General features: G+C 71.7%; 47 protein-coding genes and 3 pseudogenes (1 of these 50 running past the window's edge). 24 read left to right on the top strand and 26 right to left on the bottom strand.

Annotated elements, in window-relative coordinates; all coding sequences use genetic code 11:
- On the top strand, positions 1-463 hold the 3' portion of the coding sequence (locus ACGF5G_RS05670; protein WP_393259320.1) for a hypothetical protein. It extends 254 nt beyond the left edge of the window; only the last 463 of its 717 coding nucleotides appear in the window; the start codon falls outside the window, past its left edge; its stop codon occupies positions 461-463.
- 99 nt (positions 464-562) lie between these two features.
- Here ACGF5G_RS05670 and ACGF5G_RS05665 read toward each other — a convergent pair whose 3' ends face one another.
- From ACGF5G_RS05665 to ACGF5G_RS05655, 3 genes are read right to left on the bottom strand one after another with little or no spacing between them, the layout of a single operon-like run.
- Positions 563-2,620 carry a hypothetical protein gene (locus tag ACGF5G_RS05665; protein ID WP_393259318.1) on the bottom strand — a complete coding sequence of 686 codons (2,058 nt, stop codon included), beginning with the start codon at positions 2,618-2,620 and terminating at the stop codon, positions 563-565.
- Positions 2,621-2,654: 34 nt separating this feature from the next.
- Positions 2,655-4,694, bottom strand: coding sequence for a hypothetical protein (locus tag ACGF5G_RS05660; RefSeq protein ID WP_393259317.1), 2,040 nt, complete (start codon positions 4,692-4,694; stop codon positions 2,655-2,657).
- Positions 4,691-5,359, bottom strand: a complete 669-nt coding sequence (locus tag ACGF5G_RS05655) for a hypothetical protein (RefSeq protein WP_393259315.1) — start codon at positions 5,357-5,359, stop codon at positions 4,691-4,693. Before ACGF5G_RS05655 ends, ACGF5G_RS05660 begins: the two co-directional genes overlap by 4 nt.
- Positions 5,360-6,452: 1,093 nt before the next feature.
- Between ACGF5G_RS05655 and ACGF5G_RS05650 the strand changes: the two are divergent.
- Positions 6,453-6,752, top strand: a pseudogene (locus tag ACGF5G_RS05650) (PadR family transcriptional regulator); the annotation flags it as partial.
- Positions 6,753-6,926: 174 nt separating this feature from the next.
- Positions 6,927-7,082: pseudogene (locus tag ACGF5G_RS05645) on the top strand (hypothetical protein); the annotation flags it as partial.
- Positions 7,083-7,318: 236 nt separating this feature from the next.
- Here ACGF5G_RS05645 and ACGF5G_RS05640 read toward each other — a convergent pair.
- Positions 7,319-10,348, bottom strand: a complete 3,030-nt coding sequence (locus ACGF5G_RS05640) for a tetratricopeptide repeat protein (RefSeq protein WP_393259313.1) — start codon at positions 10,346-10,348, stop codon at positions 7,319-7,321.
- Positions 10,349-10,531: 183 nt separating this feature from the next.
- On the opposite strand from ACGF5G_RS05640, the gene ACGF5G_RS05635 reads away from it, so the two are divergent.
- The 4 genes from ACGF5G_RS05635 to ACGF5G_RS05620 all read left to right on the top strand — a co-directional run bounded on the left by ACGF5G_RS05635 (position 10,532) and on the right by ACGF5G_RS05620 (position 13,303).
- Entirely contained in the window at positions 10,532-11,128 is a 597-nt protein-coding gene (locus ACGF5G_RS05635; protein ID WP_393259311.1) for a peptidase inhibitor family I36 protein, read from the top strand.
- A 670-nt stretch (positions 11,129-11,798) separates the two neighbouring features.
- Positions 11,799-12,647, top strand: a complete 849-nt coding sequence (locus ACGF5G_RS05630) for a helix-turn-helix domain-containing protein (RefSeq protein WP_393259309.1) — start codon at positions 11,799-11,801, stop codon at positions 12,645-12,647.
- Between the two features lie 28 nt (positions 12,648-12,675).
- The gene (locus ACGF5G_RS05625; RefSeq protein ID WP_393259307.1) at positions 12,676-13,104 is read left to right on the top strand and encodes a VOC family protein; all 429 of its coding nucleotides are present in this window, start codon (positions 12,676-12,678) and stop codon (positions 13,102-13,104) included.
- A 40-nt stretch (positions 13,105-13,144) separates the two neighbouring features.
- Positions 13,145-13,303 carry a hypothetical protein gene (locus ACGF5G_RS05620; RefSeq protein ID WP_393259306.1) on the top strand — a complete coding sequence of 53 codons (159 nt, stop codon included), beginning with the start codon at positions 13,145-13,147 and terminating at the stop codon, positions 13,301-13,303.
- Between the two features lie 266 nt (positions 13,304-13,569).
- Here the strand turns inward: ACGF5G_RS05620 and ACGF5G_RS05615 are convergent, their stop codons facing one another.
- Positions 13,570-13,947, bottom strand: coding sequence for a hypothetical protein (locus tag ACGF5G_RS05615; protein ID WP_393259304.1), 378 nt, complete (start codon positions 13,945-13,947; stop codon positions 13,570-13,572).
- Here ACGF5G_RS05615 and sigJ point away from each other — a divergent pair.
- Positions 13,946-14,968 carry an RNA polymerase sigma factor SigJ gene (sigJ, locus tag ACGF5G_RS05610; RefSeq protein ID WP_393259302.1) on the top strand — a complete coding sequence of 341 codons (1,023 nt, stop codon included), beginning with the start codon at positions 13,946-13,948 and terminating at the stop codon, positions 14,966-14,968. The two genes, ACGF5G_RS05615 and sigJ, sit on opposite strands and share 2 nt — an antisense overlap.
- A gap of 148 nt (positions 14,969-15,116) precedes the next feature.
- On the opposite strand, the gene ACGF5G_RS05605 is transcribed toward sigJ, so the two are convergent.
- The gene (locus tag ACGF5G_RS05605) at positions 15,117-15,695 is read right to left on the bottom strand and encodes a TetR/AcrR family transcriptional regulator (protein ID WP_393259300.1); all 579 of its coding nucleotides are present in this window, start codon (positions 15,693-15,695) and stop codon (positions 15,117-15,119) included.
- Between the two features lie 88 nt (positions 15,696-15,783).
- On the opposite strand from ACGF5G_RS05605, the gene ACGF5G_RS05600 reads away from it, so the two are divergent.
- Complete coding sequence (locus ACGF5G_RS05600) at positions 15,784-16,155, top strand: DUF4267 domain-containing protein (protein WP_393259298.1); 372 nt, start codon at positions 15,784-15,786, stop codon at positions 16,153-16,155.
- Positions 16,156-16,179: 24 nt separating this feature from the next.
- Entirely contained in the window at positions 16,180-16,674 is a 495-nt protein-coding gene (locus tag ACGF5G_RS05595) for a cupin domain-containing protein (RefSeq protein WP_393259296.1), read from the top strand.
- Positions 16,675-16,841: 167 nt separating this feature from the next.
- Here ACGF5G_RS05595 and ACGF5G_RS05590 read toward each other — a convergent pair whose 3' ends face one another.
- The 3 genes from ACGF5G_RS05590 to ACGF5G_RS05580 all read right to left on the bottom strand — a co-directional run bounded on the left by ACGF5G_RS05590 (position 16,842) and on the right by ACGF5G_RS05580 (position 19,344).
- Complete coding sequence (locus tag ACGF5G_RS05590) at positions 16,842-17,201, bottom strand: hypothetical protein (RefSeq protein ID WP_393259294.1); 360 nt, start codon at positions 17,199-17,201, stop codon at positions 16,842-16,844.
- A 277-nt stretch (positions 17,202-17,478) separates the two neighbouring features.
- Positions 17,479-18,507, bottom strand: coding sequence for a LuxR C-terminal-related transcriptional regulator (locus ACGF5G_RS05585; RefSeq protein WP_393259292.1), 1,029 nt, complete (start codon positions 18,505-18,507; stop codon positions 17,479-17,481).
- Positions 18,508-18,774: 267 nt separating this feature from the next.
- Positions 18,775-19,344, bottom strand: coding sequence for a hypothetical protein (locus ACGF5G_RS05580; RefSeq protein WP_393259290.1), 570 nt, complete (start codon positions 19,342-19,344; stop codon positions 18,775-18,777).
- A gap of 213 nt (positions 19,345-19,557) precedes the next feature.
- Between ACGF5G_RS05580 and ACGF5G_RS05575 the strand changes: the two genes are divergently transcribed.
- The gene (locus ACGF5G_RS05575) at positions 19,558-20,181 is read left to right on the top strand and encodes a DedA family protein (RefSeq protein WP_393259288.1); all 624 of its coding nucleotides are present in this window, start codon (positions 19,558-19,560) and stop codon (positions 20,179-20,181) included.
- 160 nt (positions 20,182-20,341) lie between these two features.
- Here ACGF5G_RS05575 and ACGF5G_RS05570 read toward each other — a convergent pair.
- Positions 20,342-20,855: pseudogene (locus tag ACGF5G_RS05570) on the bottom strand (DinB family protein).
- Positions 20,856-21,417: 562 nt separating this feature from the next.
- Here ACGF5G_RS05570 and ACGF5G_RS05565 point away from each other — a divergent pair.
- From ACGF5G_RS05565 to ACGF5G_RS05520, 10 genes are all read left to right on the top strand, one after another.
- Positions 21,418-25,632, top strand: a complete 4,215-nt coding sequence (locus ACGF5G_RS05565; protein ID WP_393259286.1) for an amino acid adenylation domain-containing protein — start codon at positions 21,418-21,420, stop codon at positions 25,630-25,632.
- A gap of 151 nt (positions 25,633-25,783) precedes the next feature.
- A complete protein-coding gene (locus ACGF5G_RS05560) occupies positions 25,784-26,467 on the top strand; it encodes a class I SAM-dependent methyltransferase (RefSeq protein WP_357702258.1) in 684 nt (227 codons plus the stop codon).
- A complete protein-coding gene (locus ACGF5G_RS05555; protein ID WP_393259284.1) occupies positions 26,464-27,912 on the top strand; it encodes a class I adenylate-forming enzyme family protein in 1,449 nt (482 codons plus the stop codon). The genes ACGF5G_RS05560 and ACGF5G_RS05555 overlap by 4 nt, the downstream gene beginning before the upstream one ends.
- Complete coding sequence (locus ACGF5G_RS05550; protein WP_393259282.1) at positions 27,909-28,712, top strand: alpha/beta fold hydrolase; 804 nt, start codon at positions 27,909-27,911, stop codon at positions 28,710-28,712. Before ACGF5G_RS05555 ends, ACGF5G_RS05550 begins: the two co-directional genes overlap by 4 nt.
- Positions 28,709-29,707: a RimK family alpha-L-glutamate ligase gene (locus tag ACGF5G_RS05545; RefSeq protein WP_393259280.1), complete on the top strand. Its 999-nt coding sequence runs from the start codon at positions 28,709-28,711 to the stop codon at positions 29,705-29,707. The genes ACGF5G_RS05550 and ACGF5G_RS05545 overlap by 4 nt, the downstream gene beginning before the upstream one ends.
- Positions 29,704-30,864, top strand: coding sequence for an AMP-binding protein (locus ACGF5G_RS05540; RefSeq protein ID WP_393259278.1), 1,161 nt, complete (start codon positions 29,704-29,706; stop codon positions 30,862-30,864). Before ACGF5G_RS05545 ends, ACGF5G_RS05540 begins: the two co-directional genes overlap by 4 nt.
- Positions 30,865-32,325 carry an MFS transporter gene (locus tag ACGF5G_RS05535; RefSeq protein WP_393259276.1) on the top strand — a complete coding sequence of 487 codons (1,461 nt, stop codon included), beginning with the start codon at positions 30,865-30,867 and terminating at the stop codon, positions 32,323-32,325.
- Positions 32,322-32,942, top strand: coding sequence for a disulfide bond formation protein DsbA (locus ACGF5G_RS05530; RefSeq protein WP_393259274.1), 621 nt, complete (start codon positions 32,322-32,324; stop codon positions 32,940-32,942). Before ACGF5G_RS05535 ends, ACGF5G_RS05530 begins: the two co-directional genes overlap by 4 nt.
- Before the next feature lie 49 nt (positions 32,943-32,991).
- A complete protein-coding gene (locus ACGF5G_RS05525; protein WP_393259272.1) occupies positions 32,992-34,758 on the top strand; it encodes a 2-isopropylmalate synthase in 1,767 nt (588 codons plus the stop codon).
- A 223-nt stretch (positions 34,759-34,981) separates the two neighbouring features.
- A complete protein-coding gene (locus ACGF5G_RS05520; RefSeq protein ID WP_393259271.1) occupies positions 34,982-35,932 on the top strand; it encodes an alpha/beta fold hydrolase in 951 nt (316 codons plus the stop codon).
- Here the strand turns inward: ACGF5G_RS05520 and fxsT are convergent.
- The 16 genes from fxsT to ACGF5G_RS05440 all read right to left on the bottom strand — a co-directional run bounded on the left by fxsT (position 35,926) and on the right by ACGF5G_RS05440 (position 55,291).
- Complete coding sequence (gene fxsT / locus ACGF5G_RS05515; RefSeq protein WP_393259269.1) at positions 35,926-39,840, bottom strand: FxSxx-COOH system tetratricopeptide repeat protein; 3,915 nt, start codon at positions 39,838-39,840, stop codon at positions 35,926-35,928. The two genes, ACGF5G_RS05520 and fxsT, sit on opposite strands and share 7 nt — an antisense overlap.
- The gene (locus tag ACGF5G_RS05510; protein WP_393259268.1) at positions 39,837-41,045 is read right to left on the bottom strand and encodes a TIR-like protein FxsC; all 1,209 of its coding nucleotides are present in this window, start codon (positions 41,043-41,045) and stop codon (positions 39,837-39,839) included. The genes fxsT and ACGF5G_RS05510 overlap by 4 nt, the downstream gene beginning before the upstream one ends.
- Positions 41,032-41,712, bottom strand: a complete 681-nt coding sequence (locus ACGF5G_RS05505; RefSeq protein ID WP_393259267.1) for a TIR-like protein FxsC — start codon at positions 41,710-41,712, stop codon at positions 41,032-41,034. Before ACGF5G_RS05505 ends, ACGF5G_RS05510 begins: the two co-directional genes overlap by 14 nt.
- A 77-nt stretch (positions 41,713-41,789) precedes the next feature.
- Positions 41,790-42,611, bottom strand: coding sequence for an aminoglycoside N(3)-acetyltransferase (locus tag ACGF5G_RS05500; protein ID WP_393260600.1), 822 nt, complete (start codon positions 42,609-42,611; stop codon positions 41,790-41,792).
- A 20-nt stretch (positions 42,612-42,631) separates the two neighbouring features.
- The gene (locus ACGF5G_RS05495; protein ID WP_393260598.1) at positions 42,632-44,977 is read right to left on the bottom strand and encodes an FxsB family cyclophane-forming radical SAM/SPASM peptide maturase; all 2,346 of its coding nucleotides are present in this window, start codon (positions 44,975-44,977) and stop codon (positions 42,632-42,634) included.
- 240 nt (positions 44,978-45,217) lie between these two features.
- Entirely contained in the window at positions 45,218-46,120 is a 903-nt protein-coding gene (locus ACGF5G_RS05490) for a DUF4231 domain-containing protein (RefSeq protein ID WP_393259265.1), read from the bottom strand.
- A 64-nt stretch (positions 46,121-46,184) separates the two neighbouring features.
- The gene (locus ACGF5G_RS05485; protein WP_393259263.1) at positions 46,185-46,631 is read right to left on the bottom strand and encodes a SitI3 family protein; all 447 of its coding nucleotides are present in this window, start codon (positions 46,629-46,631) and stop codon (positions 46,185-46,187) included.
- Between the two features lie 12 nt (positions 46,632-46,643).
- Positions 46,644-47,066, bottom strand: coding sequence for a hypothetical protein (locus tag ACGF5G_RS05480; protein WP_393260595.1), 423 nt, complete (start codon positions 47,064-47,066; stop codon positions 46,644-46,646).
- Between the two features lie 152 nt (positions 47,067-47,218).
- A complete protein-coding gene (locus ACGF5G_RS05475; RefSeq protein WP_393259261.1) occupies positions 47,219-47,746 on the bottom strand; it encodes a DUF6244 family protein in 528 nt (175 codons plus the stop codon).
- Between the two features lie 81 nt (positions 47,747-47,827).
- Positions 47,828-49,012 (bottom strand): hypothetical protein, encoded by a 1,185-nt coding sequence (locus ACGF5G_RS05470; RefSeq protein ID WP_393259259.1) that lies wholly within the window; start codon positions 49,010-49,012, stop codon positions 47,828-47,830.
- Entirely contained in the window at positions 49,009-49,521 is a 513-nt protein-coding gene (locus ACGF5G_RS05465; RefSeq protein WP_393259257.1) for a SigE family RNA polymerase sigma factor, read from the bottom strand. Before ACGF5G_RS05465 ends, ACGF5G_RS05470 begins: the two co-directional genes overlap by 4 nt.
- 156 nt (positions 49,522-49,677) lie before the next feature.
- Positions 49,678-52,776, bottom strand: coding sequence for an FG-GAP repeat domain-containing protein (locus tag ACGF5G_RS05460; protein ID WP_393259255.1), 3,099 nt, complete (start codon positions 52,774-52,776; stop codon positions 49,678-49,680).
- A 108-nt stretch (positions 52,777-52,884) separates the two neighbouring features.
- Complete coding sequence (locus ACGF5G_RS05455) at positions 52,885-53,358, bottom strand: DUF6098 family protein (protein ID WP_393259253.1); 474 nt, start codon at positions 53,356-53,358, stop codon at positions 52,885-52,887.
- Between the two features lie 120 nt (positions 53,359-53,478).
- Positions 53,479-54,537, bottom strand: coding sequence for a tryptophan--tRNA ligase (gene trpS, locus ACGF5G_RS05450; protein WP_393259251.1), 1,059 nt, complete (start codon positions 54,535-54,537; stop codon positions 53,479-53,481).
- An 84-nt stretch (positions 54,538-54,621) separates the two neighbouring features.
- The gene (locus ACGF5G_RS05445; protein ID WP_350712322.1) at positions 54,622-54,798 is read right to left on the bottom strand and encodes a hypothetical protein; all 177 of its coding nucleotides are present in this window, start codon (positions 54,796-54,798) and stop codon (positions 54,622-54,624) included.
- 43 nt (positions 54,799-54,841) lie between these two features.
- Positions 54,842-55,291 carry a PRC-barrel domain-containing protein gene (locus tag ACGF5G_RS05440; RefSeq protein ID WP_393259249.1) on the bottom strand — a complete coding sequence of 150 codons (450 nt, stop codon included), beginning with the start codon at positions 55,289-55,291 and terminating at the stop codon, positions 54,842-54,844.
- Between the two features lie 285 nt (positions 55,292-55,576).
- Between ACGF5G_RS05440 and ACGF5G_RS05435 the strand changes: the two genes are divergently transcribed.
- The 3 genes from ACGF5G_RS05435 to ACGF5G_RS05425 all read left to right on the top strand — a co-directional run bounded on the left by ACGF5G_RS05435 (position 55,577) and on the right by ACGF5G_RS05425 (position 56,882).
- Positions 55,577-56,044, top strand: coding sequence for a hypothetical protein (locus ACGF5G_RS05435; protein WP_393259247.1), 468 nt, complete (start codon positions 55,577-55,579; stop codon positions 56,042-56,044).
- Positions 55,941-56,360, top strand: coding sequence for an alpha-ketoglutarate-dependent dioxygenase AlkB (locus tag ACGF5G_RS05430; RefSeq protein ID WP_393259245.1), 420 nt, complete (start codon positions 55,941-55,943; stop codon positions 56,358-56,360). Before ACGF5G_RS05435 ends, ACGF5G_RS05430 begins: the two co-directional genes overlap by 104 nt.
- Before the next feature lie 192 nt (positions 56,361-56,552).
- Positions 56,553-56,882, top strand: a complete 330-nt coding sequence (locus tag ACGF5G_RS05425; protein ID WP_393259244.1) for an SCO4848 family membrane protein — start codon at positions 56,553-56,555, stop codon at positions 56,880-56,882.
- Positions 56,883-57,671 lie beyond the last annotated feature (789 nt).

Here is a 57,671-nt window from a genome sequence, read left to right as displayed (position 1 = left end):
CAGAGATGCGCAATACCTCTGGAACGTGATCACTGGCCGGATCAGCAGAGCGGGGATCATTGAAATCTGCAACAGTGGCGGCAAGCCCATCCGGTTGCAGATCCCCGGCCTTCCAGGCCGCGGGGAACCGATAAAGGTGGTGCTCAGTGATCTCGTATCGGCCGCGTTTCCCGACCGGCCGAACTTGTACCGGCAAGCGTCGGGAACGGCGCACAGCGCGCCGTGGATGCTTTCCGACGCCGTGGTGTCCTCACCCGGTCCTCACCTCGAGCTGACACCTGACATCCTCGGCATCGGCGCGACCGCTCTAGTCTGTATCGACGCCGGCGGTGTGGTGTCGGCGGCGTACGCTGCCTATTACGGCCACGATCCAGCACCTGCCGCCCGGGCTCGTAAGGTCCGCACAACCGCTTTGGACCTGTGCATGAACGATTGGTTTTCCCGACGGCGGTTTTTTGGCTGACATGCGTATAGCAGTTCAGCGTTCCTTCGCCATCAACGCCGGAGGGCGATCCTAGTACTCCATCCAGCTGACGCGTCCCATCAAGCGGATTTGGCCAAGCTACGTGCGGGGCGGGGCGAGCGTGGCGTGTGGCGTGGGCCTGACCGGCAGCCTTGCGACGACAATGCAGCGGGCGTCTTCGTCCGGACTGCGCCGCACGTGCTCTACCCACACGTTGGCGAAGAGGTCAGGCGTGCCGGTGCTGTGGTTGGTGAGGTCGAGGACCAGCAGGATGCCGAGGGCGGCGTCCGTTTGGGTGTAGGCGCTGGCCTGGCCGACGTACCTGCGTAGGCCGTCTTTGCTGGCGTCGTCCTGTTCGCGTTTGCACTCCACACTGAAGCTGGCGTGGGGGAAGTAGACGACGATGTCGGCTCGCCCTCCGCCTCGGTCAAAGACCTCGGCTCTGACCTGGTTGTAGAGAGGGCCTTGGTCGAGCCAGTCTTTGTAGTCTTGGTGCATTGGGCGTTCTTTCGCCGGGCGGCTGCCGGGGGTGGCTCGAAGGAACGCTGTGCGGTCGCCGCCCATTTCACCTCCGATGTCGAAGCGACTGTCGAGGTAAAGCAGCGTCTGCCGGAGGAGGATCTTGAACGGGCCCGCGATCTGTGGGATCGCCCAGTCTGGGGCGGTCGAGAGCTCGCTGAGGAGTTCCTGGAGCTTGCGTTCCACCTTGATGTTGCCGCTCGATGCTTGTGCTACTTCCTCGTTCCATAGCAGTGTTTCCAGTCGATCTTGTATCTGTGGGGGTAGGTGGCGTAGTTGTTCATGCGCGTCGGTGACTCCCATCCGGTGCAATACCGCCGTGAGGCGGGTAGGTACTTTTCCCTGATCACCACCACCCGGGTCTCGGTCGGTGTTGCCCGCGGCTGACCGGTCCAATACGCCATGAACGGCCTGGTGAAGGCTGCGGGCCGCTTCGTTGTCTGTGAATGCCGGGTCGTGTTCGAGGGCGTGGTCGAGCAGCGTGAGTCGGTGTGCGTCGCGGACGAACGCGGCTTCGATGGTGGGTTTGACGAGGGTTTCGACGGCGTGGAGTTGGCCGGGCGATTGGGTGTGCGCGATGAAGCTGCGGCCGGCCTGGTAGGCGTCGAGCAGCGCGGCGATGGCCTGGCTGGGGTGGCAGTACCAGGCCTCGTGTGCCGGTTGCGCGGCGGTGGTGAGCGTCTGCGCGAGTTGCAGCCAGGCGATCTCTGCCTGACCTCGTGCCCAGTTCCAGGGCGGAGAGTAGGTGCGGCCGAGCCAGGCGTGGCGCTGCGTGACGGCTGATTGCAGTCGGTCGGCGGCCTCGCGAAGCGGGGTGGTGTCGGATTGACGAAAGGCCATGATCGCATCGATGGCGGCGGCGTAGGCCCGGGCGTCGTGGCGGTCTTCGTCGGCGGCCTCTACGGCGGCGAAGCCTTTGCGTGCGTCCATCAGGCTCGGCACGATGGTTGCCTCGTCGGGGGCGTCGAGGGCGCGTCGGAGGTCGGCCATGGCGAGTTCGAACCCGGCGTCGGGTTCAGCGTCAGCGACGGACAGGAGTCGTTGTAGGAGGGTGACGAGTGTGTCGTCGCCGAAGTGTTCGTGGGCGAGGCCGGCCACCCGGGGTAGTCGGGTGCACAGCTCGACGGGGGCGGTGGCGACGCGGTCGGTCAGGTCGGTCAGCACTGTCAGGAGTTGGTACGGCTTACAGACGCCGGTGGTGCTGAGGTGCAGGACGGTTTCTAGGGCGGTTGCGCCGATCGACGCCTGCGCGGGGTCGACGCCGGGCTCGGCGGCGGCTTCGGCTTGGGCGAGGAGCGCCTTCTCGAGTGGCCGGCCGAGTCGCTGGGCGAGCTGTGGGTAGGTCAGCAAGCGAGCGGCGGCGCTGCTGTAGGAAGAGTGCCGGTCGTGACCGGCGAAGCCTTCGATCACGGCCCTATCGATTCGGCGCCCGATATCGTCTCGGCCAGGTTCGGCATCGTCGTTGCCGGCAAGATCGACCAGGTAGATGAACCAGGGGCTGGCCGCGAGTTCGTTCGCCGCGTCGGCGACGGCCGCCCGTCCACCTACATCGGCGGGGGTCGGCCCGGCAATCAGGGACGCCTCGTCGGCGTTCTCGGCCCAGGCCAGGAGGGCGGCGACGGCTGGCTGCGCCACCATTTGCCCACCTCCTCCGCCTAGCCAATCCTGTCCGCTAGAACAGGTGCTGCTGATCGGGCCCGACGATCAGACGTTCCCCCGGGAACACGTCCCACACCGCCTCATGCATCGTCGCGATGACGACCTGCAGACCCTCGTCCTGCCCCAGGGACCGGAGCTGTTCCAGGAGGATCTTCATATCTCCTTTGACGATCTCGACGTCCGCGGGGGAGTCAATGACCAACAGACCGGGATGGGAATGGATGCCGTGCTTGCGGCCAACTCGGATCAGGCTGACGATCACCGCGATACGCAGGCGCAACCGCTCTCCGGGGCTAAGTTTGGAGAACGAGGTTGGCTTGGTGTTGTCGGATTTCATCACGTTGACCCTGCCCGCGAGATCGAGTTTCACCGACCGCAGGTTCGTGACCCCCAGCTCACGAGCGAGCGTGACAATCTGGTGGTTCAGTTCAACGAAGAGCTCCCGCGTTGTGGATGACGCGAGGTCCTTCAGGATCGCCGCAGCCGCGGCGAGGACTCGTTCGGCAGCATCATCGAGCGTCGGCGTCTGCCCGAGCTGCGACACGACATCGAGCGCGCCCTTCAGTCGCTCGACGTGCGCTTCTGCGTCTCGCAGCTCCGCAAGGTAGGCGGCCTGCCCTTGTTCTTGCTCAGCGGCTACGACCGCGTTCCCGGCTGCTGCCTGTGCCTCAGCGAGCTGACGTTCAAGGGCCGATACCGCGCTCTTCGCTGCCCGCTCCGCGTCTTGTGACGCGGCAAGCCGCTTCCGTAGCCCACTCAGCACCGCCTCGCGTTCGTCCTCGTCGACGCTCTCGACCTGCAACGGATTCGCACAGACCGCGCAGCGGTGGTGACTGTCTTCCCGACTTCGCCGCTCGTCGCTGATGCTGGCCTCGCAGCGCGGGCAGGCGTGGGGATCCAGCACGGCGAACAAGCTACGGGCAGCGGCCGACTCCGAAGCGCGGCGCATGGAGCGCTCATCCTGGATGCGCGCTTGCCGGGCTTCTTCGGCGGTGGCCTTGGCGCGGCCCAGCCGGGTCTTGATTACCAGCAACGCCCGCGACGTGTCCTCCACTGCGGCGATCCGCGCCGGCAGGTCCGGCCGGGCCGCCCTTACCCGTTCCAGATTGCTCTGCGCCCTTGTCAGTTCCTCCTGTAATGGCTGCCAGCGCTGCTCGCGGGCCGCGGCGTCGGCCTTGGACCGGCGGATCACATGCCGGGTGCTCTGTCGGGAGTCCTTCGCGGAGATGTCTGCCGTCATCCAGTCGGTCGTGAACGGCACGTCGAGGAAAACCTGCATCAACCGGGTCGGGAGCTGACCGATCGCGGTTCGGCCGAATAGGATTGAGTCACTGGCGGACGCGAGCGCGATAACCGAGAAGTAGGCTGGCCAGCCATGCACCTGAACCGAGCCATCCCGCTCTCCGGCTTCATCCGGTGCCCCAGCATCACTACTGAACAGTTGCAACGGACGTAGCCCCAGCCGCTGCATCATGAAGCGACCCACCATCGCCGTGTAGGCGTCCGGGCTCTCGACCGTCTCGACAACGCGCACGCCCGGACCACTCTGCGACTCGCCTTCAAGACCAGTGAGCTGGCCGATGACGTCGGCGGTCAGCAGGACCCCCTCGCACAGTCCGTGCTCGTCCTGCCGGATCCGGAAGGAAACCGGCACGCCCGAGACCTCCGCATCCACCCGGATGTAACGGAACCACCGCCGAGTATCCGTGCGCAGATAGAGTTCATCCTGATCGCCCCGCAGCGCCCACGTCAACGCCCACATGATGCTGGACTTGCCGGCGGAGTTATTGCGGCTTGCGACCGCCCAGGCACCCGGCCCCAGGGGGATGTCCCGCTCGAACGGCCCGTCGGTGCCGTTCTCGGCGCCGGACTTCACGCCGGACACGTAGAGCCGGTGCGCCACCAGGCTCCGGTGCGCCGGTAGAGGAGGTGTCAGGCTGACATCAGCCTCGGCGAGCACCTCGCGCGCGACTTCCTCGGAGACCTCTGCCGCGGTGGCGATCGAGGTCATGAGGTCACTCTCGTTGGGTAGGCCGTCCACCATCTCGCTCATACCTCCGCTGCCGACTTCAGCACGTCGAGTCGCTGCCGCGCCCGGTCGGCGATCGAGGCGAACTCCTCGCCAATGCCGGTGCCCGCGTAGTCACGCTGCAGGTATTGCCGACGGCGCAACGCCGTCCCGCTCATCCCGGTGCCCTGCGCCAGTGCGACCACCAACTTCGTACGCTGCCCATACCAGCCCAACTGCGGGAAGTCGGTCACCGCCGACCGGGCCGTGTCCCGCCCCCGCTGGGTCAGGTAGTAGTGATGCTCACGCACGCGGGTCTCGGTTCGCGTTGAGCGGACTACCACCAGGCCACTGGTGGCCAAGATGCTCATCGCCATATCCAGCGGCTCGTAAGCGCCGAACTTGTACCGCAGCATGGGGATCGCCCGAAGCTCTGGCTCCTCCGACTCCAGAATCCGACCCGCGAACTCCAACAGCACCGGCTCTCGACTCCGCTCGAACTCGTTGAGCAGCTCGTCCGCCAGGTAGTCGGGATACCGAAGCCAGAAATCGAGCTTCTGCAGCAGCGTCTGGGTGTTGAGCACCCCTACCGCAGTCTCCGGCGCTAACCGCACCCGGTCCTGGGGAATTGGCTGGACCGCAGCATCGAGCAGTAGAAGAAGGCGGACCGCATCGAAGAACGGGTCCCCATCACCGCCTGTAGCTGCCATGAACCGAAACGTAGCCGATCGACTGGTCGGTGCCTAGACCACGCTAGGCGGTGATCGTCATCCGTACGATCGAGTCCCTAGTCGACTGGGACAGTCAGCGCCGGCTGGGTGGGCAGCGACGTGATGCTCGCCTAATCGGCGCGACCGTCGTGGCTGCGGACCGACCCGCTGGCGAGAGTCCACGTCTGAGCGCTCCCAACTGTGCGCCGTCCTGCGGACCATCGGGTCCCCCTACAGATCGAGGCCGTCCGGTTGGAGTGTGCGGCCCGGCGTGGCACAAGCTCAGGGGAGCGATGGCCATCGGCGGCACTCGCTCCGGGCGGGGATGCATTTCGAGGCGTGAGTGCGAGCTCTCAATGCGACGATTCCGGCCGCAGCGTCCATCCGATCCTGTCGATGCAGCAACTAGGTGCCTAATGGCGACGGTTGCGTCCGCGGGCGATCGTGGCTGCTCGGTGGCTGCTCCGACGTCGGGGAACTGACGCGGACGTACCGCTACGTACACGAACGCGACAGGAGATGTGACGCCCCTCCGCCTATCGATTGCTGCCGATGCTCTCCCCCTGCAGGGCGCGGACCTGGGAGGACGTACCCGGACTCGCAGGGATCGGGAGGGTTGCGGTCGGACGAGTTTTGAGTAGAGTGGGATTTGGATGAGTGGGCTTTGGTAGCCTTGGACTACGGATCAGAAGGTTAGGGGTTCGAGTCCCTTCGGGCGCACCAGATCGTAAGGGCCTGACCTGCGGAAACGCGGGTCAGGCCCTTCGCTTGTCCGTCCCTTGTGGACGCGTGGCTGCTCGGTGGCTGCTCGTCCGACGAGCATCCCCTACGTCCTGCCCTGTCCGGTGGGGTCCATGGCGTCCGGTCCGGTCCATCGGGGCCCGGGGCAGATGATCACCGGATCAACGCGAACATCGAGGTAGTGGCCGCGGTATTCACCGGGACGCGGCCGTTTGGAGCGTTACCGGCACGTGGTTGGCATGCGACCTAGATCAGCTGGGTTAGGACCTGATTGGCGATTTGCCCCTCCTATACCTTCGCGGTCGATATGTTGCGGGGCGTGGACATACCGCTGCGGGAACCGACCTTCTGAATCCTCACCGCTCTCGCCGGCCCGGCACTGCACGGCTACGGGATCATCAGGGAGGTGGCTGCCCTGTCCGAGGGCCGGCTGTCCATGCGGCCTGGCACCTTGTATGGCGCGCTCGACCGGTTGACGGAAGCGGGCCTCATCGAGGTCGACCGGGAGGAGGTCGTCGACGGCCGCCTGCGCCGCTACTACCGCCTCTCCGCCACCGGTAGTGCCACCCTCGCTGGTGGGACCGAGCGCCTGCGGCGCAACGTGGAGGCAGCGACCGCCCGCCTGGGCAACCCGACGCGCGCCGCCCGGCCCATCGCCGCCCACGGACCTGAGCGCGGCGCTCGACCAGTTGCGACTCGCCGTCGAGCGGATCTGGTGATGGACGTCGAATCTTTGCGCCGCATCTGCGGCGACATGGTGGCGGCGATGACCCGGGCCGCCGAGTTCGCCGAGCGGGCGCCGCACACCGAGTAGGAGGCCACATCCCCGGACGGGGAGGTCACCGTCCGGGTGTCCGGGGCGAAGGAGCTGCTGGAGATCTGGATCAACACGCGGGCGAAACGGACCGTCGACAACCTCACGCTCGGCGAACTGGTGACGCAGATGATCCGCGCCGTCGAGCTGCGGGCCGATGACGCGCGGGCGCAGTTGCTCGACGGAACGTCCATCGGCGGGTTCGCGGTCGGTGACGTCCTGCGCGACCCCGGCCAACTGCACCCGTCCGGCGTCGTAGGCGCACAGCCAGGGCGTGACTGTTGCCTCCGAGGGCGTCGAGAATCACCGAGGCGCGGACTCGGCCTGGCTCGCTGTCGAGCGCGGCGAGCAGCCCTGTGCCCACCGGCCCACCAGCCGATTCCGGCCGACCGCCGCCGGCGGGTTCATTCGGACGATGCCGGATCGAGGCGGGCCAGGTGGGCGCGGACGGCGTCGGCGCTGGTCTCCTCGTCCTCGGTCTGGTCGACCCCGAGCGCGGTCAGTAGGGCCAGGGCCTGCCGCCAGTGGTCGCGGGCCGACTCGAACCGCCCGAGGGCGTGCTGGGCGTGGGCGAGCCCGTCGTGGGCGCGGGCCTGGTCGAGGGGCTGGCCCAACTCGTCCGCCAGGGCGAGGGCCCGCGCGTGCTGGTCGACGGCGGTCGCCGCATCGCCGGTGGCGTACCGGATCCGGCCCAGGCCCTGCCGGGCCTCGAACTCGAGATTTCGGTCCCGGGCTTCCCCGGCCAGGTCGAGCAGTTGCCGGAAGTGGGCCACGGCCTCGGGGTACCGGCCCTGGGCGCGGAGGATGTCGCCCAGGCCGTTCAGCGCGTCCAGCTCACCCCGGTGGTGGCCGGTTTCCCGGGCCAGCGCCAGCGCCTGCCGGTAGTGCTCGGCAGCCCGCTCCTGCCGCCGCTGGGTGCGGTGCACCAGGCCGAGCCCGTTGAGCGCGTCCAGTTCGCGGGGCCGGTGGCCGGTCTCCCGGGCGATCCGCAGCACCTGCTCCAGGTGGTCGATGGCCTGCTCGGGGCGGCCCTGCCGGCGGTGGACGTGGCCGAGACCGTGTAGCGCGTCCAGCGTGCCGCGGCGACGGTCGGTCTCCTCGGCGATCCGCAGGACCTGGCGGTAGCAGTCGGTGGCCTCGGCGTACCGGCCCTGGGACCGGTGGACGTCACCGAGACCGGCGAGGGCGTCGAGTTCGCCGGCCCGCTCGCCGGTCGCGCGCGCGATTCGCAGCGCCTGCCGGAAGTCGTCGATGGCCTCGGCGTTGCGCCCCTGGGACCGGTGGATGTGCCCGAGGTCGTTCCAGGCGGTCAGCTCGTCCGTCGGCCGGCCGGCCGTCCGGGCGGACGCGAGTGCCTGGTGGTGCAGGACCTCGGCGGTCGGGTACCGGCCCCGGGTGTGCAGGTGTCGGTGCAGGGTGGCGGACAGGTACGGCAGGTACGCGGTCATGCCGTGCGCGCCGGCGTGACGCGCGGCGGCCAGCAGGTTGGGCAGCTCGGCGTCCAGCCAGTCCAGCGCGGTCGCCTGGTCGGGCAGGTCGACGGTGGGGGTACCGGCGGGCGGGTCCGGCGGCGGCGGTCGCCGTGCGTAGGGGTAGGCGACCGCCGTCGCCCGTGCCGCGGTGTGCCGGTAGTGGTCGAGCAGCCGGATCAGCGCCGCTTCGGTCTGTGCCGCCTGGTCCGGGCCGGCCGTGCCGGCCGCGTGGGTGCGGACCAGGTCGTGGAACCGGTACCGGCCCGGGACCGGCTCCTGGAGCAGGTGGGTGTCGAGGAGCTGGTCGACCGTCCGCCCGGCCTGCCGCACCGGCACCCCGAGGAGCGCGGCCAGGGCGTACGGGTCGATGTCGGGGCCCGGGTGCCGGCCCAGCAGGCGGTACGCGTCCTGCTGGGCACGGTTCAGGTGCCGGTAGGACAGGTCGAGGGCGGCGGTGACGCTGCGCTGGCCGGCGTCGAGTTCGGCCAGTCGGTGTTCCTGGTCGCGCAGCCGCCGCACCAGGTGGGACAGATTCCAGGCGGGATGGGAGCGCAGCCGGGCGGCGGCGATGCGGATCGCCAGCGGCAGCCGACCGCACAGTTCCACCACCTCGATCAGCAGTTCGGTCGACGGGCTGCCGAGCCGGTCCCGGCCGACGGTCCGCTCGAACAGCGCGACCCCGTCTGGGGTGGGCAGGGTGTCCAGGGACAGCGCACCGGTGTGGTCGAGGCCGGTCAACCGGTGCCGGCTGGTGATGAGGACCAGGCAGCCGGGCGCACCGGGCAGCAGCGGCGCCACCTGTGCCTCGGTGGCGGCGTTGTCCAGCACGATCAGCATCCGCTGGTCGGCCAGCCGGGTGCGGTACAGCCCGGCCCGTTCCTGGAGCCCGGCCTGGATCTGCGGGCCCGGGACACCGAGGGAGCGCAGCAGGTGGTCGAGGACCTCGCCCGGCTCGCGGGGCGACATCCCGGGCGTGTGGCCGTGCAGATCGACGAAGAGCTGCCCGTCCGGGTAACGGTCGGCGATCCGGTGGGCCGTGTGGACGGCGAGGGCGGTCTTGCCCACTCCGGCCATCCCGTCGATGGCGCTGATCACCACCGTGGCGGCGTCCCGGACCCGGTCGAGGGCGGCCAGCTCGCGCGTCCGGCCGGTGAACGACGGCGGCGGGGTCGGGAGCTGCCGGGGTACCAGCCGGGCGGTGCCCCGCCCGGCAGGCACGGGTTCCCCGCGCAGGATGGCCCGGTGCAGGTTCCGCAGTTCCGGGCCGGGGTCGGTGCCGAGCTGCTCGGCCAGCCGCGCCCGGGTGACCGCGTAGTGCGCCAGGGCCTCGGCGCTCCGGCCGGCGGCGTGCAGCGCCTGCATCGACACCGCGACCAGGGGTTCGACCAACGGGTGGTCGACCACCAGGTCGGACAGTCGCCCGAGGACGGCGTCGTGGTTGCCCAGTCGCAGCTCGGCCCGGGCCCACGCCACCACGCCGGCCAACCAGTGCTGCTGCCAGCCGTCGCGCAACCGGGCGAACCACCCGCCGGACAGGTCCGCCACCGGGTCGCCCCGCCACAGGTCCAGCGCCTGGCGCAGCAGCGTCACGCGTTGGGTGTCGTCGTACCGGCCGTCGCGGGCCTGCTCCACCAGACGTTGGAAGCGGTGCAGGTCGACCCGGTCCGGGTCGAGGTCCAGCAGGTATCCGGCGGGCCGGCGGTCCAGCCGGGCAGCGCCGCCGTCCAGTTCGGCGGCCCGGTCGAGCAGGCGCCGGATCCGCATGATGTGCGCGTACAGCGCGTTGCGGGCCTCGGCGGGCGGCGGATCGTCCCAGACCCGGTCCACCAGGGTCTCCACCCGGACCGGCCGGCCGGCGTCCACGGCCAGCGCCGCGAACACCGCCCGCTGCTTGGGTGGGCCGAGGGCGAGCGGCTGGCCGGCCGCGCGCACCTCCACCGCGCCGAGTAACCGGACCTCCATGCCCTCCTCCGCGTCCTGGGCGACCAGTCGGTACTGGTCAACGCTATGCGGCGCCGGCCACTAAGACCTTCGTAAGGTCGCCAACCAGACCGTGCCGGCAGGGTCGAGGAACAGCAGTCGGCGGCTCCGGGCTCGTACGAGGGGGAGCCCCGGAGCCGCCGCCCGACCCTGAAGGGGGAACCCATGAAACTCGCGACACGAATGATGGCCGCTCTCGGACTGGCCGCGGTGCTCGGTCCGGCGCTGGTGGTCGGCGGGCCGGCCGGACCGGTCTCCGCGGCCGAGCCGGACCGCCCCGCGCAGGCCACCACCGTCGGTGACCGGACCGAGCGGGTCCGCAAGGCCTACCGGATCGATCCGGACGGCACGGCGCGGGAGGTCACGTCGACGGCCGGGGTCGGCCCGACCGGCAGTACGTACGCCTACGTCGTCTACCCCGCCTACGAGTCGGACTGCTGGTCCGGGGAGATGTGCATCTGGACCGGGGACTACTACAGCGGCTGGGGCCTCATCATGGGCGGCAGCTACGCCTCGTGCCAGGGCTGGCGGTTCGAGAACACGGTCTTCCAGGACCACACCTGGTCGATCTGGAACCGGGTGCCCGGCGGAACGTCCTCGATCTGGGACCGGTACGCCGACGGCTCGTACCGCTACACCAAGTACGCGCGGCTGGCCACCGGGTACAAGCACGACACCCGGTTCAGTCTGATCATGGACGCTTGGACGTTCGACCCGGCCAACAACTGCCGGAGCCTCAACCTGAGGCACGTCGACTTCTGACCGACAGGGTGCGGTCGCCCCGACCCGGGCGACCGCACCCGTGTGCGGCGTGCCGGCGACGTGACCTGACCGCAGGGCTCCGTTGCGGCAACACTTGACTCCATGCTGCTCCGTGGCTGCTCGGACGTCGGCGAACTGGTCCGGATGCGCAGGGAGTGCTCGGATCCTGGGCCTCATCTCGCGGCGACTGGTGATCGATGAAAGCCGATGTAGGGCCAGATGCATGCCTCCGCTGTGCGGGCGGAAGGAAGCATCTCCGGCGCCACTCGACGACCGACGAGGATCTCCGCCCAGAACCCCGACGTGGCCGTCTGCCTCGTGTGCCGGCACAGTGGTGGAACCGCCTACAACGCGGATCAAGGTGACTGTGTCCGCGGCGAGTCCGACGACACCATCTGGTCCCTGGAGGAGTGCCGGAACGGCACCTTGCTCGGTTCGAAGGGAAGAGCTCAACCCGTAACTGCGAGGAAATCCCCGGGTACCAACGGGATCGCTACTTCACCGTGGCGGGCATGCCCGACCTGAACGTACGCCTGTGCCTGAAGCTGAATGGTTCAGGCGGCGGCTGATCCCTCAGAGCCCCGGCAAGAGCGGCACGCGGCGCCCGGGCCTACTACGACGTCCAGCGGGCCAGCGTCGGTTGCACGGCCCACCGCCGTACTGTTGCAGGGTGACCGTGCCTGCCGATCACATGTCCACCGTCTTGGCGCCGTTCGTGGTGACGCTGGAGGCATACGATCTTGGGCCGGGTCCGGTCGGCGTTCATCGCGGGCTGCCATCGTCCACGGTGTCGATCACGATTCCCCAGGAGGACTCGCTCGAGATCGGGTGGATCGGACGGCCCGGCTCGCGCCAGAAGCTACGGGCCGTGGTCGCCGGACTCCACTTGGATGCGGCCGAGCTGAGGCAAGAGCGGTGCACGCGCGGGGTGTACGTGACGCTCAGCCCACTGGGTGCCAGCACACTGCTGGGGCTTCCGGCATCGGCTCTGGCCGGGCAGGTCGCCGACCTCGCCGATGTCGTCCCGGCGATGGCCGACCTGCCGGAGCGCCTGATGGCCTGCCGATCCTGGCCAAGCCGTCGCGCACTCGTCGAGCGCTGCCTGGTCAGTGGCCTGTTTCGTCATGGCGAGCGCGCGAACCACGACGAACTGCGCGCAACGCTGGCGGTCCTGTCCGAGGCCAGCCGGGTGCAGGAGGCCGCTGAGCTACTCGGATGCTCCCGACGGCACCTGAGTAGTACGGTCCGTGCCGAGTTCGGGGTGACGCCGAAGGAGTACCAACGGCTCGTTCGCTTCGAGACTGCCCGGGGTCGGCTCGTGGCCGCCGCCAATGCCGGAAGGCTCAGTCTGGCGGCGGTGGCCGCCGCCTCGGGTTTCGCCGATCAGGCCCATCTCACCCGCGAGTGGCGGGCCATGGCCGCGTGCACCCCGATGGAGTGGCTACGCGCCGAGGGCCTGGCTCCGCGGTGTGTGCCAGCCGATGATCGGCCAACCGGCAAGGAGCGCGCGGGCGGTTGACGACCGGTGTGGCCGGATTCGTTCCCAGATGTTCAAGACTCTGCCGCCGCCCGATCCCATGATGGGGGGCATGAAGTCGCTTTCCCCTCGTCTGATCGTCTCCGATCCGGACTCTGCGTCGGCGTTCTACCAGGTTGCCCTCGGCGCCGAGGAAGTGTTCCGGGCCCCACCGGGCGACGATGGCCGACCCACCGTCGTCGATCACCGTATCGGTCGTTGGTCCTTCCGGGTCTCGCCTGCCGTCTCGTCGTGGGGGTGGCTCTCACCGGGTGATATCGGTGGATCCGCGGTCCTCCTCGAGATCGAGGTCGATGACCCGGACGGAGTAGGTGACCGCATGATCGCCCACGGCGCCGAGGTGATCGTGCCTATCGAGAACCGGCCCTACGGCAAGCGCTCGGGTCGCATCCGTGACCCGTTCGGCCATCTCTGGATCATCACAGGCGAGCTACGCTGAGGCCCGACCGGCGACCCGTTGAGCACAGGTCGTCGGCGACATGACCAACAACTGCGTGCCGGCCTCCGCCGCCGAGGCCGAGACCCACGGCCCGGCCGCCGAAGTCCTCTCCGACGCCACCGGAGCGATCAACAGCGCAAACGAGGCCGGCTTCGCCGGCGCCCGCGCGACTGACAACTGTCACCGTGGCGAGGCGTAGTCAAGTACCGATGGACGCTCAGCGAGGACCTGCCATGCCCGGCAGGTCCTCGCTGAGCCGGAAGGCTCGTACGGAAACGCGGGTCAGGCTCTTTGCTTTGTCTGTTCCGTGCGGACGTGTGGCTGCTCGGCGACTGCTCGCCCGACGAGCATCCCCTACGTTCCGCCTGATCCGGGCGGTTCCGGGAGCGTCCGGTTCGGTCCAGCGGGAATCCGGGGTTGATGATCGCTGAAGCAACCGACGGATCTCAATATCGTCCTGGTCCGCTATCGGACCTCAGGCCGGGCCAGCGCCAGCACACTCAGGCCGAACATCAAGACACCCAGGGGGAGGTGGACCGACGGGACGTGCGCGATGCCCAGCACGACCTGGACCGAGGCGAGTACGAGGAATCCTGACGCGTGCCAGACAGGTCGGGGCGAGCTGCCGCCGGGCTTCCACGCCAGCACCGCCGCGAGCACGTACAGCATCGACGCCCCGTACATCACACGGGCTCCGACGCTGTGCAGCGTCTCTCCGTAGGACGAGGTCAGCAGCAGTCCGGCGGAGACCGCCTGAAGGAAGATGGTCAGGGTTTGCAGGGCGATCGCGATCTGCAGGAACGAGGAACTGCGTTGTGCGTTCGCCGTCACCTGGGTGGCCATGTCACAGTCCCCTTTTCCGCCCTCGGGCAGTAGGTCGATAAGGTCTCACCAGTCCGACGACGCGGGCCTGCAGAAGGTAAGGCGAGGGGCGGCCGGAAGCATGGGGACTGTCGCGACCAGCGCAGATGAGATAGTCGGCGAGCGACGTCAACTGATCAATGTCGCTTACCGGTTGCTCGGTTCGGTGACCGAGGCCGAGGACGCCGTACAGGATGCCTACGCACGCTGGTACGGGCTGCCGCGAAGCCGGCAGGAGGAGATCCTGTCCCCCGGTGCCTGGCTGACGACGGTGACCAGCCGCATCTGCCTGGACCTGCTCGGCTCGGCGCGGGCCCGCCGTGAACGCTATGTCGGCGCGTGGCTGCCCGAGCCGCTGCCCGACCGCACCGAGTGGGACCACGCAGGCGGCGCCGGCCCCTCCGACGGTGCAGACCCCGCCGACCAGATCGTTCTGGACGAGTCGGTGGCCATGGCCTTCCTCGTCGTCCTGGAGTCGATGACGCCCGCCGAGCGGGTGGCGTTCGTCCTGCACGAGGTCTTCCGGTACCCGTTCGCCGAGATCGCCGAGGTTCTCGGCCGGAGCCCCGCGGCCTGCAAGCAGCTGGCGGCCTCCGCCCGGCGGCGGGTGAGCGCCGCGCGCGCTCGGGTGACGGCGACCGGCCAGGCCGACGTGGTGAGGCACGTCAAAGAGGCATGGGAGGCCAAGGACGTCGCAGCCCTCGTCGGTCTCCTCAACCCGGCTGCCGTGATGACCGCCGACGGCGGCGGCATGGTCGGCACCGTCCTGCGCCCGGTCGAGGGCGGCGCGCGCATCGCCCAGTACATGGTCGCCATTGCCGGCAAGGCTCCGGGGCTCGAACTCCTGGAGCGGTCGGTCAACGGTGTGCCGGGCCTGGTGGCCCAGCGTGCGGGCGTCGTCGTGACCGTAGCCTCGTTCGACGTCGCCGACGGGCGTGTCACCCGGATCTGGGCGGTCCGCAACCCGGAGAAGCTGCGGCCGTGGGCGCGGGAGGCTAGCTAGCCCTCGCTCTGCAGAGCGTGCGTCGGCCTCCTCCTCTAACGCCCAGATATGGGAGCCGTCGACCACGGCCCGGGAGAAGTACAGGGCGTTCGTGCTGCGGCGACGGGTGCGTGGTCGGCCATCGGGTGCACTCCTCCCTGCGGTCAGCTCACCCTGGCTGGGTGAAGCGGTCGACCAGCAGGGCCAGCCGCCGCTCGTGCTCCTCCCGCCGGAGCCGGCCGCTGCGCATCAGCGTGACCAGGCCGTGCACTCCACTCCAGAAGGTCTCGGTGAACGTCTCCAGGTCGTCGTCGCCGGCGACCGGGCGCAGGCTCTCGGCCAGCTCGGCGAAAGCCCGGGCCAGGTCCACCGGCACGTCCTGGCTGGCGAAGGGCAGGTCGACGGCGAGGTTGAACATCGCGTCGTAGAGGGCGGGCCGCCGCTCGGCGAACGCGGCGTACGCTGCGGCGACGTCGGCCACGGCCTGCCGCGGGTCGGTTACGGCGGCCCGGGCGGCGGCGAGTTCGTCGGCCAGGTCACCGAAGCCTTCCACGGCGACCGCCGCCATGATCGCGTCCTTGCCCTTGAAGTGGCTGTAGAGGACGGGCTGGCTGTACTCGATCTCGGCTGCGAGCCGACGGGTGGTGACCGCGTCCCAGCCTTCCGACTCCGCCAGCTCGCGGGCCGCTGCGACGATCGCCCGCTCCCGTTCCGCCCGCTCCCGCTCCCGGCGTGCCTGAATCGACATGACCGAAACTCTAGCATCGCTAGTCTATCTGCCGCCGCTCTGCTACCTTCGCTCGTATATCTAGCGCTGCTAGCGTTCGGAGTCGAACATGCTCGGCCCCCTCGCCTACGGGCTCGCCATCGTCCTCAGCCTCTTCGTCGTCCTCATCGGTGCCCGGTTCCTCCTGGCGCCCCTGGCCGCGGCCGCCGGCTACGGCGTCCCGGCCACAGCGGACGGCGACCCCGCCTACCTCACGATCAAGGGCCTGCGCGACCTCAGCTACGGCCTGCTCGGCCTCGCCCTGATCGCCTTCACCACCGCCGACGCGGTCGCCTGGTTCATGCTGATCGTCGCGCTCAACCCGTTGGGGGACACCGTCGTCGTGCTCCGGCACGGCGGCACGAAGGCCGCTGCCTTCGGCATCCACTTCGCCACAGCCGTGGTCGTGGTTCTCGACGCCATCCTGCTGTTCGCCCTGTAGACACCCCCGCGAAGGAGCCGTCCGATGTCCCTGATCACGCCCGAGTTCGACAGGTCCGTCGTCGTTCGCGACGCCGACGCCGAGGTGGTGGGGCGGGCCCCGACCACGATCCGGCTGCTCGCCGACAGCAGTGCCACCGGTGGCGCCCTCTCCACCCAGCGGGTCACCCTGACCGACGGCGCGGACGGCGCCCGGCCGCACCACCACGCCAACTCGGCCGAGCTGTTCTACCTGCTGGACGGCACCGCGCAACTGCTCTCCGGCGAGCAGGTCGTCACCGCCGATCGCGGCGACCTGGTGATCGTGCCGTCTGGCGTGGCGCACGCGTTCGCCGCCGCCCCGGGCGAGAACGCCGACATCCTCATTGTCATCACCCCCGGCGTCGAACGGTTCGAGTACTTCTGGCACCTGGAGCGGATCGCCTACGGCAAGGTGCCGCCGGAGAGCCTGCTGGAGGTGCAGGAGTTGTACGACTCGTACTTTCGGGGCAGCCCAGCCTGGGATGCCGCCCGTCGTTGACCGGCGACCGGACTCGCGACTGTCGACTCTGGTCGCCGGTCCGGCCAGCCGACGGCCGTATCGGCGGGGCGCGGTGCAGTCATGCCGAAGGTGCGCAGGCCTGGCCCAGCGGCAGCCTTGACATCCGGGAAGGGGCGACCGCATGTCGCGGTCGCGCCCCTACCGACTCAGTCCCGCGTCTCGTCGACGTCGCAGACCTTCCAGTCGCCGTCCTCTTTGAGGAGGGTCATGGTGATGTTGCCGGTCCTGATCTTGTCGTCGTCGGTTCCGGTGTACTCCGCGGTCACGGTTGCCGAGTTCTCGCGCTCCTTGCTGGATGTGATCTCCCAGTCCAGCAGGCCTTCGTCGTCATCCCACTCGTCGCCGTCGATCCGTTTCTGCTCACTGGCGCAGATCACCGCCCGTAGGTCATCGAGGCTTCTGTCCTGGACGGCGGAGAGGTACTTCTCCGCCACGTCCTCGGCGTCGTCCTTGAACGCGACCCGGTAACCGAAAATGCCGAAGCCGCAGCAGAGCACGAGCAGCAACGCACCCGCCCCGGCGATCAGCCCATTCCTTGTGTTCTTCAAGATGATTATCGATCCATTGAGAGGTACGGCATCGCCGGGAGCAGCCCGGCGATGCCAGGCTAATGAGTAGGCCGGGCGACGCCAGGCCTGATGAGGTGTCCGCCTGCGGCCATGACCGCATTCGGACAGGCCGGGCCAGCGCTCGTGGCGACCACGCGTCCCCATCCTCTGCTCAGCACGGTGGCGAACCCGCCGAGCTTGCCTCGTGGCGGCTGGCGGGTTCGCCATCGGCGGCTCAGGAGTGGAACGGCTCGGGTCCCGGTGCCGGCTGGGGTGTGTCGTCGAGCCAGCCGAGGCGTACTGCCCGCACACCGAGCTCGAACCGGCTGCTCGCGCCGACCCGGTCGGTCAGGTCGGCGATCATCCGCCGGACGGTGCGGGCGGACACGCTGAACTGCCGGGCGATGCTCTCGTCCTTGGCGCCCATCGCGAGCAGTTGGAGCAGTTGCCGCTGCTGCCGGGTCAGCTCGCCCGGCGGTTGGGCGGCCTGCAGTTCGATCGGCACCGCGGACAGCCAGTGCCGGCCGAACAGGTCGGCGGCGGCCGCCACGAGGCCCGGGTGGGACACCCGGATGACGCCCCGCTGGTTGTCCGCCGGGTCGATGCCAATCACCACGTACCGGTCATCGACGACGAACGTCCAGACCGGCAGGGTCGGCGTGGTTCGAACCTCCACGCCATTGTCATGAACCCGCCGGGCGCCGGCGGCCAGCCGCGGATCGTTCACGATGCTGTCCAGCAGGATCAGCTGTACCCGGATCCCACGCGCACTGGCGAACTCCGCCAGCCGGTACGCCGGGTCGTAGTCGGTGCTGGTCTCCAGCCCTGGCGGCCCTCCGGCGGCAGCCAGGCACTGGATGCTCGTCGTTGCCTTCGCCGCGATCTCCTCCACGCACAGCCAGGCGGCGTCCCGGTCGTCGAGCAGCTCGACGTCGTGCAGTAGCGCGGGACTGGCCCGGAAGCTGGCCGACATCTCCGCGACGGCTGCCCGGGTCAGCTCCACCGCCCGCGTCTGGCGAGCGAGCCGTGCCTCGGCGTACGACAGCAGCGACGCGAACCCGACGGCCGGGTTCACCGGCCGGATCTGCTCGGCGTGGGGCCGCCGGAGCAGTCCGATTTCCATAAGACGCTGCACCGCCGTGTCGACCTTCGCCGCCGGCTGGTCCACGGCGGCGCGGAGCTGTTCCAGACTCCACACGGGGCGCCGAAGGGCAGCCCGATAGACCAGCTCGCACGTTTCGTCCACGCCGAGCTCCGCAAGCATCAACGCTTCTCCCTCTCCCGCCAAGCCGTGCTGGGGGAAGAGGTTAGTAGTGCCTTGTGAGGTTGGGACGAGTTGGTGGCAGAGGGGGCGGAAATGAGCACCCTGCCGGGGCCACCATATTTATGAGCCACACCAGCCCGCGATCATGACGCTACGGCTGCGGCGGGCGGTGAGGACCAGGTTGGCAGTGCCATGGCGTAGGTCGTGCTGTCGTACTGGGGGCAACCCGTGCGGTCGGCGAGTTTGTGGGATCGGCACCCAGCGCGATCAGCACTTCATGGCGGCGAGCAGCCCGAGATCCGGATCGAGCGCGCCGGCCTGGCCCAGCGAGAGGAAGTCTGCCTCGACCGCCGCCCGCTCGAGCGCCCCCGCCCGTACCGCGTGGTAGCGCACGACGGACCAGAGGAAGACGTCGAGACTGTCGAAGCGTGTGTTGCCCTCGACGACCTCCTCCTCGTGGAACCAGAGGGCGACCTGCCCGTCGGCGAGCACCACGTAGAGGTTGCCTCCGCCGTCGGCGCCGATCGCGTAGACGTCGTCGTCGGTGAGTTCGGTCTGGTAGTCGGCGTCCAGGATCCCACAGCCGTTCGCAGCGAAGTCGAATCCGTAGGACCAGTCGTACACGTCCAGGAATTGCGGCATGCGCCCCGACCGCACCCGCCGGTCGAACGCCGCCAGCGCAGCCGCGCCCGTCGGCGGCAGGCGGTCGAGCATCGGCGTCACCGGCCGGGTCTCCTCGGGAACCGTGACCGGTGAACGGTCGGAGAACCACCGTGCGAGGTCGGCGTCGAGGTCGTGCTCGACGTAGCCGGAAAGGTCGGCAAGACTGAGCGTCATCGGCGAAGGCTAACCGCGACCTCCGACGGCGACGACAGCACCAAAGGCTACGCCCGGCAGGCCCACTACCGGCAGAGCCTTGCAAGCAACCGTTAAGCCCGCTCGCCTGGCCGGCGGCTTCACCCTCGGCGCGGTCGATGTCGGTTTCGACCGCCCGGCGGTGAGGAGGGGTTCTTGGCCGCAAATCAACCGGTTGTGGGCGACAATCAGAGGGTGGACCGGGTGGTGGCGGTGCTTACCGGGTTACCGCCGGTCCTCGTCCTGGCCCTGGTGTTCGTGTTGCCGGCCCTGGAGTCCTCGACCCTGCTCGGGCTGGTCGTACCGGGCGAGACGGCGATCCTGATCGGGGGGCTCGTGGCGCACACCGGTGAGCTGCCGCTGTGGGCGGTGGTCATCGCCGGGACGGCTGGGGCGTGCCTGGGTGACCAGGTCGGCTACGCGCTGGGCCGACGGTACGGCCCGGGGATGCTCGCCCGAGCCTCCGGGTCGGCGCACCGGCGCGCCGACATCCGGCTTGCCCGCCGCCTGATCGCCCGGCGCGGTGCGTGGGCGGTGATGGTGGGCCGGTGGGTGGCGGTCCTGCGGGCCGTGGTGCCGATGGTCGCTGGCGCCGGCGGGATGCCGTGGCCGCCGTTCCTGCGGGCGAACCTGGCCGGCGGGCTGGTGTGGGCGACGACCGTGGCGCTGCTCGGCTACCTGGGCGCGGCCTCCTACCATCGCCTGGAGCGTGAGCTGGGGATCGGCGAGTGGGCCCTGCTGGCCGTGATCGCCGCCGGCGTGGTGCTGCACTTGTGGTGGCGGCACCGCCAGGTCCGGCAGGGTCGGGCCGACCGCTGACCGGTGCGCCAACTGTCCACGGGGGCGCCCACGGCCGGGCTGTCTGGGCAGCGGGCCACCGACCTGCTGCGTGACCACGGAGCCAACCGGATCGAGGTGAGCGGCAGGCGGGGATGGCCGCTGCCGCTGTGGCCGCCGTGCCAGCCAGCCGGGGGTCCGACTACTCGCCGGCCTGCCCGTCGATGCTTTCGCGCAGCAGGTCCAGGTGGCCGCAGTGACGCGCGGTCTCCTGGATCATGTGCGCGAGCGCGTGCCGCAGCGTGAAGGAAACGTCGGCGGCCCGGGCGCGGTCGTCGAGCGCCGCGCCCGCTACGACTGCGGAGGACCGCGCGCACTCAGCCAGGTACGCCTCGACGATCTCAGCCAGCGAGTCCTCGGGGGCGAGAGCGAACGCACCGGGCTCGTCGTCGGTCCACGGCGGGGGCAGCTCGTGACCCGGCGAAGTCGATGCTGAACCAGTACCGTTCCACCCCGGTCAGGTGCTTGACCAGCCCAGCGGGGGTGAGTCCGGACGCGAGCACCGGCCGACCGAACGCCTGCTCGTCGGTGAGCCCGGCGACCTTGTTCACGACCGAGGCACGCAGGAAGTCAAGCAGGCCGGACAGGATCTCGCGCTCGCCTCCGTCCTCTGGAGGGCGGATGCGGACCACGGGTGCGACGGATACATCGGTCATCGGGGCACCGTAGTGTCGGACACCGACACTTTCGGGCGTCGGGACATCCAGGCCCCTTCGACAGTCGCCGTCGCGCACCGGCGTAGCTGAGGGGGCTTCGTCCATCTGGAGCGGCGACACGCCGCAAGCCACCAAATCCCTGCTTATCCGTCGATGCGGCACGATACCTCCCCCTGTCGGCACTCATCGGGCTGCCGCAGCGGTTCGGTCGCGCATTATGCGCTACCCGGGATTCCTGCGCCACCCCGGCCCGCCAGCGCCACTGCCGGGTGGGTGACATTCCCATGCCATCGTCAGGCGTCAGTGACAGAGTGATTACCTGCAAATCGGGTGCGGCCTGCGAATTTGCGTATCAATCGCGCCCGTCCTGACGCTCGGTGATGCCGAAAAGCGCCCTGTGATCCAGATCACTGATCATCCTGAGTGTTCGGGTCGACTTGGTCAACTACAGTCGGGAATCGCAAATCCGGTTTCTGATGAGCTGTTGTCCGGCATGGCGTCGGACGGAAATCATTGGGGGGATTGCCGAATGCCTGTGTTCCCACGGGGGGAAGCGGCTTTTTTGTCAAGCACTCGGAATGGGCAGTCAAATCCACCATCGCTCGACGAACAATCAAGAGCGGTAATCAAGGCATGCATCGCCGAACTCGTTGCGCTGCTCGGCGAGGACGGGTCCACGGGCGGGTCCGCACCGGGCGGCACGCTCGCCGGCGGCCCGACCCACCTGCCGCTCACCGACCTCCAGCAGGCGTATCTCATCGGTGAGCAGGGGGTGGCGGGCCATGCCTCGCCGGCTCTCTACATCCAGGAGTACGCGTTCCCCGCCGCCACGCCGCCCGACCCGGAGCGTTTCGCCGATGCCCTCGCCCGGCTGCGACAGGTGCGTCCCGTGCTCCGTACGCGCGTGATGCCGGAGGCCACGCAGCATTTCGCCCCAACAGTGGACGACCGGCCGGAATTGCTCGTGGACGTGCGGGATCTGTCGGCCTGTCGCATCGACGAGATGCCCGAGAAACTGGAGCGACTGCGCCGCGAAATAGTGTCGGACATGCCGCCGCACGATGCGGGTCGACCCTTCCTTTTCCGATTCGTCCGACTGCCCGACGGCGGGACCCATCTGCAGGTCGCGCTACGACTGACGGTGTTCGACGGAGCCACGATCCAGTTGTTCTTCGCCGAGCTGGCCCGTTGTTACGCCGATCCCTCCCATCGGCCCGCGCCGGAGGCGGAGAGTTTCGCGGATTACCTCGTCGAGCAGGAACGCCGCAGGTCGCTGCCGGCCCGCCGGACGGCCGAGCGGTACTGGCGGTCCCGACTGGACAGCCTGCCGCCCGCCCCCGATCTGCCGCGCGCCCTGGACACGCAGGCCGCCGAGCGCGACCGGGACGTGCCGCTGCACCGCGTCGCGCACCAACTCGACGTGGACGACTGGAAGCGGTTCCGACACCACGCCGCCGAGCAGGGGGTGTCGGCCGGCCTGGCGCTCTTCGCCCTCTACGTCGAGTGTCTGCTGCGCTGGTCCGGTGGTCAGCCCGGCACGGTGTCGGTGCTGTCCTCGGACCGGGTGACCGGCGCGCCGGGCCGGGAACGGATGTGGGGCAACGCCGCCAGCACGCTGCTGGTGACGTACGACGACGTGCCCGGCTCCTTCGTCGATCAGTGCCAGGCGCTGCAGAAGCAGTTGTACGACGACCTCGACGCGGGCGAGTTCTCCGGGGTCGCGGTCGGTCGGGAGCTCAACCGGCGCGACGGCAGTGTCGGCAACCCCGTGCCGGTGGTGTTCAGCAGCGGCCTCGACCTGGTGCCCGGCATCTCCGACGGCTTCCGGCTCGCGTTGCCGGCCGCCACGCTGGCGCACAGCGCCATCGCCACCCCCGAGGTCCTCCTCGACCACCAGGTCTTCGAGTTCGACGGCGCGCTGGTGTGCAACTTCGACCACGACCGGTCGTCGTACCCGCCGGGCCTCGTCGACGACCTCGCCGAATACCACCGGCACCGGTTGCGGCAGCTCGCCGCGAACGCCGACGCGTGGACCGGGACGGGCCGGCAGCCGCTGCCCGATCGGCAGCTCGCCGACCGCCGGCGGGCGAACCGCACCGAGGCGCCCGGCCTGGCGGGCGAGCTGCACGAGGCGGCCCTGGACCAGATGCGCTGCCGGCCGTACGCCGTCGCGGTCGTCGACGCCGAGCGGAGCCTGACCTACGGCGAGCTCGACCGCCTGTCGGCGGCGCTGGCGGTCCGGCTGCGGGAGGCGGGCGTCGGCGCGGACCCGGGGCGCACCGACCTGGTCGCCGTGCGGGTGCCCAAGTCGTGGCAGCAGCCGGTCGCCGTGCTGGGCGTCCTGCGGGCGGGCGGCGCGTACCTGCCGGTCGGTCCGACCTGGCCCGAGGCGCGGGTCGGCGAGGTGCTGCGGCAGAGCGGCGCGACCGCGGTCGTCGCCGTCGACGCCGCGCCGCTCGACGGGCTGCCCGACCTGCCCGTCGTCGCGGTGCCGACGGACGGCGGCACCGGCCCCGACGGCCTGGGCGGCGACCTGCGACGCACCGCCTACGTCATCTACACCTCCGGCTCCACCGGCGCCCCGAAGGGCGTGGTGATCTCCCACGGCGCGGCGACCAACACCCTGCGGGACCTGACGCGGCGGCTGGCCCTGACGTCGGCCGACCGGGTGCTCGCGGTGTCCTCGCTCGCGTTCGACCTGTCGGTCTTCGACATCTTCGCCGTCCTGGGCGCCGGGGGCACGGTGGTCGTGCCCGACCACAGCGACGTGCCCGACCCGGAGCGGTGGGGGGAGCTGTGCCGCCAGCACGGCATCACGCTCTGGAACTCGGTGCCCGCCCTGTTCTCCGTCACGCTGGAATACCTGGCCGGCCGGGCGCCGGAGATGCTCCGGGCGCTGCGGCTCGTCATGCTCAGCGGCGACTGGGTGCCGCTGCCGCTGCTCGACCGGATCGCGGAGGCGTGCCCCACGGCGCGGGTGATGGCCGCCGGCGGGGCGACCGAGGCGTCCATCTGGTCCAACTACTTCTGGACGGAGGACCTGACGCCGGGCTGGTCGAGCGTCCCGTACGGCCATCCGCTGGCCAACCAGACCATGCACGTGCTGGACCGGCAGCTCGCCGACGCGCCGGCGTGGGTGCCCGGAGACCTCTACATCGGCGGGGTCGGGGTGGCCGACGGCTACCGGAACGCACCCGAGCTGACCCGGGCGTCCTTCTCCGCCGACCCGGTGACCGGCGAGCGGCGGTACCGCACCGGGGACCGGGCGCGGTACTGGCCCGGCGGCATCCTGGAGTTCCTGGGCCGCCAGGACGACCAGGTGAAGGTGGGCGGGCACCGCATCGAGCTCGGCGAGATCGAGATCCGGCTGTCCGACCATCCCGACGTGCGCAAGGCGGTCGCGGTGGTGGCCGCCGGGCGGGGCGAGTCGTATCTGGCGGCGTTCGTCATCCCGGCACCGGGTTGCGCCGCTCCGGACCCGGCCGCGCTGCGGGCGCACCTCGCCGCCGAACTGCCGTCGTACATGGTGCCCGCCGTCGTCACCGTGGTCGACACGGTGCCGCTGACGGCGAACGGCAAGGTCGACCGCAAGGCACTGGTCGCGCGGCTCGCCGCCGGTCCCGTCGTACGCGGAACGGACCAGGCGGTCGTCGCGCCGCGCACGGCGGACGAGACCCGGCTGCTCAGCCTGTGGCAGGAACTGCTCGGTCCGGACGTACGCGGGGTCACGGACGACTTCTTCGCCCTCGGCGGCAACTCCCTGCTCGCGGTCCGGTTGTTCCACCGGATCAGGGCGAGCTTCGGCCGGACCCTGCCCCTGGCGTCGCTGATGCGCAGCCGCACGGTCGCCGACCAGGCGGGCCTGCTGCGGGCCGAGCAGCACCCGCACGGCGGTACGCCGCTGGTGCGCATCAAGGACGGCGACCACGCCCGCACCCTGGTGCTGGTCCACCCGGTGGGCGGCGACGTGCTCTGCTACGAGCCGCTGGTCGAGGCGCTCGACCGGCACGCGATCACGGCCGGGGCCACCGTGTACGGGCTGCGGGCCGCCGGCCTGCAACCCGGCGAGGAGCCGCCGGTCGACATGACGGAGCTGGCCGGCCGGTACGGCGACGCCCTCTGCGATGTGCTGCCGGAGGGCGCGAACGTGCACCTCGTCGGCTGGTCGATGGGCGGCACCGTGTCGGCGCGCGTCGCCGGGCTGGTGGCGGAGCAGGGGCGGCGGGTCCGCTCGGTCACCGCGATCGACTCGTTCACGGGCCGGCCGGAGGCCGCGGCCGTGAGCCTCCGACAGCGGCTCGCCGGCTTCTTCACCGACCTGGCGCAGGGCGAGGACGTCAGCGGCCACCTGCCCGCGGAGGTGCCCGCCGGCGAACTGCCGGCGGCCCTGTGCGCCCTGCAGGACGCGCTGGTCCGGGCCGGTCTGCTCGCCGCGCCGCTCGACGCCGACGACCTGGGCCGGCTGTTCGGCGTCTACCGCCGCAACTCCGAGATCCTGGAGGGACACCGGCCGGGCACGCCGCACGAGCGACTCCTGCTGCTGCGGGCGCGGGAAACCCGGCGGGACGCCTTCCCCGGCCTGGTACCGCTCGACGAGATCCTGCCGGGTGCCGCCGACCCGCACCTGGTCGACGGGACCCACTACTCGGTCATGCGCCCCGGTCGGGTCGCCGAGGTCGCCGCCCTCGTCGCGGCGCACATCGCCGCAGCGGAGGAGCCCCGGCCCGACGAACCCGACGCCGAGCCGTACTACCTGCGCGGAAAGCTCTGGTGCTGACCCGGCCCGGCCCGGCCCTCCGACGACAGCCCGGCGGCGTGTCTCACCGGAACACCGACGAGGCAGGCGAGGCACCCGGACACAGGGCGGCCGGACACCACCTGGCCGATCTTGACCAACTGTTCAGCTCACGAAGCGAAGGGACCACGCGATGACCAGGACCGACAGCAAACCCGAGATCTGGAACTCCGGCACGTTCGACGTGATGCGGCGCAAGCTCATCCCCTCCTTCGACCTCATCTACGCCAGCGCGGTGCACGCGGTCGTCGAGACCGTCCCGGAGACGGCCCGCGTCCTCGACCTCGGCGCCGGCACCGGACTGCTCGGCGGCGCCGTCCTGGAGCAGCTCCCGCAGGCCGAGTTGACCCTGGTCGACCACTCGGACGCGATGCTCGCCAAGGCGCGGGAGCGGTTCGCCGGCAACCCCCGCGTCACGGTGCTGGTGTGCGACATGAAGGACCCGCTGCCGGCCGGCCCCTTCGACGCGGTCGTCTCCGGCCTGGCGATCCACCACCTCACCCACGAGGACAAGCAGGACCTCTTCCAGCGCATCCGCGAGGTGCTCACCCCCCAGGGCGTCTTCGTCAACGTCGAGCAGCTGGCCGGTCCCAACCCGCAGGTCGAGGCGATGTACGACTTCCAGCACGAGGCGCACGTGCAGCGCGCGGAGTGCCCGCCCGACGAGTGGGCCGCCGGCCGCGAGCGGATGAAGCTCGACATCTGCGCCACGCTGGAGGACCAGCTGGAGTGGCTGCGCAAGGCCGGGTTCGGGCAGGTCGACTGCCTGGCCAAGGACTGGCGCTTCGGCACCTACGCGGCGTGGGTGGCGGCATGACCGCGGTGCTCTGCCAGGCGGTGGCCGACGTCGCGGCGCGCCGCCCGGACCACGTGGCCGTCGTCGACGTCGACGGCAGCCAGATCCGCTACCGGGAGCTGGTCACGCTCGGCGAGCGGCTCGCCGCCGGGTTGTACGCCAGGGGGGTCCGGGCCGGCGACACGGTCGCCTTCGCCCTGCCCAACAGCGTCCGCTACGTCGCGCTGATCATGGCCGTCGCCCGGGTCGGCGCCCGGTACGTGCCGCTGATGCGCAACTTCACCGCCGCCGACACGGAACAGGCCGTCGGGCAGGCACGACCGGTGCTCCTGGTCGCCGGACGGGAGCACCACGTCGCCCCGGGGACGGTGCCGGTCGTGTCGCTGGACGACCTCGACGTCGACGCGCCGCCGGCGCCCGACGAGCCGTACGCCGGCCTGTTCCGCCAGCTGTGGACCTCCGGCTCCACCGGCTTTCCGAAGATGATGGTGTGGCGGCAGGACAAGTTCGTCGCCGAGCGGCGGCGCTGGCTCGCCGACACCGGCATCGTGGCCGACGACGTCTTCTACTGCCGGCACCCGTTGGACGTTGCGCACGCCACCGACCTGCACGTCTTCGCCGCCCTGCTCAGCGGCGCCCGGCTGGTGCTGGCCGATCCGGACGACTCGCCGCAGGCGTACCTCGACCGGTTGCAGCGGGAGCGGGCGACGGTGATGAGCGCGCTGCCCGCGCACTACGAGATGCTCGTGCGGGCCGGCGCCGACGCACAGGTGGACCTGTCGAGGTTGCGTCGCCCACTCTGCGGCGGCGCCTACCTCAGCCCGGACGTGGTGCGCGCCGCCGCGGACACGCTGGGCGTCCACATCCGGCAGATCTACGGTTCGACCGAGTTCGGCCTCGCCCTCGGCAACATGGCCGACGAGTTGCAGACGAGCGGGGCCATGCCGCCCGTACGCGGCGTCGGCGCCCGGCTCGCGCCCCTGGTGGACGGGCACGCGGGCATCGGCGAGCTGGTGCTGCGTTCCGACTGCACCAGCGAGGGTTACCTCTTCGCCGACGCGGCGAACGCGCGCACGTTCCGGGACGGGGAGTTCTGGACGGGCGACGTGGCGCAGGAGATCGGCGACGGCGCGTTCCGGATCATCGGCCGGGTCTCGGAGGTGCTGTCCACGCCGGGCGGACCGGTGCTGGCCCCCGTGCTGGACGCCGAGTGTCGCGCGGCCAGTCCCGGCACGCAGGTGGTGAGCCTGCCGCTCGATCCGGGTGAGCTGACCGACCGGGTGCTCGTCGCGGTCCGCCCCGGCCACGGCGTCGACGCCGAGGACGCCGTCCGGCAGGTCACCGCCGTCCTGGACGGGCACCGGCTGGCGGCGACGGTGCGCCTCGTGGACGAGATCCCGCACACGCCGGTCGGCAAGATCGACAAGCCGGCCCTGCGTCGCCAGTTCGCCCTGGTGAGCCGATGATGCGCGCCGAGATCCACGGCGCCGGGCCGACCCTCGTCCTCGTCCCGGGCCTCGCCGCCAGCCGACACTTCTTCGACACCACCGTGGCGGACCTCGGCCGCGACCACCGGGTGGTGACCGTCGACCTGCCGGGGCACGGCGACGCGCCCGCCCCGGCGCAGCCGCCCACCCTGTCCGACTGCGCCGCCGCGCTGCACGAGGTCGTCGATGGCCTCGGCTCCGACGACGTGACGCTGCTGGGCTGGTCACTGGGCGCGACCGTCGCCTGGACCTACCTGGAGACCTTCGGCACCCGGCGGGTCCGCCGGTTGATCAGCGTGGAGCAGACGCCGTGGCTGCTCGCCGACGACGGCTGGCCGTACGCGGCGTTCGGCTCTCTCGACCGGGCCGGGGCCACGGCGCTGCTCGGCGACGTGCGCGGCGACTGCGGGGCGTTCGCCGAGAACCTGGTCCGCGGCTCCTTCGCCGTCGACGGCCCCGCCCCGGACGCGGCGCTCGTCGCGGACCTCGTCCGGCAGGCCCGTGGCGCAGACGCCGGCGCGGTCGCCGGCCTGCTGTCCGATGTGCTCACACAGGACTGGCGGGACCGGGTGAGCGCCCTGCGGCTGCCCACCCTGCTCATCCACGGCCGCCGCAGCGCGGTCTACCCGCCGGAGGTCGGCGACTGGCTGGCCAAGGCCATGCCGGACGCCCGCGTGGAGTTCCTCGACCACTCCGGCCACCTGTGTTTCCTCGAGGAGCCCGAGGCGTTCGGCGCCGCTGTCCGCGGTTTCCTGACCAGTGAGGAGAAGCAATCATGACGCCCGCCCCCACCCAGCTGGCCCGCCGGCTCTGCTGGATCTACCCCGACCGCGGCACCGTGCGCCAGCGGGCGGCGGAGGCAGCCGCCATCTGGACGACCTACACGGAGATCGCCAAGGACTGCGGCCTCGCCATGTCCCTGCACAAGGCGGAGGCGCTGGCGGTCGAGGCGGTCGGCGACGAGCCTCGGGTGTTCCTCGACGGCGAGCGGATCACCCCGGAGGACACCATCCTGGTCACCTCGCTGTGGTCGCTGCCGCACCAGGTGCAGGAGGTCTGCAACCAGCTGTTCGCGTACTCGATCGTCGAGCAGGCGGGCTTCTACCTGCCCATTCATCCGCGCATGTCGTACATCACGACGGACAAGATGGCCACGATGCTCTACCTGCGGGACTGCCCCGTCCCGCGGGTGCCCACCGTGCGCATCGGCACCGGCCGCGACTCGATCAGCCGGCACTACGAGCCGGTGCTGGAGAAGCTCGACTTCCCCATGCTGGTCAAGCCCGCGTACTGGGGCATGGGCCAGGGCGTCTGCCTCGCCAACAACGAGCACGAGCTGCGCGGGCTGATCGGCCTCGCCGGCGGCGCCGACACGGCCGTGGTCGTCCAGCCCTATCTCGGCACCGGTGTCAACGACTTCCGGGTGTACGTCATCGACGGCAAGGCACACACCGTGCTGCGCCGGATCCCGCAGGGGGAATCGCTGACCGCGAACCTGGTCAACGGGGGACGGCTGGAGTACCCGCCGCTGCCGGAGGAACTGGAGAGCTCGATCGACTACATCGCCGAGAAGCTCCAGATGCCGTACTTCGCGGCCGACTTCCTCTGGGACGGCAACCAGTTCTGGCTGTCCGAGGTGGAACCGGACGGCGCGGTCGGGTACGCCACCACAGAGGAGATCGCCAAAATCCAGCGACCGGTGATCGAGTCGCGGTTCCGCGCGTACATCGCGGCGCACGCCGCGTGGATCGCCCGCGAGGGAGACGCGGCATGACCGCGACGATCGGGAACCTGCCCTGGGCGGACGTGCTGGCCCAGGCGCGCGGCCTGGACGGGCGTGGCGGCGCACCGGTGCCGCCGGACGCCGCCGCCCTGTCCGACCTGGCGGTGAGCGGCCCGGCGGAGATCGTGGCGGTGACCCGGGAGCTGGCCCGGGAGACGGGCAGCGCGCTGATGTCCAGCGGCGGCACCACCGGCAAGCCGAAGCTCACCTACGTGCCGTACCACCAAGCGGTGGATCGGGTGCTGCGGGAGTGGCGGCCGCTGCGGCCCGACAACGTGCTGCTCAACCTCTTCAACCCGGGCCGGCTGTGGGCGTCGCACTACTACATCCACGCCCTCGCCGAGCGGTCGCGCTGCACGGTGCTGCCGTCCGGCGCCTACGCGCCCGAGGACGTGGGCAACTGGGTCCCGATGTTCCGGGAGATCGGCCTCGACGCGCTCACCGGCACCCCGAGCGCGCTCGCCGACTTCGCCGAGGGCCTGATCGCGGCGAACGAGACGCTGCCGATCCGCACCATCATCTGGCTGGCCGAGCCGTGGACCGACGCCAAGCACCGGGTCGTCCAGAAGGCGTTCCCGGAGGCGGAGTACTGGGCCAACTACGGCTCGGTGGAGACGTACATCATCGCCACCAACACCCCCGCGTGCGACCTGCAGACCCTGCACGTCATGCCCGACCAGATGCTCGAGTTGGAGGAGGAGGGCGCGCTGCTGACCCGGCGTGGCACGGGCTGGACGATGCCGGCGGTGCGTTACCGTCTCGGTGACCGGCTGGCGTCCGCCGAGTGCCGATGCGGCCGTCCCGACGGCCTGCGGGTCCTGGGACGGGCGGACGACGCGGTGAGCCTGCGCAGTGCCCTGTTCAGCGTCGGTGAGGTGGTGTCGTCCGCGCGCACCCTGCCCGGCGTCGAGGAGGCCCAGCTCGTCCTGACCCGCGACACCGAGTCGCCGAGGGCCGCCACCGCGCTGACGCTGGAGTATTCCGGGGGCGCCGACGCCGAGGACGTACTGGCTCACCTGACCGCCCAGTTCTACCACCTGGCAGCGGTGCACCGGCAGGTTCCGGGGGCGATCACCGCCCGCCGGGTCGACAAGGTGAGTCGCGTCGAGCGCACCAACAAGGTGCCGCCCGCAATCTGGAGGCAGTGAGTGACGTCCGAAGCCCTGCAGCAGGAGGCCGCCGCCCGTGGGGGATGGCGGGAGAATCCGTGGGTCAGTCTCGTGGTGCTGGCCCTCGGGTTCTTCCTGACGATGCTCGACGTGTCCATCGTCAACATCGCCATCCCCGACATCCGCGCGGACTTCGGCGCCTCGCTGCCGACGGTGTTGTGGTCGGTCAACGCGTACGTGCTGGTGGTGGCCGTACTGCTGATCACCGCCGGCCGGCTCGGTGACCTCTTCGGTCCGCGTCGGCTGTTCGTCGTGGGCATCGCCGTCTTCACGGTGTTCAGCCTGCTCTGCGGGCTGGCCCAGAGCCCGGGCCAGCTGATCGCGGCCCGGGCCGTGCAGGGCCTCGGCGCGGCGCTCCTGCTGCCGCAGACGATGGCCATGATCGTGAGCCTGTTCCCGCCCACCCGGCGGGGCCTGGCCATGGGCATCTGGGGTGCGGTCGGCGGCGTGGCGGCCGTCGCGGGCCCGTCCGTCGGCGGCCTGCTGGTCACCACCCTCGACTGGCGGTGGATCTTCCTGGTCAACGTGCCGATCGGGGTCGCGGCGGTGGTCCTGGCCCTCGTCGCCGTGCCGGACCTGCGCTTCGACCGCCGGCACCGGCTCGACGTCGGCGGCATCGTGCTGGCCTCCGCCGCCCTGTTCTGCCTGGCCTTCCCGCTCATGGAGGGAGAGCGGTTCGACTGGGCACCGTGGACGCTGGTCATGATCGCGGCGGCGGTCGTCCTCGGGCTGGCGTTCGTCTGGCACGAGCGCGGTCGCCAGGACCGGGAGCCCCTGGTGCCGTTCGTGCTCCTCGGCATCCGCTCGTACTCGACGATGGTCGTCGTGGCCGCGGCGGTCTCCTTCGGGATCATCGGCTTCATGCTGCTGATGACCCTGTTCTTCCAGTCGGTGCTGGGCTTCTCCGCCCTGGCCGCGGGCCTGGCGCTGGCACCCCCGGCGCTGATCTCCACCCTGCTCGCGCCGTTCGCCGGGAAGATCACCGACCGGCTCGACGGCCGGGTGGTCCTGCTCGGCGGGTTGCTGTTCACCGTCGCCGGCATGGGCTGGGCCGCCGGGGTGATGCGGCTCGACGCGGCCTGGCTGACCTTCCTCGGCCCGATGGTGGTGATCGGGCTGGGCAACGGGCTGCTGATCGCGCCGATGGCCGCGGTGGCGATGCGCGAGGTGCAGCCGGCCCTGGCCGGTGCCGCGTCGGGACTGCTGAACACCGTCCGCCAGCTCGGGCCGGTCGCGGCGGTCACGCTGGTGGGCCTGCTGCTGGCGCAGCGGTTGTCGGCGTGGGCGGACGGCGCCGCGCCGGTGGACCGGTATGCGGAGGCGTTGCGGCTGGGCATGGTGCTGCCGGTGGCGGCGGTCCTCGTCGGCGTCCTCGCCTGCCTGCCCGGCGCGCTGCGCACGATCCGTGGGACCGGCACCGCAGGAGGAGGATCGGCATGAAGGTGGGCTTCTGGTTCGACCCGCTCTGCCCCTGGGCGTGGATCTCGTCGCAGTGGCTGGTGCAGGTGCAGCAGGTCCGCGGGATCGAGCCCTGCTGGGACCTGATGAGCCAGGCGATCCTCTACGAGAACCAGGACCTGACGCCGGAGCAGCGGGACACGGTCCGGCAGATGATCAAGCCGCTCCGGGTGCTGGCCGCCGCCGAGCAGCGCTACGACGGCGAGGCCGTGCCGCTGCTGTACGCGGCGCTGGGCGTGCGGTTCCACGACCGGGGCCTGCGCCATCGCCTGGACGTGCTGCCGGAGACGGTGGGCGACGCGCTGCGGGCCGCCGGCCTCGACCCCGCGCTGGCGGCGGCGATGGAGAGCACCGAGTTCGACGGGCGGATCCGCCAGTCGCACGAGGAGGCGGTCAGCCGGGTGGGGCCCGACGCGGGAACCCCGGTCATCGAGGTGGACGGGCCGGCCGGGCGCGTCGCGTTCTTCGGTCCGGTGGTGTCGCCCGCCCCGCGCGGCGAGGCCGCCGGCCGCCTCTGGGACGGGCTGGTCCTGATCGCCGGCACGCCCGGCTTCTCCGAGCTGAAGCGCTCCCGCACCCAGGGGCCGATCTTCGACTGACCCCTTTTCGCTGAACCGAAGACCTTTTCGCTAGGACGGGGGAGGCTCCATGGCAAAGGCGACTTTTCCGGTAGGACAGGTGAGGCAGCGGGCGAGCCGGCTGCCGTACCGGCGGTACGCGCCCGCGCCCGCCGTGGATCTGGCCGACCGGTCCTGGCCGGCGAGGCGGATCACCACGGCACCGCGCTGGTTGTCGACCGACCTGCGGGACGGCAACCAGGCGCTGCCGCACCCGATGGACGTCGACCGCAAGCTCCGGTTGTTCCGGCTCCTCGTCGCCATGGGCTACAAGGAGATCGAGGTCGGGTTCCCGGCCGCCAGCCGGACCGAGTTCGAGTTCACCCGCAGGATCATCGAGAACGGCGAGATCCCGGACGACGTCCTCATCCAGGCGATCGTGCCGGCGCGCGAGGAGCTGATCCGGCGCACGTTCGACGCGCTCGCCGGCGCGCCGCAGGCCATCGTGCACCTGTACAACTCGACGTCGCCGACGCAGCGTCGGGTCGTCTTCCGGGCGGACCGCGGGGGCGTGCTGCGCCTGGCGGTCGACCACGCACGCCTGTGCCGGGAACTCGCCGACGCGCACCCCGGCCGGATCGGGTTCGAGTATTCTCCCGAGTCCTTCTCACAGACCGAGCTGGACTTCGCGCTGGACATCTGCGCGCGGGTCACGGACGTCTGGGACCCGGCGGACGACCGGGAGATCATCATCAACCTGCCGGCGACCGTCGAGTGCGCCGGGCCGCACGTCTTCGCCGACCAGGTGGAGTGGATGAGCCGCAACCTGCCCCGGCGGGAGCACGTCTGCCTGTCGCTGCACCCGCACAACGACCGCGGGACCGGGGTCGCCGCCGCCGAGCTGGGCCTGCTGGCCGGCGGCCAGCGGATCGAGGGCTGCCTGTTCGGCAACGGCGAGCGCACCGGCAACGTCTGCCTGGTGGTGCTCGGCCTCAACCTGATGAGCCAGGGCGTCGACCCGCAGATCGACCTGTCCGACATCGACGCCGTCCGGCACGAGGTCGAGCAGTGCACGGGGATGCGGGTGCCGGAGCGCTACCCGTACGCCGGCGACCTCGTCCACACCTCGTTCTCCGGGTCCCACCAGGACGCCATCAGCAAGGGCCTGCGGGCGTTGTCCGAGGACGCGGCGGGCCGGGGCGTGGCGTTGTCGCAACACCGGTGGGACGTGCCGTACCTGCCCATCGATCCCAAGGACATCGGGCGCTCGTACGAGGCGATCATCAGGTTGAACAGCCAGTCCGGCAAGGGCGGCGTGGAATACCTGCTGCGGTCCTGCCACGGGCTGACCCTGCCGCGCAGCCTCCAGATCGAGGTGTCCGGGCTGAGCCAGGCGGTGTCCGACGACGAGGGCAGAGAGGTGACCGCGGAGGAACTCTGGGCGGTCTTCCGCGCCGAGTTCCTGCCGGCCGCCCTCGACGTGCAACTCGTGTCGTGCGAGCTGTCGGCGGGCGCGCCGGGGCCGGGCGCGGTCAAGGTGGAGCTCGCCGTGTACGGCGGGCCGCTCGTCGTCGGCGGCGACGCCGGCCACGGGTTGCTGCCGAGCATCGCGCGGGCCCTCGCCCAGTCCGGCCCCGCACCGGTCGTCCTCGACCACGTCGAGCAGGCGTTCACCCTCGACGAGGAGCCCGGCACGCTGGCGTACGTGCGGTGCCGGGTGGACGGTCGGGCGGTCTGGGGGTGCGGCTTCGACCCGGACCCGACGGCCGCCTCGCTGCGCGGTCTGTGCGTGGCGCTGCACCGGGCCGGCTGGCGCCCGTCCGCCGTCCTGCCCTCGGCGCAGCCGTCGCAGGGGTGAGTCCACGCCGCCGGGCCTCGGCCGACGGCCAGCCGGAAGTTCCAGCCGAGGTGGGCCGGTAGGTGTCGTTTCCGACAGATCCGGCCGGTTGTTGAACCTCGCCATAGCGGCGCGACCGGGCCGACCATTAGGCTCATTTGCTGAGTGGGGCCGCCAGACATCGCCTTCACTCGATGCCGAGTTACGAGTATTGGCTGGTTGCGGCACCGAAGGGCAGGATGGTGTGACCCGAGACGGCGAGCCAGGGGCCGACTTCGCCACACGCGAGGACAGCAGACGCGTGGCGTACGAGGTGACCGGCGCGCCCGACGGATTCCCCGTCTTCCTGCTCCACGGCACACCCGGCAGCCGCCGTGGCCCGAAGCCCCGCAGCATCGTGCTCTACCGCATGGGCGTCCGGCTGATCGCCTACGACCGCCCCGGCTACGGCGACTCCGACCGGCGCGAGGGCCGGGACGTCGCCGACGCCGCCCGCGACGTCGAGGCGATCGCCGACCACCTCGGCGTGGAGCAGTTCGCCGTGGTCGGCCGTTCCGGGGGCGGCCCGCACGCCCTCGCCTGCGCGGCGGACGCCGAGCTGCGCGGCCGGGTGACCCGGGTGGCGGTGCTGGTCAGCCTCGCCCCGTGGAACGCGATGGAGCTGGACTGGGTCGGGGGCATGAACACCGGCAACGTCCGAGGGTTCGGGGTGGGCACCCCCGACACCGCCGCGGTGGTGGAGGAGATCCGCCAGCGCGCCGAGCGGGCCGCCGCGGATCCCCGGCTCCTGCTGGCGGATCTGCGGACGGAGATGAGCGCGGCGGACCGTCGGGCGGTCAACGACCCCGCGCTGCGCCGGTTGATCACGGACACCTACGAGGAGGCCCTCCGCGCGGGCCCGTACGGGTGGATCGACGACGTGCTGGCCTTCCGCCGCAACTGGGCGTTCGACCTCAAGGCGATCGACACCACCGTGACACCCGTCCGGCTGTGGCACGGCGCCGACGACAACTTCGCCCCGGTCAGCCACGGCCGTTGGCTGGCCGCGCAGATACCCGGCGCCGAGATGGAGATCCGGCCCGGGGCGGCGCACTTCGACGCGGTCGAGGAACTGCCGCGCATCCTGCGCTGGCTCACCGACCCCGCCGCGGCGCTGAGCGGCGACCTGCTGATCGGGGCGCGGCCCGGTCAGTAGGGGTGCGGGTCGAGGACCCGGCGCACGTACCGCCCGTCCCGCAGCAGCACGACGCTGGGGTGGTGCTGCCCGATCCGGTTGGCGAGCCGGTCGGCGATCCGCATCCGGCCGATGCTCACCCGCCCGCCGGAGGCCGCCTGGTTGGCGGTCTCCAGGTTGCCCCGGCTGCGCAGCGTGTCGGGATGCTCGGGCCCGAGCACCTCGGCCAGCCGCTCGACCACGGCCCGCAGCCGCTCGCGCCCCTCCTCCGGGTCGCCGGCGAGGATGGTGAAGACCGCCACGTTGTTGGACGCGGCCATGGCGAACGGGTGCCGTTCGCCGAGCGTGGCGAGCAGCGCCGCCGCCGCGGCGTCGGTGAGCGACCGGCTGGCGTCCGTGTCGCCGGCGTCCCACAGGGCCACGCCCAGGTTGACCCGGCAGACCAGAGAGTACGGGTGCTCGGGCCCGAACACCCGGACGAACATCTGCTCCACCTCGCCCAGCTCCGCCAGCGCCTGGGCGCTGTGGCCCTGCAGCATCAGGTTCGCCGTCCGGCTGAGCCAGCTGAACAGGGTGTCCGGGCTGGCCGGCCCGAGGGTGGCCAGCAGCCGCTGGTAGGTCTCGTCGAGCAGGTGGGCCGCCTCGTCGATCTCCCCGGTGCTGCGCAGCGACACGGCCAGGTTGGCCTGGGCGGTGAGCACGTCGCGGGAGTGGTCGCCGAAGAGGTTGCGGTAGCCGGTCACCACCTCGCGCAGTAGCGCCACGGAACCCTCGTAGTCGCCGGTCTCCCGCAGGTCGCGGGCGAGGTTGTTGGCCGACGCCAGGGTGTTCGGGTGCTCCGGACCGAGGACGACCCGCAGCCGGCGGTTGGTGGCCTGGTCACCGTCGAGGGCCCGGTCGAACATGCCCATCAGCCGGTAGGAGGCGGCCAGGTTGTTCGCCGCGGTCAGCGTCCGCCGGTGGTCCTCGCCGAAGACCTCGACCGACGCGGCGTACGTCCGCAGGTCACGCTCCAGTGCCTCCCGGTAGCGGCCCAGCGTACGCAGGTCGGCGCCGAAGCCACCCGCGGTCATCAGCGTGTACGGGTGGCTGTCGCCGATCAGCGCCTCCTGCTGGCGCAGGGTGTCCTCGTCCAGCCCGTGGGCCTCCTCGAACCGCCCGAGGCGGCGCAGCAGGTTGGCCAGGTTGAACCGCAGGTGCAGCAGTTGGACGCGCAGCTTGCGGTGCTCCGGCCCGTCCGGCGGCAGCTCCGCCAGCAGCGCCGACCAGACGGCGTCGGTCTCCCGCGCGTATCGCTCGCCCTGCTCGTAGCCGCCGTTGACGTAGATGTAGCGGACCCGGTCGATGACGAGCTGCCGGACGTCGTCGTCCTCACAGGAGATGGCGTCGGAGCCGTCGAGGTGGGGCCAGAGGATGCGGAACCGCTGCTGGTTCGCCGGGTCCTCCACCTCGCCGGGCGGGCGGGATCCGGCGAGGATCTGGTGCACCTCGTGCTTGGCCGCGACCAGCTCGTCGTCGGACATCCGGGCGCGCAGCGCGGCCTGCAACAGCCGGTGCACCTGCACCCGGTGCGCGTGCGGGTCGAGCTTGATCAGCGCGAGCTTGTTCATCCGCTGCACCAGTGCCGCCGCGATGTCGCGTTCGGACACCCGGTCGGCGACCCGGGCAGCCACCACCGGGTCGTGGGGGGCGATGACCCGGGCGACCTGGTCGCCGTAGAGCAGGTCGAGGGAGATCTCGGGGGCGAGCACCGACGCGAGCTGCAGGAGACGGTACGCCCCCGGCGAGCCCTCCTTCAGCCGTTGCAGCGGGAGGTCCCAGACCTCGGTCTCCAGGCCGGTGCGGCGGAGCCCGGCAAGGTACTCGTCGACCGGCGTCCGGGTGTCGGCCAGCCACGCCCCGACCGTGGCGACGAAGATCGGCACGTTCTCCACGGCGTCGGCGACCTGCTCGGCCTCGGCGACGCTCATCAGGTGCTCGCCCAGCCGGGCGCGCAGGTGCGCCACGCTCTCCGCCCGCTCGAACGCGTCCACGTCCACCGCCCGCGCCAGATCGCCCCAGTCCGGGTTGCGGGTGGTGACCAGCACGTGGCCGTTGCCCTGCGGGAGGTAGGGCCGGACGTGCTCGTACTGGTCGGCGTTGTCGAAGATCAGCAGCCAGTGCGGCGGCGCGGTGCCGTCCGCGCGGCGCTCGGTCTGGCTCAGCCGCTGCCGCAGGGCGCGGTTGGTCTCCGGCATCGTCGTCTGGGTCGGCAGGCCCAGCTCCTCGCTGAGCTCCACCATGCGCACGTCGACGAACTGCGGCGGGTCGGCGGCGACCCACCAGATGATGTCGTACGCGCCCCGGAACCGGTGGGCGTACTCGATGGCGAGCTGCGTCTTGCCGAGGCCCGGGCCGCCCCGCAGCGCGACCGGGGTACCGCCGCCGCCGGCCGCCTTCAGCTCCTCCCGGAGCCGGCGCAGCAGCTCCTCGCGCCCGGTGAAGCGGGCGTTGCGGGCCGGCGCGTTGAACACCGCGGCGCGTACCCCGGGGAAGCGGGCGGGACGCAGACCGGCCGTGCCCACCGTCCGCCCGACCAGCTTCAGCAGGTGCGCGGCGGCCTCCTCGGCCGTGAGGTCGTGCACGGCCGTCCAACTGCCGATCGGGACGTCCGGGACGGGCGGGGTGTCGTCGACGTACACAGCCAGCCAGGCCGGCGCGCCGCGGTCGCTCTCGGGCACGCCGAGGGCACGTCGGGCCGCCTGGTAGGACCGGGAGACCAGGCGGAGCTCGCGGAACGCCGTGCCCGACGGCACCGGCGCCGGATCGTCGAGCGGGGCGGTCACCACCCGCAGGTCCGCCGAGTTCAACACCGACTGCGCCCACTCCGCCCAGACGTGGTCCTCCGGCACGTGGCGCAGCACGACCAGCTCGTCCACGACCGCCGGCTTGCGCTCGAAGCGCTGCACCGTCTGCCGGCGCAACTGGTCGTCCATCCGGGGCAGCCCGGTGATCCTGCCGTTCGTGATGTGGCTGGTCAGCGTCTCGTACGCGCTCAGCAGGGTGGTGCGGCCACCCGGCTCGTCGCCGAAGGTCGCCAACGTCTCCTCGTACGCGTAGTACGCCCGGTAGGGCACCTCGACGGTGAGCCAGTAGTGCTGCCGCTCGGTGTCCGTCATGCCACCGGGCAGGCCGGCGAACCGCTGCATGGCCAGCGCCCGGCCGGCGTCCCGCTTGCCCTTCTCCCCGTCGTCGACCCGCATCGGCACGGGCAGCACCCGCCGCGCCCGCCGCCCCTCGTAGTCGCGGACCCGGGCGGCCACCGCCGCGGCGCCGTCGATCCCCTGGTCGCTGAGGGTGAAGCAGTCGACGAGGACGTCCGGCAGGTGGATCGTGCAGATCTCGGCGACGTCGCTGATGCCGGTGCGGCTGTCGATGAGCGCGTAGTCGTAGTGCCGCTTCATGTCCTCGCGCAGCGCGTCGAAGAACTGCGCGCCGCCCAGCCGGTTGTAGAAGTTGTCCCAGTTCAGGCCGGTCACGCTGGTGGCGTAGTCGGGGTTGTGCCGCCCGGCCAGGAGCAGGTCGAGGCTGCCGCCGCCGGGGAACTCCCACCCCACCGAGAACGCGTACCGGTGGACCCGGGCGTACTCGCGGTGCCAGTCGCCGGGGCGGGTGCTCTCGGCGCCGTCCTCCTTGCGTCGGCGGGCGTTCTCCCACTCGTAGTCCAGGATCAGGTCCATCACGCCGCCGGTGGTGGCGACCTGTTCCGGGTCGAGGAACGGGGCGTAGAACCGGTGCAGGCCGGGGGACTCCAGGTCCCAGTCGGCGACGAGCACCCGCTGGCCGTTCGCGGCGAGGATCCACGCGGTGTTGGCCAGTGCCATGGTGCGGCCCGTGCCGCCCTTGTAGGAGTAGAAGGTGACGACCTGGCCTTCGCGCGATGGCGTCATCGTTCGTCCTTCCCTCGCGTGACGTCGAACGGCCGCACGGGCGGCGTCGGGCTGCTTCCTGGCGGTGCCCCGGTCGGCCGGACCGGCCGCAGGCTCGGCTTCGGGGTGGCCGGCCCGTCCGGCGGGTCGACCGGGCCGTGCCGGAGGAACTGCTTGCGGGCCTCGGTCACCAGCAGCGGCGCGCAGCGCTCGAACTCGTCGATCGCGCGTGCCGGCAGCACCCGGGGGAAACCGGCGTCCTGCAACGTACCTGCGATCGACTCCGGGACCGGCTCGCCACGCTCGTGCTCGGCGGCGATCACCAACGGGACCACCCACCGGGGCAGGCCCGCCAGCGCCGACCGGGCCGCGGCGGCGCCGGTGGCGGCGTCCACCAGCACGACGGTGGGGCTCCCCGGAGCCAGGGCCCGGGCCTGTGCCAGGTCGACGACCCGGGTCGGCAGGCCGAGTCGCTCGGCGGTCGCGGCCACGTAGTCGGCCACTGCCAGCTCGTGCTGCCCCGCGTAGGGCCGCCACCGCGCGTGGTCGGTGAGGGTGGTGACCACCAGCGCCGGGCCGCCGCTGTCGGTGACCGGATGGCTGGCCAGCGTCGCCGCCCGGGAGCGCGGCAGCGGCTGGGTCTCCGTCACCGTGACGATCCGCTCCGCCAGCGCGGTGAGGACCCGCTCGTACTGCCGTCGGTAGGCGCTGAGCTTGCAGAGCGCGCGCAGGCCGTTCTCGGCGTAGTCGGCGCGGTCGTCGGCGTCGGCGACCAGGTCGAGGGCCTGCGTGGTCTCCGGCCGGTCGCCCCAGGACGGCAGCGGCAGCCACAGCACCGGCAGGAGGTGCCGGTCGGCACGCGCCGGGCCCAGCCGGGTGAGTCGGCTGCGGAACGACTCGCGCTCGCCCAGGGCCCAGGCGTTGCGGAAGTAGTTGGGCGAGTGCAGGGGCACGAAGACGTGCGTGAGGCTGAGCGCCTCGGTGAGCGTCTGCCGCAGATCCGCCCCGGGGTTGACCAGACCGTCGAAGAAACCGGCGTCGAGGTCACCGGTCCTCGTGGCGCCGCGCCGGACGGCCGCGGCCAGGTCCTGGAAGAACCGGCTGACCCAGTAGTCGGTGTCCGGCCGGGGTGCGGCCGACAGCGGCACCGAGTGGGCGTAGCTGAGGAAGAAGTAGGTTTCCCGGCGGGGGACGGCGCGGGACTGCGGGAGGTCAGACCACGTCATGCCCGACCTCCTCGAACGTGTCGCGCAGCTGCCGCACGTCGCCCGGGACCTGCGCCCGCACCCAGTGCGTCTGGTACGCCCGCGCGATCCGCTGTGCCAGCCGCCAGACCACCGCGTCGTAGGCGTCCTTGCCGTTCTTGCCGAGGCTCAGCAGGCCGTAGATGCCCTCGTCGTGGTACTGCGGGGCGATGTCCGAGGGTAGCCGGGTGGGGGTGAACATCTGCCGCCGCGACACGACCTCCGGCAGGCGTCGACGGTCCACCACCGACCAGTTGACCGGGATCACCGGCGTCTCCCCCGCAGACGGATCGGCGCCCGGGCGGGTCAGCATCCGCCGCCGGGTGAAGGCGTCCCACTCCCGCGCGCACCAGGCGCTGTTCAGGTACTGCGGCGAGATCAACGGGATGAAGACCTGGCAGTGGCCGGCGGCGAAGGCGAGGTCCTCCGTCCACACCTGCCCGCCGTCGAGCATCCGGTCCATGAAGCCCGCCGTCCGGCCGGGGCCGAGGCCGAGCAGCTCCACGACGTGGTCGGAGAGGTCGACGAAAAGTTGGAAGACCTTCTGGTTGGTGTCGCGCGGCGGCGCCGCCACCCGGTTCTTCGTGCGGGCGTAGCTGAGGAAGAACACGGGGGCGCTCTCGTCCTCCCAGTACGTTTCCTCTGTCACCTACCGCTCCCGACCGGCGCAGCGAGTCCCGGCTGCCCACAGTATCGACAGCCGCCAACTCTCGGCTGCCCGGCCCGTCACCCCCGGTGTTCATCCATCCACCCCCGGGCGAAGTCGACCGCCGCCCGGAGGCCCACCAGCCGGCACTCGGCGCCCCCGACCCGACCGGGCCGCACCCCGCCGGCGTCGGTCAGCGCCCGGCCGATCAGCGGGAAGTCGGCGTCGTCGAGGTCCGGGGCGCGGAAGTCCCGCCGGACCCGCCGCCCGTCGGGGCCGCGCACGTAGCACCGGTACGCCCGCTCGGCGGGCGGCCGGCGCAGCCGGTACTCGGCCAGGTGGAACGCGGTGCAGGCGGACCAGCCGACGCCGAGCAGCAGCACGACGGCGTCGGCGGCGTAGAGCGCGCCGAGGGGCGAGCGTTCGCCGAGGTGGCAGGCGAGGTCGTGGACGGCGGTCAGCCGGGCCGCCCCGGGACCGAGGGCGGCGAAGGACGTCTGCGGATGCCGGCTGCGCAACGCGCCCGGCTGCCGGCGTACGTGCTCGGCGAAGATCCCCATCCCCTCGGACGGGCTGCGGTCCGGATCGAACGGCGCGATCGCCGCCTCCACCGCCGCCACCTCGGGGCCGGTCAGCCCGGCGGTCGCCGCCCGGAACGCCCGCGACGTGACGGAGTTGCCGGCCGTCTGGGCCGGTACGACCACCGTGCCGCCTTCTCCCAGCACGTCCCGCAGGGCGTCCAGCAGAGCCGCGGGGCCGCCCGCGACCGGCCCGACCCGGGACAGTGCGCAGTGCACCAGCACGGTGGCGCCCGGCGGCAATCCCAGCTCGCGCAGGCCCCCGGCCAGCGCCCCGCGCCCGAGGGCGGGGTGCCGGCCCGGTGCGGGGTCGGCCCGGCGCACGCTCGGCAGTGCGCCGCCCGTCACGGCCACCCGTCCACCGTCGCGCGCATCCGTCGGACGAACCGGTCGCCGGGGGCCGTCAGGACGCCGAGGTCGAGCAGGGCGTCGATCGCCCCGTCGGTCCAGTCACGGTAGCGGCGGAAGTGCCCCTCCGCGACCGGCCCGGGCCGCCGCCGCCACACGTCGGCCACCGCCAGGTGGGCGTAGACGCCGTGCAGCGCGCCCTCGACCGGCCGGGGATCGTCGCGCCACGGCACGGTCAGCGTCCGGGTGTCGTCGCGGTCGAACAGGTCGCAGACGTCCAGCGCCGCGCTGAGCTTCAGGTGCTGCACCTCGTGCACCAGCAGCACGGCGAGGGTGGCGTCGTCGGGTACGGCGGTGACGGCCACCGCGCCGAAGGCCGCGCCGGCGGCGGCGCTGCGGAACCGGCCGGTGCCGTCCGCGCGCAGCGGCACGACGGCCCGCAGCAGGGTACGGACCCCGGCCGCGTAGTCGGGCGCCTCGACGTCGATCCGCCGGACCGCCCGCGCCAACTGCCGCGTCCACCCCAGGGCGGCGGCGCCGGTCAGCCGGGGCTCCACCGGGACGTCGTAGCAGTCCCGGTGTGGGTCCGTGTCCTCCAGCAGCAGCCGGTGCCCGTCGACGCCGACCGCACGCACCGGCAGCCAACCGTCCGGGCCGTCCGCCCGCGCCGGGTCGCCGTCCCGGCCGGCGTCGGGGATGACCCGCCGGCCACCGACCCGGACGTCACCCTCGTCGGTGGCGAGCCGGACGACGCCCCGCTCGGCGCGCCCGGCGATCGCGCCGAGCGTCGGCAGGCCGACCAGCCCGTCGCGTACCGGCACGGGCAGGTCGGCCCGGACCCGGGCGTGCACCGCGGCGGCGGCCGCCACGCAGGCCAGGTACGACAGGTCGGCCGCCCCGTCCCGGCATCGCCGGGCCCAGCGCCGCACGAACGGGTGGGTCAGCACGGCGCGGACCGCCTCCGGGCGCCGGTCGTCGAGGTCGACCAGCAGCCGCCATCCCTCCGCGGCGACCGGGTCGGAGCCGACCCGGTCGCTGAGGGCGACCAGCAGGGCGCGCACCAGCGCCAGGTGGATCGCGGCGAGCTGCTCCGCCGAGCCCGCCGTTCCCGGCCCGGCGCCGAGGTCGTCGAGCACGTCCGGGCTGAGCGAGTCGGCCGGGCGGGCCGGCTCGTCGACGGCCGGGGCCGCCGTCACCACGCGGACGAGCTCCAGCAGGTCCGGGCAGTAGACGGACGGGTTGTCGAAGCCGTTGCCCGCCCGGTACCGGTGGGCGTAGAGCCCGCCGCCGCAGTGCCGCACCACCGGGCACGCCCGGCACGTCGCGCAGAGCCCTGCCAGACCCGTCTGCCGGACGGCGATCCCGGGGTGGGCCGCGGCGTCGTCCACCCGGTGCCGGAACACGTCGAGGCCGGTGGCCGCCGCGCCCTCGAAGGCCGACTTGAGCGAGTCGACCTGCTCGAAGGTGCCGTCGGTCTCGACGACGACCAGATCGGCCGGGCCGAGCCCGACCGCCTCGCTGCGGCTGCCGTGCCCGGATGCGGTGGAGATGAGGGACTCCAGCAGGCGGATCGGCACCGGGCGCCCGTCGGCCAGCCAGCGCCGGTGCACGGCCAGCAGCCAGTCGGCGTACGGCGTGGCGCGGCCGTCGGGGCGGGCGGGCGGGTTGTCCCAGTTGGCGTGCGGCAGCAGGAAGTCGACGTGCGGCGGCTCCTCGGCCAGCAGCGCCTCGTACACCCGGATGGGGTCGTTGGCCACGTCGACGGTGCAGAGGATGCCCGCGTAGGCGGACCGGTAGTCGGGACTGCGCAGCAGCGCCAGGGCCCGCAGCACCTGGCGGTGGCTGCTCGCCCCGTTGGCGTGCCGGCGGTGCCGGTCGTTGGCGGCCCGGTCCCCGTCGAGCGAGATCCCGACCTTGATGTCGTGGGCGACCAGCACGTCGCAGATCGCCGGGGTGAGCAGCACACCGTTGGACTGCATGCGCAGGTCGAGCCGCGCCACCGGGTCGACGGCGCGGCGCAGGGCGGCGGCGGTGGCGTCGAGTCGGGCGGCGCCGGCGAGCAGCGGCTCGCCGCCGTGCAGGACCACCCGGACGCCGTCGAGCTGGTGCGCCGCGGCGTGCTCCGCGATCCGCCCCGCGACGGCCTCCACCGTCTCGGGCGCCATCATCCGCGGCTGGCGTCGCCACGACTGGTCCGGGTGCTCGTAGACGTAGCAGTGGTCGCAGGCGAGGTCGCAGCGGCTGACCAGCTTGAGCACGTACTGCGACAGCGGGGCGACGTGCCCCGTCGGCTCGCCGCCCGCCCCGGCCGGGTCAGATCGCAGAGATGAAGGCCGCGACATCGACACGGGCCGGACGGTCCTCCCTGCGGGTGGTCACGCGGGCGACGGACCGGGCCCGGTCGAGGGAGATCCGGCCGAGCGGGGTGCGCCGGAGGTCGTCCAGTGGCGGCGGGGTCGGATCGGGCTGGCGTACGGTGCGATCCACGTCGGTTCCCCCATTTTGGTCGGGAGTGGACGGACGCCGTCCACGGCGACGGTCAACGACACTATCGACGATGCTATATGGCACAGCGCGTGATGTCACTGCTGCGCAGCGCCATCTTGCTCGATCATCTTCGCCATCCACCCCTCGTTGGACAGCGAGATGATCCGTTCCGTCTCCGCGACGAACGCGTCGTCGTCGGTCCAGCCCCGCCCGGCCTCGCGGGCCACCCGCAGCCGCGTCAACTGGTCGGCGGTGCGGGCGTACTCGATCTGGTGGTGCTCGTACTGCTGGGCCGACCCGTAGCCGACCAGCGCCGTGGTGACGGCCGCCGCGACGCCGATCCAGGCGGTGAGCCCGAGGTTGTCACCGAGCACCCCCACCGTCGCGGACATCAGGGCGGCGGCGACCGTCAGGGCGGTGGTGGCGTACCGGATCCGGCGCGCCGCCCGGGCCGTCCGGCGGGCCCCCGGCAGGTAGTAGTCGTCGACCTGCCGCCGCAGCCGTTCCGTCAGGTACGTGGCCACGTCCGAGACCGCAGGCAGCGGCCGGGCGGCCGGCGGCGCGTCGAGGGTACGGCCCACCAGATCGCCCGCGTCGTCCATGAGCGCGTCGAGTCGGCCGAGCAGGACGGCGTCCCGGTCGGCACCGCCGAACGGGGCGACCCCGGCGAGGTAGCGGTGAACGTCCGCCTTCAACGCCTCCGAGACCGAGCGGAGCCGGGCCCACGCGTGCACCGCGTCGCGGCCGGCCCACCGGGCCGCGACCGGCACCAGGAGCAGCGCCGCCGCCGCGACGATCGCGAGCGCCCGGCCGGCGCCGCGGTGGGTCTGCCCGAGATGGTTGGCGAGGGTGCCGCACACGGCCGCGCCGACGGTGAGCGCGGCGACGGCCAGGCGCGCCCGGGTGATCACGCGCTTGGCCCCGACGGCCGCCCGTGACCAGGCGGCCTGCCGCTGCCACACCGTCTCGACGACTGGCGAGGTATCGAAGTTGGCCACGATCGGATGGTAGGACGCCGCCGCCCGTTCCCGGCGCGGCGCAGCGCCGGTCGCGGCGACCGGGTCAGCGGGGCAGGAAGCTGTCGTACGCCTCGTCGTACCAGTCGGCCTCGTTGTGCCGGCGGACCGTGCCGTCGACGCGGGTCAGCATCAACCAGTTGTCGTTGAGGACCAGCGCGGCGTCCTCGGGCCGGTCGGCCAGGATCCGGCCCACGGTCCGCAGCATGTGGGGCCTTCCCCGCTCGGTCAGGGTGTCCTTGCGCATGTGGAAGTCGACGTCGACGTAGGTTTCGGGCTCCCACATCCACAGCCCGCCGTCGTTCTCCGCCTCGTAGTAGCCGTGACTGCCGGCGACGACGGTGACGACGTATCCGCACTCCTCGTTCAGGTTCGCGCGCAGCATCCGGTTGCCGGAGAGCGTCGACGTCTCGGTCGCTCCGGGAGCGGCCAGCTCCGCCACCGGCTCCAGCGGGACGTCACCCGCGAGCGTCAACCGGTACTCGATCGCCATTGATGCCCCTTCTCAGTACCGCCGGACGATCTGAATGATCGCACCGCCAGGTGTGACCGCTGCCAGCTCCTTCAGCTCGGGCATCGGCCAGTCGTCGAACTGCTTCTGCAGTGCGGCGAGATCACCCTGCCAGTCGTGGAGGTTGAGCACCACGCGTTGGGTCTGCTTCCGGTCGATCTTCCTCGCCACGGAGCTCCAGACGGATCGCGGCGACACGAAGGGCGTGGGAGAGTAGCAGTCGAAGACGTGGCCCTCGATGAGATAGTCCGGCGCCCCTTCGTCCCTCCCGGCGTCACCGGTGTCGAGCCGAGCCTGCGAGATCTCCTGCGTCGTCGGGTTCTGGTGGACCCGGTAGCCCCTGTCGGCGAGGGTTTCGGCACAGTCGTTCTCCAGTTCCAGCGATCGTCGCTCGGTTGGCCTCTCGTTGGGTGGGATGCGGGTGCGTGGGCCGGTCGGTGCGCCGCCGGGAACCCCGGTGGGTTGCCTGGTCCACGGCACGAGGCCGGAGGCGTCGCCGCCTGCGGCGGGGACGGTGGAGGCGTGGTCCGCGGGGGTGGGGCCGGTCGGTGTGGCACCGCCGGCCCCGGTCAGTTTCCCGACGACCCCAGTTGCCGCGCCTCGGCGATCGCCGTGTCGACGAACTGCCGGGCGGTGCCGGTGCGCTGCACCGTCAGCACCAGCACCTGCTTGACGTTCTCCAGCGCCTGCACCAGCGGCCCCGGCTGCCCGCCCTGCAGGACGGTGGTGACGAGTCGTTGCGCCTCGCCGACCTGGGCGATGGTGGCGGCGGCCGCGCCGCGCATGCCGTCGATCGCGGTGCCCACGGGGGTCAGCCCGGCGGTCGTCTCGTCCGGCGTGGCCTCCTGCGGGACGGCTGCGGTCGCCTTCGCGGCCTCGCCGAGCGTGGTGGCGAGGCCGCCCAGGCCGCCCCGGATTCCCGCGATGGCGTCCCGCACGCGGGCCAGGCCCGCCGCCACGGCGGCGAAGCCGGCGCCGGCGGCCCGCAGGGCCACCTCCTGGGCCTGCTTGTCGGCGGCGGCCGCCAGCCCCTGGGCCCTGTCGACGCCGGCCGTCAACGCACGAAGCTCCCCGGTGATCTTCTCGATGTGCGACACGGCGTCGACTTCCCCGATCGAAGGCAGTAAGGATGCTCGAAGCTGCAACGTAGCGACAACCGTCCGTCGCCACCAGACCGGTCACCCGGTCCGCAGCCACCACAGCACGTGGTTGTTGCCCGTTTCGGGATCCGGTCGGTCGGTGCGGATGTCCGTGGTGAAGCCCCAGTCGGTCACGCAGGCGTCGATGTCGAACTCGAAGGTCAGGTCGACGCTCTCGCCCGGCCTGAGTCCCCGGTGCCCGCCGTCCTGGGCGGGATGGCCGGGGGTGTCCAGCCAGTAGGGGCCGTCGTACGAGCCGTTCGGCAGGAACGCGCCGCCCCGCCACTCCAGGTGGAACCGGTCGGAGACCTGCCTGCTGTGGTTCGTGACGGTGAACGTCACGGAGACGTGGCGCGTCGCTCCCTCGCACGGCCCCGAGACGGGCCCGGCGACGGGCGTGGCCACGGTCAGGCCCAGGTCGACCGGGCGCTGTCTCACCGGGAAGCTGGTGTCCCCGCCCACCTGCCCGTAACCGTCGCCGTTCCAGGCGTACTGCCGCTCCTGGCGCTGCTGGTCGACGGCGGCGCGGGAGTCGGCGACGGTGGCCGTGAGGCCGCCGCGCGGGCGGGGCCCGATGCCGACGATGGCCGGCATCTCGGCGGTGGTCGCGACGACCTGGCCGAGGGTGGCGACGCGGCCGGCGGCGTCCCGGTCGAACGCCACCACCTGCTCCGCGCCGTGCCCGCACCGCAGCAGGGCGGCGGTCTCCAACTCGGCGTCCCCGTCGAGGTCGGCCTGGCGCAGTTCCACGACGCCCACCCTGGCGCCGCTGACCTTCGCCGACGATGCCAGCCGGACGAGGCCGTCGGCGCAGGTCGCGCCGGACGGACCGGTCCAGGGCCAGCCGGGTACGGCGACGGGCGCGGCGGTCAGCTCCGCCAGCGTGAGGGGGCCGCCGCCGCGGGCCGGGACCGTCCTCGACGAGGACGCGCTCGGTGACGGCGTGGCGCTCGCGCTCGGGGCGCTCGGCAGGCCGGTGGTGTCGACGCTGGCACCGACCGTGGCCGGGTCCGGGCCGGGCTGGCCGCGGCCTGTGCCCATGAACGCCGCCACCGGCAGCACTGCCACCAGTCCGGCGGCGACGGTCGCCGTGGTGACTCGCGTCCTGCGCCGTCGGGCGACCATGTCGCGTACGCCACCAGGGGGACGGACCGTGGGTCCGAGGTCGGCGGTCAGCTGGTCGAAGGCGTCGTCGATCAGCTGGACGTCGTCGTGCTCGCTCATGACACGTCTCCTCTGAGTTGGCTGGCCAGCGCGGCACGCCCGCGGCTCAGCCAGGACTTGACGGTTCCCTCGGCGACGCCCTCCTGGGCAGCGATCTCGGCGACGGAGAGCTGGGCCATGTGGTGCAGCACGACGGCTCGCCGGTGCTTCGGCGGCAGCGTGGAGAGGGCCCTGACCAGGGCGACCCGGTCGGGGTCGGGGCCGTCGACGACCGTCATTCGCTGCCTGCGGAGGAAGTTTGCCGCCGTCCGGCGGCGCCGGAAGCGGCTCGTGGCCAGGTTCCACGCCACCTGCCGCACCCACTGGGCCGGGTCGTCGTAGTCCCGGATCTTCTGCCAGCGGACGTACGCCCGGCAGAAGGCTTCCTGCACGAGATCCTGCGCCTCGGCGAGGTCCCCGGCGTACGCGTACAGCTGGAGGGTGAGCGACTGGAACCTGGCCCGGTAGAACTCGTCGAAGTCGGTGGCACGGGCGTCGTCCGGCGTCACGACCATCGGCTTGACCGGCATGGCATCACGTCGCCTCTCATCCCCGTGGCTGCGGCTGGCGTCAGCCGCCACAGGCACACGCGCGAGCGGACCGGTGGGTTGCACCTGGTTCCGTCCGGAGACGGGACCGCCCCCGGTCGCCGTGGGCGTCCGGGGGCGGTCCGTGGTGGGGTGCGCTCAGATAATGATCTTGAACATGTTCCAGCCGCTGCCGGCCTGGACCCGGGCGGCGAAGGAGCCGTTGCCGAGCCCGGAGTAGCGCCAGAGGAGGCCGCCCGCGTCGCGGGCGACGAGGTCGTTGCGACCGTCCTCGTCGAGGTCGCCGACGGCCACCACGCTGTTGTAGATGTTCCAGCCGGCGTAGACCTTGACGCGCGCGCTCCAGCCCTTGTTGCCGTTGCTGAGGTAGTGGTACATCACGCCGTTGGCGTCGATGCCGAGCAGGTCGCCGTGGCCGTCGCCGTTGAGGTCGCCGGCGCCGGTTACGCGCGGGTACATGCCCCAGCCGGAGCCGACCTGGACGCGGGGGTTGATCCCGCCATGGCCGGTGGTGGTGTAGAGCCACAACTTGCCGTCGGAGTCGATGCCGAGGATGTCGGGGTGGCCGTCGCTGTTGACGTCACCCGGCGCCAGGATCGACCGGTACATCATCCAGCCGCCACCCAGGCTGACCGTGTTCGTGCCGCCGAAGCCCAGGTAGCCGGTGCCCAGGTGCGCCTTCATGTACCCGTTGCCGTCGCGTACGAGCAGGTCGGGAAACGCGTCGCCGTTGTAGTCGCCGAACGGCACCAGGGCCGAGGTCCGCTCGGCGCCCGAGCAACTGAGGCACCAGTTCTCGGTGTACCCGTTGCTGTAGAGCTGGCCGCGCGGGGACGTGGGCAGCGTTCCGTACCAGTGGCCGTCGCCCGTGGACTTCACGCCGAGCAGCGCCGGCCCGCCCGCACAGGAATAGCCGCGGAAGGGGAAGGTGCCGCAGTGGACGAGCAGCTCGCCGGAGCCCACCGTGACCGGCGCGGCGGACTCGGTGGGAGCGCCGCTCAGCGTCCAGGTGTACGCCCCGTTGAGCGCCGACTGCCCCGACGGCAGCTTGCCGTCCCACCGCAGGTAGACGGACGTCCGTGCCTTGCCGCCGCCGGCGCGGTGGACCAGCTCGCCCGTCCACTTCCGGGTGATCGTGAGCTCCCAGCTCCAGAGCGGACGGCTGGGCCGAACGTCCGCCTGCCAGGGAAGGCCGGAGGAGCGCGGATAGACGGAGTCGTCCGCGATCAGGCTGCCGAACTGGGGCGCGGTGCCCGGCACTCCGGTGTCGAGCACGTGCACCGCCCGGTCGGCGTCGACGTACGCGACGCCGGAGCCGTGCCGGTCGACCGCCCAGCGGACGCCGCGACTGTCGGCGGGGGTGCCGGCGGGCAGCTCGGCGAGCGTCACCGGGGTGTGCAGGGCGCCGTCCTGGAAAGCGGTCATCCGCAGCGCGCCGGTCTCGTGCCGGACGAGGAAGCCGTCCCCGAGCAGGGCCGGCCCGGCCGGCACCATGAGTTGCGTGTTGCTCCGCAGGTCGCGGACGCCCGCGGGGCCGGTGTCGCCGCACGCCCAGTAGAGCCAGCGGGCGCTGGTCTGCACCTCGGTCGGGATGCAGGCCGTGCCGGTCGAGATCGTACGCGTGGCCTTCCCGGTCGACAGGTCGATCGCCATGAGCTGGCCGGCGGTGGTCGTCGCGCTCCACAGCGTGCCGAACCACAGGGCGGCCCCGGTCTTCGGCATGGTCTTGAGCACGTGGTCCGAGGTCATGCTGACCACGTACTGGTTGTCCGACGCGCCATCGCTCACGAGGAGGTGCGTGCCGGAGACGTCGAGGAGCCGCCCCTTGCTGGTGGGCAGCGGCGTCTGGTCGTAGCCACCCGTGGCCCGGTCCAGCGTGAGGGCGGTGTCCGTCGTGTCCGACGAGACCAGGTACGCGGCGCCGGCGTTGGTTCCGTCGACCAGGCGTACGCACGCCACGTCCGTCGCGCACGACACCGGGGTCGAACGGAGCACGACCCGCTCCCCGGACGTGTACTGGGGGTCGGGGAAGACCGGGTGGTTGGAGGCGACGTACTGGGTGGCACCGGTCTTCGGAGACACCTCGGAGTGCACGTGCCGCAGCAGGCCCTGCCGGTAGCTGATTCCGGCGTTCGCCACCGGGTCGCGCACGGGGAGCACCGGCGTGAGGCTCGGCGTCTCACCGGGCCGCCCCGTGACCCGGTGCACCGCCCAGTCCTTCGGGCCGGAGCCGCCGACCACCAGGGCCGTGCCGTCCGGTCCCTGCACGAGCGCCCGGAGATCCCAGGAGATCTTCGGCAGCAGCGTGGGTCGGGGCGCGGTGGTCTGCACCGGCACGTAGATCGCCGGGAAGTACTCACCGGTGTCGTTGTTCTGGCTTCGGCTGATCACCAGCCCGCCGTCGACGACGACGGTCCGGAGGAGGCTGTCCTGCGGGACGGTCACCAGCCGGGCCGAGGTGTCGGTGCCGCTGGTCAGGCCGGCGCGGGAGTAGAGGTGGTACTGGCCGCTGCTCGACATCCAGCCCACGGTGTCGCCCGAGAGGCGCCAGAAGGTCGAGGGGACGCCGTTGGGGATCCGCTTCACGGCCGCCGTGGCGAGGTCGAGCAGCCCCATCCGCTGCCCACCGTCGGCCAGGTAGCCGACCACCACCGAGGTCTCGTCGCCGGTCGGCGGCAGCCCGCTGGGCTTGGCGTCGGCCGGGATGCCGGTCACCGGCGTCGTCGTCCAGGTGCCGTCGGCGGCGGGGGTGCGCAGCTCCAGCTCCACACCGGTCAGCGGCGGCTTGCGCAGCAGCATCCGCTGCCCGTAGACGCCCCAGAGGATGTGGTCGGTGGGGATCTCCCACTGCTGCCAGCTCCGGTCGGCGAGGTCGAGCACGCTGACCTTGCCCGGCGCCGGCCTCGCGGGCACCTGGGCGGTGGTGAAGACGCTGTCGCCACCGGCCGGCTTCAGCGCCGACGGCTGGACGCCGGCCAGGTCCTCGACCACAACCGTCGCGCCCGTGTCGTAGCGCGTCCAGAGGTAGTCGAGGGAGTTGTTGTGCCGGTGCAGGAAGCCGGTGCGGCCGGCGAAGAACACGGCCTCGTAGGCGGGAACCGTGGCGTCCGCGGGCGGGATGACGGCGATCTCGCGGGGTGCGGTGCCGGGGTCGGCGGCGGCCGGCGTGGCCGGCGCGGTCAGCAGGCCGAGGGCGAGGATGGTCGCCAGGGCGCCTGCCGGGAAACTGCGGCCCAAAGAAGTTCCTCCTGGGTGGGGCTGCGCACAGATGCGCGCAGCCTACCGGCCGGGCAGCTCGTGGACGTGCCGCCGAACGGCTGATCCTCGCGCCGCCGGGCGGGCGGCTCAGTCCGCCCGGTGCAGCGGCCCCCACTCCGGTGACGCCTGCGCCTCGACCGCCCGGTCCGCCTCCCGCAGCGCCCGCTCCGACACCCAGGCGACGGGCCGGTGACAGTGCACCAGCGGCTCGTTGTCCGGCCCTCGGCCGCACTGCTCACCGACCAGCACCCAGGGGCGTACGCCGGGGCCGCGCAGCCGGCGCAGGTGGCGGTAGTCGTAGAGCCGCCGGGCCACCCACAGGCGCACCGGTCGGTCGCCCCACCACGACTCGACCGCGAGCGGGTTCGCGGAGAGGCCGGGCAGGTCGATGCCGGTCAGCGCGTCCTTGCTGGACTGGCCGGACCCACGCTCCCCGGCCAGATCCGCGCCGGGGCCCAGGGACCACCGGACGTACAGCTCCTCGTCGGGGTCGGCCCGCCGAAGCAGGTCGACGAGCTGGTCGAGCCCGTCGACGACCGGCATCACCACCTCGTTTCGCACGCCGCCCATGATGCTTCACTTGCCCCGCTCGGCGCTGGCCATGCACGACTTCGGCGGTGCGCCAGCCGGCCCGGAACCGGGCGGTCCCGGTTCCGGGCCGGGCGCTGTGCGTACGACCGCTCAGGCCGGCGTGGCCCGGGCCTTGCGGCGCCGCTCGGCCCGCCGCCGCACCTGGGTGTACGCGCTCGTCAGTCCCATCGCCCGGCGGGCCTCGACGACCGTCTGCCGCACCTCGTGCCGGGTCCGTTCGGTGCCCTCGACGATCAGCTCGTCGACCAACCCGGGGTCGGCCTCGAACCGCGCCCGGCGCTCGCGGATCGGGTCCAGGAACCGGTTGAGCGCGACGGCCAGCTTCTCCTTGACCTCCACGTCGCCGACCCGCCCGGCCCGGTACCGCTCCTTGAGGTCGTCGACCTGCCCTCGGTCTGGGTTGAAGATGTCGTGGTACGCGAAGACCGGGTTCCCCTCGACGGTGCCCGGCACGTCGGCGCGGACCCGGTTCGGGTCGGTGTACATGCCCATCACCGTGCGGCGGACGGTCGCCGCGTCGTCGGAGAGTGAGATGGCGTTGCCCAGGCTCTTGCTCATCTTCGCCCGGCCGTCCGTGCCGACCAGGGTCGGCGTCTCGGACGCGATCATCTCCGGCACGGGGAACACCTCTCCGTAGAGGTGGTTGAAGCGCCGGGCGATCTCCCGCGTCACCTCGACGTGCGCCGCGTTGTCCTTGCCCACCGGGACGACCTGCCCCTTCACGCAGAGGATGTCGGCGGCCTGGAGGACCGGGTAGCCGAGCAGGCCGTACGGCATCTCCTCCTTGCCGGAGTCGCGGGCCATGTCCTTCAGCGACGGCACCCGCTCCAGCCGGGGCACCGTGACCAGGTTCTGGAAGAGGGTGTTCAGGTCGCCGACCTCGGGGATGGCCGACTGGAGGTAGAAGGTCGCCCGCGCCGGGTCGACGCCAGCGGCCAGCACGTCGGTGACCATCTCCCGGGCGTTGACCGCGACCCGCTCGATGTCCTCGCGGGTGTTGCGCGTGGTGAGCATGTGCAGGTCGGCGATGATGAAGAAGCTCTCGTAGCGCTGGTGCAGCCGCACCCGGTTGGCGATGCTGCCGACGTAGTGGCCGAGGTGCAGCCGCCCGGTGGGGCGGTCCCCGGTGAGCATTCGTGGAACAGACACGGTGGTACGCCTTTCGTGCGTGACGGACGAGGTGCGCGCGGTCGCGCGCCGACCGGGAGGGTCCCGGGATCGGTCGGGGTCGGCTCAGTGAGCCGACCGCCATCGCCCGCCGTCGCGGAACCGCAGTCCGCCGGCACGAAGGAGGTCGATCATCTGCTCGCGGCCGTCGCCGGAGCTGGTGGGAAAGGTGGTCACGACGCCGAGCGGGAGGCCGTCGACCGGGTCGACGACCCCCGGCGCGTAGCTGATCGGCCGGACCATGCCTCCCACCGTAACCGGTCACCCGGCGCGTGACCCGCCCGGCTCAGGGCTGCCGGTAGGTCTCCCGGTAGTAGTCGCCGACCCGGTCCCGGTAGTCGGTTTCCCGGTGGGCGTCCGGGTCGAAGGCCGGGGACTCCTTGACCTGCTCCCGGGTGCGGTCCACGTGCACGGTGCGGTCCAGGTGGTCGACCCGCGTCACCGTGCCGACCGGCAGCAGCACCTTGCGGCCGAAGATCCACGGCCCGGTGTCCACCACCAGCCAGCGAGCGTCGGTGTCGTCGCTGGCCGCGTCGACCGAGCCGATCCGCCCGTCGGTGGCCTCCACCCGGTAGCCGACCAGGTCGACCGGAGTGCCGGGGCCCGGGGCGTCGGGTCCGTCGCCGGCGCCCTCCGGTCCGTCCGGCGGCGCGGTGTCGGGGCTCGCTTCGGCGTACCCGCCGGCGAGGGCGGCCGGGTCGCGCCAGGCCCAGGGGTTGAACGTCGACGGCTGCACGGGCCACCTCCGATGACGGTCGTTCGCGGTCGGGGAATCATTGCCCAACCCGCGCGACCGGGAAACGATTCGGCAATTTTCGGTTCACAGAAATGTCTCGTGCGAAATTCGTCATAGTCGTCGACCGCCGATGAGTGGCGGTGCCTCTTCCCAGGTGGCGCCGGTCGGAATTGGGCGACCGCACATCGAGGCGCAATGCGGAGTGTTCACCCGGCACATTCGTTCCGTGACCGCCGCCGACCATTCTGGTCCCGCATTCGTAGCAGGAAGAAGAGGGGGACGCAGATGTACCGCACCATTCGTCGGATCGGGCTCGTGCTCGCCGTCGCGGTCGGGCTCGTCGCCGGGGCCGGCGCCACCGCACAGGCCGCCGTCGTCAACCCGGTCACGCCGCAGGCGCTCTGCGGGCTCGGCTACACCGTCCAGGACCAGGACCCGATCCACCACGCGCAGACCGGCGTGCGGCTCGGCACCGTCTACCTGATGTACAACCCCGTCGTCGGGTACGGCTGCACGGTCACCATCAAGTCCGCGTACGCCGGCTCGCTGACCCGCACCCAGGTCTACCTCGCCGCGCAGTACCTGCCCACCCAGGTCGACGACGGCAACAGGCTGTGGGCGGCCGGCCCGGCCAGGGCGTACGTCAAGGGTGGCTGCACCATCTGGGGCGGCTTCATGGCCGACCCGACCGGCACGATCCACCACCACGACCGGGCGAACCCCGCGATCGGCGGAATCGGCACCTGCTTCTGACGGAGCTGGGGAGGCCCCGGCCCGAGGTGGGCCTCCCGTTTCCGCGGCCACCCGGTACCCGCCGGGCTCGGTCATCGGCTGGCACCGCGACGCCCCCGCGTTCGGGCCGACCGTGGTCGGGCTCTCGCTGGGCGCCGCCTGTCGGTTGCGCTTCCAGCGGGGCACCGGCGACGACCGCAGGGTGTACGAGGTGGAGCTGGCGCCGCGGTCGGCGTACGTGCTCGCCGGCGCGGCGCGGACGAGCTGGCAGCACAGCATCCCGCCGGTGCCGGCCCTCCGCCACTCGGTCACCTTCCGGCAACTCGGCGGCAGGTGACCGGGCACGCCCCCCGGGCGGCCCGTTCCTGGCCACCGTCGGCCTGCGGGTGGAGCCCCGGACTCCGCGGAGCCTTCCGGCCCCGGCCCCGGCCCCGGCCCCGGAACAGCATCTTGTCCGGGCCGTCAGGGTCGGCAGCCGGACCGCGGGCGCCCAGTGCCGACCGGGCGGAACCGGCCGCCGCGACGGGTCGTGACCTGGGCCTCGGCCGGCCCGCCGCCGCACCGGCCGGCCCGCTCGGCGCTGGCATACTCGGCACTCATGGTGCTGTCGCGGGGTTGGGCGCTCTTCCTCACCGGGGTCGGGATCTGGACCTGGGTGATCTGGCCGAGGTTCGCGGTCGCCATCTGGAAGGACCCGCGGTCCTGGTCCACCGGCACGGTCGGCGAGTTCCCCGCCACCGGCTTCCTCTGGATCCACGCCCTGTTGATCGCGGCGTCCCTGGCCATCGGCACCACCGTCGGCGTGCTCGGCGTCCGCGCCTGGCTGGCCGCGCGGCGTACCGACCGGTCGACGCACTGACGGAATCGCCGCCCGACCCCTCCGCACATCCGGGGACGGGGCGCCGTGCGCGCGGGGCACGACCTCCCGGAAGGACCCGAGCGTGCCGCACCGCCGCCGACCAGGCCGGATAGCCGGGCGGGAATGGTGTGACGGGGGACGCCACCCTCGGATTTGACGTGCAAACCCGCAGACGCGTAACTTTCTCTCTGCCAGCGCGGAACGGGGCGAACAGGGCGAAAGACCTGGAGTTCCCACCACACTGGTGTCGGGTCGGTCGGGAGTCAACTCCCGGACGGCACGGGCCGGGCGGGGCCCGCCGGATCTGCCGCGAGGCGGATTTGGTGGAGCGAAGCCGACCGGGTAAGGTTTGACGCCGGCAGGAAACCGGGCGAGCTCGCGGGAAACCGCAGAGCGGCCGGTCTGCCGAAATCCGATGATCAGGTGTGGCGGTTCGCCGCTGCGCACGTTCGTCGGCGCCAACCCGCACGAAGCACGACAGACCGGGACAAACGGTTTGACACGGCGGAGACGGTGAGGTAACGTAGTAAAAGTGCCCGGCGCGAGAGCGGCGGGGATGTGAACGAAATGCCCCGGGTCGGGGGCTCCACGGTGTGGGGTTTCCGGGCGGTGTGTGGTTGTTCTTTGAGAACTCAACAGGGTGCTTGATAAGCCAGTGCCAAATTGATTTATACCCCGGGACTGGTCAGGCCTTTTGGTTTGGCTGGTTTTGGATTCCTTTGGCAACACATGTTGTCGGGATGACTGTTTCAACAGGTTTTTGTTGGAGAGTTTGATCCTGGCTCAGGA

The organism is Micromonospora sp. NPDC047730, assembly GCF_043204765.1.
Taxonomy (GTDB): domain Bacteria; phylum Actinomycetota; class Actinomycetes; order Mycobacteriales; family Micromonosporaceae; genus Micromonospora.
This window is presented reverse-complemented; position numbering and strand designations above follow the sequence as displayed.

Bases quoted from the DNA above. Each gene is read 5' to 3' on its own strand.
- ACGF5G_RS05495 (WP_393260598.1), bottom strand. From the start codon at position 44,977: ATGTCGCGGCCTTCATCTCTGCGATCTGACCCGGCCGGGGCGGGCGGC.
- ACGF5G_RS05580 (WP_393259290.1), bottom strand. From the start codon at position 19,344: ATGACGCTCAGTCTTGCCGACCTTTCCGGCTACGTCGAGCACGACCTC.
- ACGF5G_RS05465 (WP_393259257.1), bottom strand. From the start codon at position 49,521: ATGCCGGTCAAGCCGATGGTCGTGACGCCGGACGACGCCCGTGCCACC.
- ACGF5G_RS05605 (WP_393259300.1), bottom strand. From the start codon at position 15,695: ATGTCGATTCAGGCACGCCGGGAGCGGGAGCGGGCGGAACGGGAGCGG.
- ACGF5G_RS05660 (WP_393259317.1), bottom strand. From the start codon at position 4,694: ATGAGCGAGATGGTGGACGGCCTACCCAACGAGAGTGACCTCATGACC.
- ACGF5G_RS05655 (WP_393259315.1), bottom strand. From the start codon at position 5,359: ATGGCAGCTACAGGCGGTGATGGGGACCCGTTCTTCGATGCGGTCCGC.
- ACGF5G_RS05620 (WP_393259306.1), top strand. From the start codon at position 13,145: ATGACCAACAACTGCGTGCCGGCCTCCGCCGCCGAGGCCGAGACCCAC.
- ACGF5G_RS05530 (WP_393259274.1), top strand. From the start codon at position 32,322: ATGAAGGTGGGCTTCTGGTTCGACCCGCTCTGCCCCTGGGCGTGGATC.
- ACGF5G_RS05510 (WP_393259268.1), bottom strand. From the start codon at position 41,045: ATGACGTGGTCTGACCTCCCGCAGTCCCGCGCCGTCCCCCGCCGGGAA.
- ACGF5G_RS05625 (WP_393259307.1), top strand. From the start codon at position 12,676: ATGTTCAAGACTCTGCCGCCGCCCGATCCCATGATGGGGGGCATGAAG.
- ACGF5G_RS05485 (WP_393259263.1), bottom strand. From the start codon at position 46,631: ATGGCGATCGAGTACCGGTTGACGCTCGCGGGTGACGTCCCGCTGGAG.
- sigJ (WP_393259302.1), top strand. From the start codon at position 13,946: ATGTCACAGTCCCCTTTTCCGCCCTCGGGCAGTAGGTCGATAAGGTCT.
- ACGF5G_RS05635 (WP_393259311.1), top strand. From the start codon at position 10,532: ATGAAACTCGCGACACGAATGATGGCCGCTCTCGGACTGGCCGCGGTG.
- ACGF5G_RS05445 (WP_350712322.1), bottom strand. From the start codon at position 54,798: ATGGTCCGGCCGATCAGCTACGCGCCGGGGGTCGTCGACCCGGTCGAC.
- ACGF5G_RS05665 (WP_393259318.1), bottom strand. From the start codon at position 2,620: ATGGTGGCGCAGCCAGCCGTCGCCGCCCTCCTGGCCTGGGCCGAGAAC.
- ACGF5G_RS05615 (WP_393259304.1), bottom strand. From the start codon at position 13,947: ATGGCCACCCAGGTGACGGCGAACGCACAACGCAGTTCCTCGTTCCTG.
- ACGF5G_RS05540 (WP_393259278.1), top strand. From the start codon at position 29,704: ATGACCGCGACGATCGGGAACCTGCCCTGGGCGGACGTGCTGGCCCAG.
- ACGF5G_RS05585 (WP_393259292.1), bottom strand. From the start codon at position 18,507: ATGCTTGCGGAGCTCGGCGTGGACGAAACGTGCGAGCTGGTCTATCGG.
- ACGF5G_RS05560 (WP_357702258.1), top strand. From the start codon at position 25,784: ATGACCAGGACCGACAGCAAACCCGAGATCTGGAACTCCGGCACGTTC.
- ACGF5G_RS05550 (WP_393259282.1), top strand. From the start codon at position 27,909: ATGATGCGCGCCGAGATCCACGGCGCCGGGCCGACCCTCGTCCTCGTC.
- ACGF5G_RS05435 (WP_393259247.1), top strand. From the start codon at position 55,577: ATGTACCGCACCATTCGTCGGATCGGGCTCGTGCTCGCCGTCGCGGTC.
- ACGF5G_RS05555 (WP_393259284.1), top strand. From the start codon at position 26,464: ATGACCGCGGTGCTCTGCCAGGCGGTGGCCGACGTCGCGGCGCGCCGC.
- ACGF5G_RS05545 (WP_393259280.1), top strand. From the start codon at position 28,709: ATGACGCCCGCCCCCACCCAGCTGGCCCGCCGGCTCTGCTGGATCTAC.
- fxsT (WP_393259269.1), bottom strand. From the start codon at position 39,840: ATGACGCCATCGCGCGAAGGCCAGGTCGTCACCTTCTACTCCTACAAG.
- ACGF5G_RS05470 (WP_393259259.1), bottom strand. From the start codon at position 49,012: ATGAGCGAGCACGACGACGTCCAGCTGATCGACGACGCCTTCGACCAG.
- ACGF5G_RS05525 (WP_393259272.1), top strand. From the start codon at position 32,992: ATGGCAAAGGCGACTTTTCCGGTAGGACAGGTGAGGCAGCGGGCGAGC.
- ACGF5G_RS05640 (WP_393259313.1), bottom strand. From the start codon at position 10,348: ATGGAGGTCCGGTTACTCGGCGCGGTGGAGGTGCGCGCGGCCGGCCAG.
- ACGF5G_RS05595 (WP_393259296.1), top strand. From the start codon at position 16,180: ATGTCCCTGATCACGCCCGAGTTCGACAGGTCCGTCGTCGTTCGCGAC.
- ACGF5G_RS05600 (WP_393259298.1), top strand. From the start codon at position 15,784: ATGCTCGGCCCCCTCGCCTACGGGCTCGCCATCGTCCTCAGCCTCTTC.